Below are 57,135 nucleotides of genomic sequence, written 5' to 3'. Positions count from 1 at the left end.
GGCGTGGACGGTGTTTACTCCGATGATCCGAACAAGGATGCCAACGCGGTCAAATTTTCCGAGCTGACGCATCTGGATATCATCAGCAAGGGTCTTCATGTCATGGACGCCACCGCCAGCACCTTGTCGATGGACAACAACATTCCGCTCGTTGTTTTCAACATGAACGAACCAGACAACATTAAGAAGGTCGTGGAAGGCGAGAATATCGGGACCACGATCAAAGGAAAGGAATAATCATGGCTAACCCAATCGTAGACGAAGCAAAAGCCACTATGGCAAAGACCCAAGAGTCGCTGGAACGTGACCTCGGCGGGATTCGCGCCGGGCATGCCAACGCGAGTTTACTCAATCGGATTCAAGTTGAATATTATGGGACGCCGACGCCACTGAACCAGATGGCCTCCATCACCATTCCAGAACCACGTGTGCTGCTGGTCACCCCGTATGACCGCAGTTCCCTGAAGGATGTGGAAACGGCGATCAACATGAGCGACCTTGGCATCAATCCTGCCAATGACGGGACTGCCATTCGCCTGGTCGTGCCGCAGTTGACCGGTGAGCGGCGCAAGGAGATCGCAAAGGAAGTCGGCAAATACGCCGAAGAAGCGAAGATCGCGGTGCGCAACATTCGCCGTGATGCCCTTGATAAGGCGCGCAAGCAGGAAAAAGCAAGCGAGATCACCGAAGATGAGCTGCATCGTCTCGAAAAAGAAATCCAGCAAGTCACCGATGACGCGACCAAAAAGATCGACGCCGCTGCGGCCGACAAAGAAAAAGAGATCACCGAGGGCTGATCAGTTGGTTTGGTCTATGATGGGACCGAACAGCATGATCGCACCTCAGTAAAAAGCCTGCGCAAGCGGGCTTTTTACGTGATGCCAGGTGACCGGTTGCTTCGCAGAGCTTACGTTTTTCTGATGCCAGCTGTTTCAGCACCGCCTTTTCTGCTACAATCATTAAGACTACCGGGCGTCTTTTTCGCCCGAAAAAAGGAGCATGGCGATGTTCGGAGCGAAGCATCAAGCCCCGCAAGTGGATCTGCAGCGCATCCCTCAGCATGTGGCAATCATCATGGATGGGAATGGCCGCTGGGCGAAGAAACGATTTCTGCCGCGCATTGCTGGGCACAAACAGGGCATGGAAAATGTTAAGACGATCACCAAGGCGGCGAGTCGCTTGGGCGTGAAAGTTCTGACACTGTATGCCTTTTCTACCGAAAATTGGCGGCGGCCGACTGGCGAAGTGAACTACCTGATGAAGCTTCCGGTGGACTTCTTTGACACGTTCATGCCTGAGCTGATTGCTGAAAATGTCCGAGTCGAGGTGATGGGGGAGCTTGACGCGCTTCCAGCCGCCACGCGGCAAGCGGCGGCCAACGCGATGGCTGATACGAAACAGGACACCGGTATGATCTTGAATTTTGCGCTCAATTATGGCGCGCGGGACGAGCTGATTCTGGCTGCCCAGCAAATGGCCAGTGAGGCAGTCGCTGGGACGCTCGACCCAGCGCAGATCGATGCCGCGGTCGTGGCGGATCACCTGATGACGCGCCATCTGGGGGCCTTGGCTGATCCGGATCTGTTGATTCGCACCAGCGGGGAAGAGCGGCTGTCGAATTTCTTGCTGTGGCAGTTGGCCTACAGTGAAATGGTCTTCACCCCGGCGTATTGGCCCGACTTTACCCCCGACATGCTCAGCGAGGCGATCGCTGTTTATCAGCAGCGTGATCGGCGCTATGGCGGACTTGATGCGGGAACCACACCTGAATCAAAATAATAATCCCAGTTGACTGGGGCACGGAGGAACGTAATGAAACAACGTATCATCACTGCAATCGTCGCCTTGGCGATCTTTATCCCGATCTTGATTCTCGGCGGTGTTTGGCTTGAAGTCGCCGCCGCGGTGCTGGCAGTCATCGCGATGTCTGAGATCTTCATCATGCGCAAACGCATCATTGTGTCGAGCAGCTTTTTCGTGTCGGCGATCGGTGTCCTGTTGGTCACTTTTCCGGATAGCTATTTTCGCTGGTTGCCGAGTTTCATCTCACGGCTGGATCTGATCTACATCGCCGTGGCCGCGCTGCTGCTGGTCACCGTGGCGACCAAGAACCGCACGACTTACGACGATGCCGCAATCAGCGCTTTGTCGATCTTCTACATTGGGACCGGGTTCCATAATCTGATCGCAGTGCGCAACGATGCGGGGCTAGATACCTTGTTGTTTGCTTTGATCATTGTGTGGTTGACGGACTCTGGCGCGTATTTTGTCGGCCGCGCCATGGGTAAACATAAGCTGTGGCCTGCAATCAGCCCCAATAAGACTTGGGAAGGCAGCATCGGCGGGAATGTTGTTGCGCTGATCTTTGCGGCGATCTACCTGCAATTTTTCCCGCAGATGTATAGCTTCTGGCCGATGATGGGCATCGCGCTGGTGCTTTCCGTGTTCGGCCAACTTGGTGATTTGATCGAGTCTGCGCTGAAACGCTATTACGGCGTCAAGGACTCGGGCAAGATCTTGCCTGGGCATGGCGGCATTTTGGATCGTTTTGACAGTTTGCTTCTGGTCTTGCCACTGGTCCACTTGTTTGGCTTGATCTCGCTTCATTAAAGGAGTGTTGATATGACCACGATCATCGACTTTATCATTGTCTTCGTGATCCTGGTGCTCGTGCATGAATTCGGGCATTTCTGGTTCGCCAAGCGCAGCGGCATCTTGGTGCGCGAATTTTCCATTGGCATGGGGCCTAAGCTGGTGGCTTGGCATAAAAATAATACGACGTACACGTTGCGGCTGTTGCCACTGGGCGGCTATGTGCGCATGGCCGGCTGGCAGGACGAGGACGACGAGATCAAACCCGGGACAATGCTGGCGATCGAGGTCAACGGCGAGGGCCGGGTAACGCGCATCAATACCAGCAACAAGACGACGCTCCAAGGCGGAATCCCTGTTCAGGTCAGCCGCATCGACCTGGTGCATGAGCTGGTTGTTGAGGGTTACGCAAACGGGGATGAATCGGAACTGAAGACCTGGCCGGTGGATCATGATGCCACGATCATCGAAGAAGATGGCACCGAGGTCGTGATCGCCCCGGATGATGTTCAATTCCAAAATGCGCCGATCGCCAAGCGCCTCCTGGTTAATTTTGCGGGGCCGATGAACAACTTCATTTTGGCCATCCTGGTGTTTATCGGGGTCGCCCTGTCCGCTGGGGTCCAGGTGCTGGACACCAATCAGATCGGCACCGTGCAAAGCGGCTCTCCTGCGGCAAAGGCCGGACTCGAAAATGGGGCGACGATCACCTCGATCAATGGCCAGGCCATTAGCAAGTTTGCTGACCTGCAAAAAGTGGTGGGCGAGGATAAAGACGGCGCGTCCTTGAATGTGGTGGCGAAGCAAAACAGCAAGACGGAGAACTTGACCATCACGCCAACGAAAGAGGGGCTGATTGGGGTCACGCCGCCGGTCGATCGCAGTATCGGCACCGCCGTCAAATACGGCTTCACCCAATTTTGGTCCTTAACCACGCGGATCTTTGATGTGTTGAAGCAGTTAGTCACCGGACAATTTTCACTGAACAAGTTAGCCGGGCCGGTCGGTATCTATACGATGACCAGTCAGGCGGCCAGCGGTGGCTTCCAGTCGTTGCTGTTTTTCCTCGGCTATCTCAGCTTGAATCTGGGCATCATGAACTTGATTCCGATTCCTGTGCTGGATGGCGGGAAAATTCTGCTGAATCTGCTGGAGATCATTCGCCGCAAACCATTATCACCAGAAAAAGAAGGCATTGTGACGCTGATTGGGGCGGGGCTGATGGTCTTGCTGCTGATTGCCGTCACGATCAACGACATTATGCGTCAGTTCTAACGGACGTCTCATGGAGGAGAAAAGTTAATGAAACAGTCTCGTGTATTTATTCCGACCGAAAAAGAGGTTCCAAACACGGCCGAAGCTAAGTCCCATCAAATGATGTTGCGTTCTGGCTTCGTTCGCCAGGTCTCAGCAGGGGTCTACGCCTATTTGCCACTTGCAGAGCGGGTCTTGGCCAATATTGAAGCGATCATCGATGATGAGATGCAAAAGATCGATGCCGTGAAGATGAAGATGCCAAGCCTTTTGCCGGCCGAATTGTGGCAGGAAACAGGGCGTTATGAGACATACGGGCCGAACCTGTTTAAGCTGAAGGATCGCCACGACCGTGATTTCATCCTTGGGCCGACACACGAGGAGACCTTCACCGACCTGGTCCGCAATGAATTGAAGTCGTACAAGCGGATGCCGCTGGTCTTGTATCAAATTCAGACGAAGTACCGTGATGAAGATCGGCCGCGGTATGGCCTGCTTCGCCTGCGTGAGTTCATCATGCAGGACGTCTATTCCTTCACGGCGAATGAAGCGGATCTCGACACGGTCTACAAGCAGATGGAAAAGGCCTACACCGCCATTTTCAACCGGCTGGGCCTGAACTTCAGGGCGATCATCGGTGACGGTGGCGCAATGGGCGGCAAGGATTCAAAAGAATTCTCCGCCATCGCTGAGATCGGAGAAGACACGATCGTTTACTCGGATGCGTCGGATTACGCGGCCAACCTTGAAATGGCCACCGCGATGAACATGCCGCCGCGCGGGCATGAGGAACCAGCCGAATTGACCGAGGTCGCAACGGGCAACGCAAAGACCATCGATGAAGTCGCCGAAAAGTTGGCTATTTCCGCGCAAAAGCTGATCAAGTCCGTGCTTTTTATAGCAGACGACAAGCCGGTCCTGGCCTTGGTCCGCGGCGATCATGAAGTCAACGATGTCAAGCTGAAGAACCTGCTTGGCGCCGACTTCTTGGACATGGCGACGCCGGAGCAGGTCAAGCAAGTGATGGGCTGTGAAATCGGCAACATCGGACCTGTTGGGGTGCCGGATGAGGTCACGGTGATCGCGGATCAAAGTCTCACTGGGCTGGTCAACATGGTTGCTGGCGCCAACAAAGCAGAGACGCATCTGCTGAATGTGAACGCCGGCCGCGATTACACGCCAAGCCAGGTCGCGGACATTCGCTTTGTGACCGAAGGCGAAGTCTCGCCGGATGGCCAGGGCGTGCTCCACTTTACCCGTGGCATCGAGATCGGCCACATTTTCAAACTCGGCACCCGCTACACTGAAGCGATGGGCGCGAATTTCTTGGATGAAAATGGGCGCAGTCACCCGATCATCATGGGCTCCTATGGCATCGGCGTCTCCCGCCTGCTCAGTGCGATCGCCGAGCAGACCTTGGATGAAAATGGGCTCGTTTGGCCGAAAGCCATCGCGCCGTTTGACGTTCATCTGATTCCGGTCAACCTCAAAAATGACGATCAGCGCAAATTGACCGCGACCATCGAGGCAGATCTGACTGGCGCGGGGTATAGCGTCCTGGTGGATGATCGTAACGAGCGCCCGGGCGTCAAGTTTGCGGATTCCGATCTGATCGGCATGCCCGTGCGTGTTACCGTGGGTAAAAAGGCGGCTGATGGAATCGTCGAACTGAAGCTCCGTAAAACTGGTGAGACGCTTGAGGTCAAGCGCGACGAATTGATCAACTCGCTGGGCATTTTGATGGCCCAGATCGATTAAGTGTTGAATTTCTCAGAGAAACCGTGGCATGGCTCCGGTTTCTTTTTTTCGCCTTTTCCGCCGCTTGTCCAACGCCCGTTTTCGGGTTACGATAACGACATAGATCTCAGAAGGAGCGTTCAAATTGGCCTTATCAAAACACGAAATGTTTGAAAAGCTGCTGGCTCAGATTCAGCTGCCAGAGGAGCTGGCGGCGTTTCCCGGCTTTCAGCAGGCGACCGTTGATGATGTCGTGATTCATACGGCCTCCAAACGCTATGAGTTTCAGCTCGGCGTGCCGGCCATCCTGCCCTTCAGCGTGTTTGCTCAGCTGGTGGGGCATCTTCAAAGTGCCTTCAAGGACATTGCGCAGACTTCGGTGACGATTGTTCCGGCGGATCATCAGTTCGATCAAAGCCTGCTGACGGGATACTGGCAGTATGTGATCGACCATGCGCAATTGCAGTCTGCCCTGGTGGCTGAGACCTGCAGCGTGCAGGCCCCGGAGCTGCAAGATGAGCGCGTGGTCCTGCGCGCAGAAAATGAACCCGTGCGCCAATATCTGATCACCAAAGGTCTCGGCCAACTTGAGGAAACTTATCATCAAGTCGGCTTTGCCGGCCTGCATTTGAGTGCGATCGTCGATACCGAAAAGGCGGCCGATACCCTGGCGGCGTTCAATGCCAAGCAGGCTGAGGAAACGGCCGCGATGGCAAAACGTGCGGCCGCCGTCGTCCAGGCCCGCGAAACGGCGGAAGTGGAAGCGCCGGCTGGACCGGTTCGGCTGGGGCGCGGCAATCACATGGATGATCCGCTTCAGCAAATGGTCACAATCACCCAGGAAGAAAAATCTGTGTTGATCGAAGGCTACGTTTTTGACGTCGAAGTCCGTAGCCTGCGCTCCAATCGAAAACTGTTAATGGTCAAGGTGACCGACTACACCTCGAGTTTTTTGGTGAAGAAATTCAGCAATGGCGCCGAGGATGAGGCTGTTTTTGACCAGATTCATGAAGGCATGTGGTTGCGTATTCGTGGCAGCGTTCAGGAAGACAACTATTCCCGCGAGCTGACCGTCAACGCCAACGACATGCAGGAAGTCACGCACCCGGCCCCGCAGGACACCGCGCCGGGGGAAAAGCGCATCGAATTGCATCTTCACACAAATATGTCGCAGATGGACGCGATTCCAAGCATCACAGATTACGTCAAACGCGCCAAGGCGTGGGGCCATCCGGCAATCGCGGTCACTGACCACGCCGGGCTTCAGGCGTATCCGGAGGCACATACTGCGGCCGCCAAAGCTGGGCTCAAAATGCTGTACGGCGTTGAGGTCAACTTGGTCGATGACGGTACGCCGGTCGCGTATCATGCGGACAAACCGCTTGATCTGGCCAGCGCAACGTATGTGGTCTTTGATATCGAGACCACGGGCCTATCCGCAGTGTATGACAAGATCATCGAGTTGGCCGCGGTCAAGATGCAAGATGGCAAGGTGATCGATAATTTCGAGCAAATGATCGATCCTGGGTTTGCGCTGTCCGAAACGACCATCAATTTGACGCACATCACAGACGAAATGGTGCACGGCTCCAAGTCGGAAAAAGAAGTGCTCACGCTATTCCGCCAGTTCTGTGAAGGCACCGTGATGTGTGGCCATAACGTGACGTTTGATGTCGGCTTTTTGAATGCGGGTTATCAGCGGCTGGATGAAGAGCGAATCCAAAATCCGGTGATCGATACGCTGGAATTGTCGCGGATGCTACATCCGGAGCGAAAGAACCACAAGCTCGATACCCTGACCAAGGCGTACAAGATCAATTTGGAGCATCACCACCGGGCCAACGCGGATGCGGAGGCCACCGGCTATTTGATGTACGCGCTTGAAAAAGAGGCGGCGGAAGTCTATCAGATCACCTCGCTTGACCAACTCAACAGTCGCGTCGGCGAAGGCGATGATTGGAAGCAGGCACGGCCGACCCATGCGACCATTTTTGCCGCGACCCAAGCCGGGTTGAAAAACCTCTTCAAGCTGGTCTCTTTGTCCAATGTCCGCTACTACTATCGCGTCCCGCGGGTCCCGCGCAGTCAGCTGCAAAAATTGCGTGAGGGGCTGATCGTGGGGTCTGCCTGCAGCAGCGGGGATGTCTTCACCGCGATGATGCAAAAAGGGTATGGCGAGGCTGCAGAAAAAGCAGAATTCTATGATTTTCTCGAGGTCCAGCCACCTGCCTTGTATGCCCCGCTGAAAGAGGCAGAGCTGATCCACGGCGATGCGCATCTGCATGAGATCATTTCAAACATCATCAAGATCGGCCAGGCGCAAAACAAGCCAGTCGTTGCGACAGGGGATGCCCATTACCTCGATAAAAACGATGCGATCTACCGTAAGATCCTGATTCATTCGCAAGGCGGCGCGAACCCGCTGAACCGCCACGAACTACCGGATGCCCATTTTCGCTCGACCCAGGAGATGCTGGATGAATTTTCCTGGCTGGGGGAAGAAACGGCGCATCAACTAGTCGTGGAAAATACGCACAAAGTTGCCGACATGATCGACGGCACCATCACGCCTGTCAAAGATGATCTGTACACCCCGAAGATCCCTGGGGTGAAGGAAAATCTGCGCAATGACGTCATGACCACCGCCCATCGCTTGTATGGCGAGCCGTTGCCAGAGATCGTCGAAAAGCGCCTGAAAAAGGAGCTCGATAGTATCATCGGCAACGGTTATGCCGTGATCTACAACATTGCCCAGCAGCTGGTGTTGAAGTCAAACAAAGATGGCTACTTGGTTGGGTCACGTGGCTCGGTCGGCTCCAGTCTCGCTGCCACCATGTCCGGCATCACCGAGATCAATCCGCTGCCGCCGCATTATCGCTGCCCGCAGTGTCAGTATTCCGAATTTTACACGCATGGGGAATACGGGTCGGGCTTTGATCTGCCCGACAAGGCCTGCCCGAATTGCGGCGCAAACATGGTCAAAGACGGCCAGGACATTCCGTTTGAGACGTTCCTTGGGTTCAAGGGGGATAAGGTCCCGGATATCGATCTGAATTTCTCCGGTGACTATCAGCCGGTGGCACATAATTACATCAAGGTGCGGTTTGGTGAAGACCATGCGTTTCGGGCCGGGACGATTGGCACCGTTGCCGATAAGACCGCATATGGCTATGTCAAAGCGTACGAGCGCGACACCGGCCAGATGCTGCGTGGGGCGGAGATCGATCGACTGGCAAAAGGCGCGACCGGCGTGAAACGCACCACCGGTCAGCATCCTGCCGGAATCCTAATTGTCCCAGAAAACATGGACATCTATGATTTCAGCCCGATTCAGTATCCCGCTGATGATCAAAATGCGGCGTGGAAGACGACCCACTTTGATTTTCACTCGATTCATGACAACATTTTGAAAATGGATGTGCTGGGGCATGATGATCCGACCATGATCCGTATGCTTCAGGATCTGTCCGGCGTTGAGCCGAAATCGATTCCCATGGATGATCCGGGGGTCATGTCGCTGTTTTCCAGTCCGGATGTGCTCGGGGTCAAACCAGAGCAGATCAATTCAAAGACGGGGACGCTGGGCGTGCCGGAATTCGGGACGCGGTTCGTGCGCGGGATGCTCGAGGAAACGCATCCCAAGAAATTCTCCGAGCTGCTTCAGATCTCTGGCCTGTCTCATGGGACGAATGTGTGGCTGGACAACGCAGAGGAGCTGATCAAAAACGGGACGGTCACGATCAAAGACGTGATCGGCTGTCGTGATAACATCATGATGGACCTGATTCATTGGGGCATGGATGACAGCGACGCCTTTACGATCATGGAGCATGTGCGTAAGGGCAAAGGCATTCCCGATGAGCTTCAGGCTAAGATGGAAGAGAATCCAAGCGTGCCTGGCTGGTACATCGACTCTTGCCTCAAGATCAAGTACATGTTCCCGAAGGCACATGCCGCGGCCTATGATCTGATGGGCCTACGCATTGCCTGGTTCAAGGTCTATTACCCGCTGGTGTATTACGCATCCTACTTTTCGGTGCGGGCGGAAGATTTTGACCTGGTTGCCATGAGTCACGGCAAAGAGGCGACCAAGGCCGCCATTCAGGAGATCAACGACAAGGGCAACGACGCAACGGCCAAGGAAAAGACGCTGCTGACGGTCCTCGAGTTGGCCAATGAGTGCCTGGAGCGTGGCTTCAAGATCAAGATGGTCGATGTCACGGCCTCGGATGCGCATGATTTCATCATTTTGGATGATCACACATTGCTCGCACCATTTCGCGCAGTGCCTGGCCTTGGCGATAACGTCGCCAAGCAGATCGTCTCCGCCCGTGAAGAGCGGCCCTTCCTTTCCAAGGAGGACCTGGCGACGCGCGGCAAGGTGTCCAAGACATTGATCGATTACATGACTGAAAATCATGTCTTAGATGAATTGCCAGATGAAAATCAGCTGTCGCTTTTTGACAGTCTCTTCTAAGCCGGTTGCCTCTTGACAACTCGCGCGTCATTATGCGAGTGGCCTTGCACTTTACTGAAAATAATGCTACATTATGAGTAGTATTTAAGACGTCGGAAGGGAGTGAGCAGAAATGCTCACTCTTTTTAGTGAAAAGGGTGCGTCGCCTACACAGATAAAGGGGGGAATACGTTGAGCACTGTCACCGACACGGTCAAGACACTTGTTGAACCGATCCTAGAAGAACATCATTTTTTTCTCAGCGACATTGAATTCGTAAAGGAAGGCGGCAGCTGGTATCTGCGCGTGTACATCGACAAGACCGGCGGCATCTCCCTTGACGAGTGCGTCCTGGTCTCCGAGACGCTTTCTGAGCAGCTCGATCAGCTGGATCCCGATCCGATTCCGCAGGCTTATTTTCTCGAGGTCTCAAGCCCTGGTGCTGAGCGGCCGCTGAAAAATGAGCAGGATTTTGCCAATGCGGTCGGCGACTACATTCACATCTCGCTGTTCAAGAAACAAAACGGCAAGAAAGTGTTTGAGGGTCATCTCAAGACCTTGACGCCTGAGCAATTGACGCTGACGATCAATGATAAAGGCCGCATTCATGACCAGGACTTTTTGCGAAGCGATATCGCAAGTGCCCGCTTGGCCATCGAATTTTAGCCATAGTAAAGGAAGGAACAACATGTCGAAGGAAATGTTAGAGGCGCTGAACGTCCTTGAAACGGAAAAGGGCGTGAAAAAAGAGGTCGTTATCGAGGCCCTTGAAGCCGCTCTCGAAGCCGCCTACAAGCGTAACTACAATCAGGCGCAAAACGTTGAAGTGAACTTTGACCCTGCCAAAGGGGATATCCATGTCTACGCAGTCAAAGAAGTCACCGAGGAAGTCTTTGACTCCCGCCTTGAAGTGAGCTTGAAGGAAGCCTTGACGCTCAATAAGGCTTATGAGGTCGGCGACCAGATCAAATTCGAGGTCACCCCGAAGGACTTTGGGCGCATCGCCGCGCAAACGGCCAAACAGGTCATCATGCAGCGCGTGCGTGAGGCGGAACGCGGCATCGTTTATGACGAATACTCGCAATACCTGGACGAGATCATGACCGGAGAAGTTGAGCGCAGTGACAACCGGTTTACCTATGTCAATCTCGGCAAGATCGAAGCCGTTTTGGGCAAACAAGACCGGATGCCTAATGAGCACTACGAACCGCATGAACGCATCAAAGTTTATGTTTCCAAAGTCGAAAATACGAGCAAGGGGCCTCAGGTGACGGTCTCCCGGACCAATCCGGGACTGGTCAAGCGTCTGTTTGAACAGGAAGTGCCTGAGATCTTCGAAGGCGTCGTTGAGATTGCTGGCATCGCACGCGAAGCCGGCGACCGGACGAAGATCGCGGTGCGCTCGACCAATCCGTCCGTCGATCCCGTCGGCACAACGGTTGGGCCAAAAGGGGTCCGCGTCCAAGCGGTCGTCAATGAATTGTCTGGCGAAAACATGGATGTCGTCCAGTGGGAAGAAGATCCTTCCGATTACATCGCCAACGCACTCAACCCGGCGCAAGTAATCGCTGTTCAGTTCAATGACGATGACAACGACCGCTCCTGCACGGTGATCGTGCCGGATTACCAGCTGTCCTTGGCCATTGGTAAGAAGGGGCAAAATGCGCGGCTGGCGGCCAAATTGACTGGCTTTAAGATCGATATCAAGCCTGAATCTGAAGTTGAATTCGTCGATGACGATGAGCTTGAAGAAGAGGACGAGATTCTTGAAGACGGTGTTGCAACTGAGACTGACGCCTCCGAAGCCGCGCCTGACCAGGCAGATGATGCCGCTGCCGAGCCAGCTCCCGCCGACGATTCTCAGGAATAGGAGGGCTGCCGATGAAACAGCGGAAGATCCCCATGCGCAAAGATCTGCTGACTGGGGAAATGCATCCGAAAAAAGAAATGGTCCGCATCGTCAAGACCGCTGAAGAAAGTGTGGCCATCGACCCGACCGGCAAAGCCTCAGGACGCGGCGCTTATGTGGCGCTTGATCCAGAGGCAGTCAAGGCCGCCAAAGGCAAGCAGCTGATCGAAAAAGCATTCAGCATCAAGGTGCCGGCTACGTTTTATGACGAGCTGTTCGCCTATGTCGATCATCAAAAAGCGCGTCAAGAACTATTTGGCACCAAGCGATGAACGAACAAGCGGCACTGAATCTGCTTGGGCTCGCCAAGCGTGCCGGTAAGATCACTTCCGGGGAGTCTTTTGTCCTTGGCGCGATCCGCGACGGCAGTGCAAAACTGGTTTTTGTCGCCAGTGATGCCTCGGCTAACACGAAGAAAATGTTTCAAGATAAAAGTAGCTTTTACCAAGTTCCATTGCAGAACGGCTTGAGCCAATTGGCGCTGTCACAAGCGATCGGCGCCGCACGATCCTCGATCGCCGTCTGTGATGTCGGATTTGCCAACAAATTAATAAAGCTGCTCACCTCACAATGACAGGGAGCGTGAAGAAATGGGCAAAAAACGAGTTTATGAATTTGCCAAAGAGATCGGGGTTCCCAGCAAGGCAGTGATCGATGCTGCTGCAAAACAGGGAATCGAATTTAAAAATCACATGTCGACGATCGACGACGGTCAGGAAACAGCGATGAAACAGGCATTGGGCAAGGGCGCAAAGCCAGCGCCAAAGTCGGCTGACAAACCGGCTGACAAGCCAGCCGCTTCCGCAGCACCAGCGCCGGCGGCCAAAGACAAGCTAGCTGAACCGGCTGCGGCCAAGACGACCGAACAGGCTGCGGTACAACCCGCAACGGCTAAGCCAGTCCAGGGCACGCATCATGTGAGCCAAAAAACCGCTGATGGGAAGACGAAGATCTCGAAGTCTGCGATTCGTCGGCCGCACCAAACACAGCAGCAGGGCCAAAACCGCGGCCAACAAGGCGGCCGCTCGCAATCGGGTCAAGGCAACCGCCCCGATAATCGTCAGGGCAACCGCAATGGCAATCAAAGCGGTCAGCAACGTCAGGGCCAAAACCGTGGTGGCAACAACAACCGTGGCCAACGCAGTGATCGACCAGGCAGCGGCGAGCGGCAAGGACGCGATTTTCAAAATCGAAACAACAACTTGCAGCAAGTTGGGCCAAGCCCACGTCCGCGTGCCGGACGAGCGACTCAGGCCAACTCGAATCCGCGTCCGATCGCAGGCAACGGTGGCAAGTTCGGCCAGCCATTGCCAGGCGTGACCAAGCGTCATGAGCCAACGCCAGAACCAGTGAAAAATGAGGGTGTGACCCCAGCGCGTCAGGCGGCCCAAGCCTCTGTTCAACCAGTGGCCGCGACCCCGCAACCGACCGCACCAAGCAAGCCGGCAGAGAGCGAAAGCCGCGACAAGCAAAATCGCGGTCGCCGCAATGAACGCGGTCGCAACAGTCGTTTTGACGACAACAGTAACCGTGGCGGCGGTCGGCGCAATCGCAAGAACAAGCGCCAGCAGACCCAGCCGAAGAAAGAAATGCCTCAACGTAAGGAGCGGCCTTTGCCAGAAAAACTGATCTACACCGTGGGGATGAACGCCCAAGATCTGGGTAAGATCCTGCACCGGGAACCAGCAGAAATCATCAAGAAGCTCTTCATGCTCGGGGTCATGGTCAACCAGAACCAGAGCCTGGACAAGGATACGATTGAATTGATCGCGACCGATTACGGCATCAATGCGGAAGAAAAGGTCCAGGAGGATATCACGGATCTTGACAAGCAATTCGCCGATGAGATCGACAACAACGCGGAGGACCTTGTGACCCGTCCGCCAGTTGTCACGATCATGGGCCATGTCGATCACGGGAAGACCACCTTGCTGGATAAGCTGCGCCACACCCATGTGACGGAAGGCGAAGCCGGCGGGATCACGCAGCACATTGGCGCGTATCAGGTCAAGTTGAATGATCGCTTGATCACCTTCTTGGATACCCCAGGGCATGCGGCCTTCACGAACATGCGCGCGCGCGGCGCGGACATCACTGATATCATCGTGTTGGTCGTTGCCGCGGATGATGGCGTGATGCCCCAGACCATTGAGGCGATCAACCATGCCAAGGCGGCTAAGGCGCCAATGATCGTGGCCGTTAACAAGATCGATAAGCCGGGCGCAAACCCGAACCACGTGATGGAACAGCTGACCGAATACGGCCTGATTCCAGAAGAGTGGGGCGGCGACACGATCTTTGTTCAAATCTCCGCGAAGTTTGGGAAAAACATTGACGAGTTGCTGGAAATGATTCTGCTTGAAGCCGACGTGCTCGAGCTTAAAGCGAATCCAAAGCAAAAGGCGGTCGGCACCGTTATCGAAGCGCGGCTTGACAAAGGCCGTGGCCCAGTTGCTACCGTGCTTGTGCAGCAGGGGACCTTGAAGACGGGTGATCCAATCGTTGTCGGCAACACCTTTGGCCGTGTACGGACCATGACCAATGACCGTGGCCGTCGCGTCAAGGATGCCGTTCCGGCGATGCCAGTCGAGATCACCGGGATGAACGACGTGCCGCAGTCCGCGGACAAGTTCGTCGTCTTCCCTGATGAAAAAACGGCGCGTGCTGCCGGTGAAGAGCGTGCAAAACGCGCGATCGACAAAGAGCGTCAGGCAACCCATCATGTCACCTTGGACAACCTGTTTGAGACCATGAAGGAAGGCCAACTCAAGGAAGTTGACGTCATCATCAAAGGTGACGTGCAAGGTTCCGTTGAAGCCTTGGCCAACAGCTTGCAGAAGATCGAAGTCGAAGGCGTGCGGGTGAATATCATCCATCAGGCAGTCGGTGCGATCAACGAAAGCGATGTCACCTTGGCAGCCGCTTCAAATGCGATCATCATCGGCTTCAACGTGCGCCCGACCCCACTGGCCAAGCAGCAAGCAGACAGCGACGATGTTGATATTCGCCTGCACCGTGTCATTTATAAGGCCATCGAAGAGATCGAGGCTGCGATGAAGGGCATGCTTGAGCCGACCTACGAAGAAAAGGTCATTGGTTCACTTACCGTTCGCGAAACGATTTCGGTCTCCAAGGTCGGAACCGTCGCCGGTGCCTTTGTCGACAACGGCTTCATTACCCGCGATGCCGGCGTTCGTCTGATTCGCGATGGCATCGTGATCTACGAAGGCAAGCTGGGTTCCCTGCGACGCTTCAAGGACGATGTCAAGGAGGTTCGCCAGGGCTTTGAGCTCGGGCTGACCATCGAAAATTACAACGACATCAAGGTCGACGATCAGATCGAGGCCTACACCATGGAAGAAGTGCCGGTCAAGTAAGACCAGCGTAAGGAGAAACAATATGAAACATCGCATTGGCCGAGTCGAAACGCAGATTCAGCGAGAGGTCAACGACATCTTACTGAAAGATGTCAACGACCCGCGCGTCCTGGGCGTGACGATCACTGGGGTGCATTTGACCGGCGACCTCCAACAAGCGACGATCTACTTCAGTATTTTGGCGGATGATCCTGCCAAGATCGCTGAAGCAAAGGCTGGGTTGGATAAGGCAAAAGGGCTCATTCGCTCCGAAGTCGGACAGCGCATCAAGCTGTTCAAGGTCCCGTCACTTACATTCGAACAGGACACCTCCGTGCAATATGGCGCCCGCATCGATCAGTTGATCAATGAAATGAAACAAGAAGGCCACGAAAAGCCTGACGAAGAGTGACAAAAAGACCGGCAGTTGCCGGTTTTTTTTGATTCAAGGTGCAAAGATGAGCGCTGAGGGCGGGGCTTCAAGTTGACCGGTGCACTCGAGACGAAGGCACCTTCAGCACCCCGGCCCAGCGAACTGCGCAGACCTAAGCGCCCCATTGCGACCCCGCTTCACGTTTCCTTGTGCAGCTATTCGGCTTTACGGGTATAATGAGACAAGTTACTTACGAAATGAGGGGTCACGATGGACGGAATTTTGCCAGTCTATAAACCAGTTGGCATGACCAGCGCGGATGTGGTGGCGAAGTGCCGGTGGTTGCTGCACATGCGCCGCATCGGGCATTCGGGCACCTTGGATCCCAGTGTCGACGGTGTCTTACCGCTGGCGCTTGGGGCGGCGACAAAGGCTGTGCCTGCCTTGATGACGCTGGGAAAAACCTATACCGGTGAGATCACGTTGGGCTTTGCGACTGAGACCGAGGATCTGGATGGCGCAGAGATAAAGCGCGTCCGCCTTCAGACAGCTTTTTCAACTGAGGCGATCGACCAGGCCTTGGCAAAACTGACCGGCGAGATCATTCAGATTCCACCGATGTATTCCGCGGTGAAGGTCAACGGCCGGCGTCTGTATCAATACGCGCGGGCCGGCGAAACAGTCGAGCGTCCGCAGCGCCATGCGCACATCTACGCGTTTGCGCGCACAGCGGCGCCTGTGTTCACGGCAGCCGATGGGGTCCAGACGATTCGCTTTTCTGCCCAGGTCTCAAAAGGGACGTATATTCGCACGCTGGCGGTGGATGTCGGCCGCCAGTTAGGGGTGCCTGCGGTGATGAGTCAGTTGACCCGTATCGCAAGCGGCGGGTTCACGTTGGACCAGACGCTTGACCTGCGCGAACTGACGCAGGAAACGGCGCCTGCTGCCGCAGCGGCCCATCTTCGGCCCATCGAATATGCGTATCCGGACTTGCCGCAAGTCGCGCTGACTGAAGCGCAGTATCAGGCTGTTTTAAATGGCAAATGGCTCACGCTGAATGAAACCGCGCCGCGCCTTGCCCTTTTTGCGGAAGGACTGCTCAAGGCCGTGTACCGCGCGGAAAATGGAATCTATCGTCCCGACGTCATGTTTTTGGCAAACGCCGGGGCTGTCAAAGAGGAGTAGTGAAACTCACCATGCAAGTGATCGATGTCATGCCGCCGCTTCAGGCAAAACAGGTCTCAAAGACACCAGTTGTCCTGGCGCTTGGATTTTTTGACGGGGTCCATCGCGGCCACCAAGCCGTGATCAAAACAGCCAAAAAAGAGGCGGACCGGCTTGGCCTGAAGCTCGCCGTCATGACCTTCAATATTCATCCGGCGGTGATCTATCGCGGGGTCCCGGCAGAAAGCGTTCAATATCTTTCGACGATCGACCGCAAAACAACCTTGATGGCGGATCTGGGCGTGGATCTGTTGTATTACTTCCACTTCACCCCGGCCTTTGCCAGGCTCGCGCCACAGCTGTTCGTCGATCAAGTGCTGGTCGGCCTCAACGCGCAGGTGGTCGTCGCCGGGTTTGACTATACATATGGCAAACGCGATGTGGCGACCATGGCCCGCTTACCGGAATACGCGAAGAGCCGGTTCAGCGTGATCACTGTCCCGGCGGCGCTTGATGAGGGTGAAAAGATCTCCTCGACCCGGATTCGGCAGGCGCTTGATAGCGGCGAGGTCGATCTGGCCAATCAATTGCTTGGCTACACCTATCAGACCAGTGGCGTGGTGGTGCATGGCGAGGCGCGCGGGCGGACGCTTGGTTTTCCGACTGCCAATATTGAAGCCCCAAGCAGCGAGCGCATTCCGGGCATCGGCATTTATGCGGTGCGCATGTGGGTGCGTGGCGCTTGGGTCGATGGCATGGCGTCAGTCGGCCGCAATGTCACATTTGGGGCCGGGCGACCGGTGACCGTTGAGATCAATCTGTTTGATTTTGCTGATGATATTTACGATGAACCGGTTCAGGTCCAGTGGGTCCATTATCTGCGTGGCGAGGTGAAGTTTGATGGCGCCAGTGGGTTGATCGCTCAGTTGAATCAGGATCAACGCGATGCCCAGCAGGTGCTGGAAGGAGCGGTGCGCTGATGGCAGGTGCCTATATTCACATTCCATTTTGTGATCATATCTGCTATTACTGCGACTTCAACAAAGTGTTTATCGAAGGCCAGCCGGTCGCTGATTATGTGGCGATGCTGCTCCGGGAAATGCGGCTGGTGATGGCCGCCCATCCGGATGAGGAGATCAAAACGGTCTACGTCGGCGGCGGGACGCCTTCGACGCTGACGCTGGCCCAGATCACTCAGCTATGCGACGGCGTTCATGAAATCTTGCATTTTGACCAAGGCGAGTTCACGTTCGAGGCCAATCCAAATGATCTGCTGACGATGGAAAAATTGGCCGCGATGCGCGCAGGCGGGGTGAACCGGCTGTCCATCGGTGTGCAATCTTTCGATGATGCGATCTTGAAGCGCATCGGTCGAATCCATCGCGCGGCCGATGTGCTGACTGCTGTGGCCAACGCACGGAAGGCCGGATTCGAGGATCTCTCGATCGATCTGATCTTCCGCTTGCCCGGGCAGAGCCGGGACAATTTTCTCAGTAGCTTGCATCAGGCCCTGGCACTGGACTTGCCGCATTACTCGACCTATTCACTGATTCTTGAGAAAAAGACGATCTTCTATAACCTCATGCGGCAGGGGCGCCTGCAGTTGCCAAATCAGGATGTCGAGGCGGATATGTACCGCGATGCGATCGATCTGATGGCCGCCAGTGGGCATCAGCAATACGAGATCTCCAATTTTGCGCGGCCCGGTTTTGAATGCCAGCATAATCTGCTGTATTGGCAAAATGACAAGTATTTTGGCTTCGGCGCAGGGGCTTATGGCTATATTGGCAAGGATCGCTACCATAACTATGGGCCGATTCAACAGTATCTGGCCCCGCTGCACGCGCATAAGTTGCCTGTGATCGAGCATCACCTGGTGCCGGTGGAAGAGCAGATGGAGGAGGAAATGTTTCTTGGTCTGCGCACCCGCGACGGCGTTTCGCGCGCGCGGTTTAAGCAGCGGTATCACATGTCGATCGATGCGGTCTATGGTGACACGGTCCAGCAACTGAAAGAACAGCAACTGCTCACAGAACATGAGGAACACCTGACGTTGACTGACCAGGGAAAGTTTTTGGGCAATGAAGTGTTCCAGCAGTTTCTGATCGAGGACCCGTTGATCTGAAATGGCGATTGGCACTCGCCATTAGCACTCGCCAGTCGCCAATCGCCAAAAGAGGAGAATCGAAGCCTGCTTCGGTTCTTTTTTCTATGCCAGAAACCGGGTGCACGAGCAAGAACAAAGACGACCAAATTCAGCAGCGAACCCAGTAACAACTCTATGCGTCAAGCGTGGCGCCGCGCTGTGATGGCGTCCTGTGCCCCCGGTCCTTTGATCCCTCGGTGACTGCCAAAAAATCTCCTCAGACTTTTGCCCGATTTAGCAAACGAGGGTTGACTATGCCAGAGGCGGTTGGTATATTAGTAATTGTATTAGCACTCATTGTTTTTGAGTGCTAAAAAAAGAGGTGGCAAGCAAATGTTGACGAAACGCCAATTGCTCGTCTTGAAGGAGATCATTCGACTGTTCACGGAAACGGGGCAGCCGGTCGGGTCGAAAACATTGATGACGGAACTGCCCATCCATGTCAGTTCGGCGACGATCCGCAACGATATGGCTGCCTTGGAAGAGCAGGGGTTGATCAATAAGACGCATAGTAGCTCAGGCCGAGTGCCATCGACCAAGGGCTATCGTTATTATCTGGATAATCTGGTTGAGCCGGCTGAGGCAACGCCTCGTGAACTAGCTGCGATTCAGCAGGGCTTTGGTGGTCATTTTTACAAGATCGATGAGATCGTGGCGCAAAGTGCACGCATCTTGTCTAATCTGACCAGCTACACGGCGATCAGCCTTGGCCCTGAAGTCTCAACGATCAAGTTGAACGGCTTTCGCTTGGTGCCACTTGGCAATCGGCAGGTGATGGCGATTCTCGTGACCAGTAATGGGAACGTTGAAAATCAGCTCTTCACCTTGCCGCCAAATGTGGCCTCGGAGGATATTGAAAAAGCGATTCGCATCATCAATGATCAGCTCGTGGGGATGCCCCTGAATCAGGTGGCAAACCGACTGGCGACCGATGTGCCGGCATTGCTTTTCAAATATCTATCCAGCGCGGATGGCTTTCTTGATATCTTCGGCAACGTGCTCCGCCAGGCTGCGGCCGAGCGGTTTTACGTTGGTGGGCGGCTGAACCTGATGGACTTTTTGGGCGACGCTGATGTCCCACAGTTGAAACAACTGTACTCATTGATCGATGATGAAAATGGGGATATCAATAAGCTACTTGGGCCAAACGATGAAGGCGGCGTGCATGTCCGCCTTGGCTCTGAGCTGACGCCTGATGTGCTGTCTAATCTAAGCCTGATCACCGCCAGTTATTCTGTCGGCGACCACGGCCGGGGCATGATTGCCTTGATTGGGCCGACCCAGATGCCTTATTCCAAGATGATCGGGCTGCTGGACACGTTCCGTTCAGAGCTGGCTAAGCGCCTGACGAGCTACTATTCGCATTTTGACCAATGACTGTTTTGAGATGAAGGAGGACACCATGACGGACAAAAAGACAGAGCCGCTGGACACCGGGCAACCGGATCCGGCGACGGCCAAGGAGAAGCCGGTCGACACCGACTCCCACGCGGCCAAAAAGTCGCTGAAGGACGAGATCGCCGATGAAATGAGCGCCGATCTCGACCAGCAGATCAAAGCGAGCGATGTCGATGTCACCAAGCTCCAGCAAGAGCGCGATGACTTTGAGGACAAGTACCTGCGCGCCGCCGCCGAGATCAGCAACATGAGCAATCGCTTCAAAAAAGAATCGGCCCAACTCGTCAAGTATGACGGGCAAAAGCTGGCAACAGCGGTGCTGCCGGTTCTTGATAACCTGGAGCGGGCGCTTTCGACCGATGTCAGTGATGATGGCGCTGCCTCGCTGAAAAAAGGCGTGGAAATGGTGCATACGCATCTGGCACAGGCGCTCAAAGACAATCATGTCGATGAGATCGACCTGGCGGCCGGGGACAAGTTTGACCCGACCATCGCCCAAGCGGTGCAGACCATCGCCTCTGACAAAGATCATCCGCAAGATACGGTCGCGCAGGTCCTGCAAAAGGGCTACCGCCTCAAAGATCGTGTCCTGCGTCCAGCCATGGTCGTTGTTGCAAACTAATTTTTGAAAAAGAAGGGATCTTAACATGAGCAAAGTTATCGGTATCGACTTAGGGACGACCAACTCCGCTGTCGCTGTGCTTGAAGGCGGCGACCCGAAGATCATCACTAATCCAGAAGGCAACCGCACCACGCCGTCTGTTGTTGCGTTCAAAGACGGAGAGATTCAGGTCGGTGAAGTGGCTAAGCGCCAGGCGATCACCAATCCTGATACGATCAGTTCCATCAAGCGTCATATGGGCGAGGCCGGCTACAAGGTCAAAGTTGGTGACAAGGAATACACCCCACAGGAGATCTCCGCGATGATTCTTCAGTACATGAAGAAGTTCTCCGAAGATTATCTGGGCGAACCCGTCACGGACGCCGTTATCACCGTGCCGGCTTACTTCAACGACTCCCAGCGTCAGGCGACCAAGGATGCCGGCAAGATCGCTGGTCTGAACGTTTCCCGGATTGTCAACGAACCGACCGCTTCCGCCTTGGCATACGGCCTGGACAAGAGCGACAAGGATGAAAAAGTCCTGGTCTATGACCTCGGCGGTGGGACCTTCGATGTTTCTATCTTGCAGCTTGGCGATGGCGTGTTTGAAGTGCTGTCCACCAACGGCGATACCCATCTTGGCGGCGATGATTTTGATAACAAGGTCATCGACTGGCTGGTTGCGGAATTCAAGAAGGACAACAACATCGACTTGTCTCAGGAAAAGATGGCGATGCAGCGCTTGAAGGATGCGGCTGAAAAAGCGAAGAAGGACCTGTCCGGTGTTTCCTCGACTCAGATCAGCTTGCCATTCATCTCTGCTGGTGCAAATGGCCCGCTGCATTTGGAGCGTACGTTGACCCGTGCCCAGTTCGAGCAAATGACTGCAGATCTGGTCGATGCGACCAAGATTCCTGTCGACAATGCGCTGCGTGATGCCAACCTGACCAACGCGGATATCGACAAAGTGATCTTGAACGGCGGCTCAACGCGTATTCCTGCTGTTCAAGAGGCTGTTAAGAAGTGGACTGGCAAGGAACCAGACCATTCGATCAACCCTGATGAAGCCGTTGCGCTTGGCGCCGCGATTCAAGGTGGGGTCATTTCCGGTGATGTGAAGGATATCGTGCTCTTGGATGTCACCCCGTTGTCTCTTGGCATCGAGACCATGGGCGGCGTGTTCACCAAGTTGATCGACCGCAACACCACGATTCCGACCAGCAAGAGCCAAGTCTTCTCGACGGCCGCTGATAACCAGCCAGCTGTTGATATTCACGTTCTGCAAGGCGAACGTCCAATGGCTGCGGATAACAAGACGCTTGGCCGCTTCCAGCTCACGGACATTCCGCCGGCACCACGGGGCGTTCCACAGGTCGAAGTTAAGTTTGATATCGACAAGAACGGCATCGTGCAGGTCTCTGCCAAGGATCTTGGCACCGGCAAGTCCCAAAACATCACGATCAAGAGTTCATCAGGTCTGTCCGACGATGAGATCGATCGCATGATGAAGGAAGCCAAGGAAAACGAGACGGCTGATACCCAGCGTAAGGAAGAGGCTGACCTGAAGAATGACGTCGATCAGTTGATCTTCCAGACTGACAAGACCTTGAAGGATCTGAAGGGCAAAGTCTCTGACGATGAGATCAAGAAGGCGCAAGACGCGGAAGACGCCCTCAAGAAGGCCCAACAGGAAAATAACCTCGAGGACATGAAGGCCAAGCGCGATGATCTGAATAAGATCGTGCAGGATCTGACCGTCAAGTTGTATGAGCAGGCGCAAAAAGAGCAACAGGCTCAACAAGCCAATGGCGACGCTCAGGGCGCAGACCAAGCCGGTAGCCAAAATAATGAAGGCGGCAAGGGTGATGGCCCGATCGATGGCGAATACAAGGACGTCAACGACAACAAGTGATCGTCCAGCTCTCGCAAAAAAGCCGAAGCTGCGCACATGCGGCTTTGGCTTTTTCGCTTGATTATGTTATTCTGGTTAGGCTTTTGGGGATGGCGACCCCCGAGCATTAGGAGGCAACAATGGCAGAGCAGAAAGATTACTACGACATTCTGGGCGTCAGCCGCGATGCGGATGACGACACCATCCGGAAGGCCTTCCGCCAACTTTCGAAGAAATATCATCCGGATATCAATCATGAAGCCGGTGCGGAGCAAAAATTCAAGGATATCAATGAGGCCTATCAGGTCTTGTCCGATGCGCAAAAACGCGCGGCCTATGACCAATATGGCTCCGCAGATGGCCCACAAGGCTTTGGCGGCGGCCAAGGCTTCTCTGGGTTCAGCAATGGCGGCGGTTTTGGTGGCGGCGGCTTTGATGACATCTTCAGTCAGTTCTTTGGCGGCGGCACCACGCAGCAGCGGCCCAATGCCCCACGACAAGGCGCAGACCTGCAGTATCGCATGGATCTGACCTTCGAAGAGGCGGTGTTTGGCAAGGAGACCAAGATTTCCTATGATCGGGAAGCCCAATGTCAGACTTGCGGCGGCAGTGGCGCAAAGCCTGGGACCAGCCCAGTGACCTGTTCGAAGTGTCACGGGACTGGCTACATTGAAGTGCAGCGGAACACCCCACTTGGCGCGATGATGACGCGTCAGGTCTGCGATGTCTGCAACGGCACTGGCAAAGAGATCAAGGAAAAATGCCCGACGTGCCACGGCACCGGCCATCAAAACGAACGCCACACGATCGACGTCAAAGTCGACGCGGGAATCGAAGATGGGCAGCAAATGGTTCTTCGCGGGGCAGGAGAAGCCGGCAGCAACAGCGGCTCATACGGCGATCTTTACATCGTCTTCCGGGTGGCCCCAAGCAACAAATTTGAACGCGATGGCTCGACCATCTACTTCAAGTTGCCGATCAGTTTTGCCCAGGCGGCCCTCGGCGATCAGATCAAGGTCGATACGGTCCATGGTCCAGTCGAGATGAAAATTCCGGCTGGCACGCAGACGAATACCCAGTTCCGTTTGCGCGGCAAAGGGGCACCGAAGTTCCGGCAGAATTCAACAGGCGATCAGATCGTCACCGTGACGGTCAACACCCCGAAGAATCTCAACCAAAAACAAAAGGACGCGCTGATGGCGTTTGCGGCCGCAAGCGGCGAAGACGTGACCCCACATGAAGGGTCCCTGTTCGACAAAGTCCGCGATGCGTTTAAAGGTAAGTAAAACTGGAAGGACCTGGCACAGATGCTGTCAGGTCCTTTTTCATTCCAATCGCAAGCCTCAACCGCCCAGGCCGAACTACCTGTCCACCCCTAAACGCTCGGCTCCGCACCCTTCACAGTTGGGCTCCGCGGGGTAGGTCTGAGGCATCTAGTCGACCTGGATACTCGTGGGCAAGGTGCGCCCCCAAGCACCCAGGCCGCACTAGCTGCTCAGACCTGAACGCCCCGCTTCGCACCCTTCCTTTTATTTGTCCCGATGCGTTGTGGTTGCTATAATAGGAAGAAGCATTCAACAGAAAGAGGCAAGGGAATGGACAAACAGGAACTCCTGGAACGGCAAAAACACATCCGCAATTTTTCCATTGTGGCGCATATCGATCACGGGAAGTCGACGCTGGCTGATCGAATCTTGGAAATGACCGATACGATCGCCATGCGCGATATGCAGGCGCAGGTGCTGGATGACATGCCGCTGGAGCGCGAGCGCGGCATTACCATCAAGCTCAACGCGGTGGAGCTTCATTACCATGCCAATGATGGCGAGGATTATATTTTTCACCTGATCGACACGCCGGGGCACGTCGATTTTTCCTATGAGGTCAGCCGCAGTCTTGCCGCTTGTGAAGGGGCGCTGCTGTTGGTCGATGCGGCGCAGGGGGTCGAGGCGCAGACGCTTGCCAACGTCTATCTTGCGCTGGATGATGACCTCGAGATCGTGCCGATCATCAACAAGGTCGACTTGCCATCCGCCCAGCCGGATGTGGTCAAAGAGGAGATCGAGGAAATGATCGGCCTGGACGCCTCGGACGCCATCTTGGCGAGCGCGAAAACAGGGCTCGGGGTGCCTGAGGTGTTGGCGCGCATTGTTTCCGATATTCCGGCCCCAAGTGGCGATATCGACGCACCGCTGCAGGCCCTGATCTTTGATTCCGTGTACGACTCCTATCGCGGTGTGGTCCTGGCTGTTCGCATCAAAGAGGGGATGGTGCGCCCCGGCGACACCATTCAGCTGATGAGCAATGGCAAAACATTTGAAGTGACCGAAGTCGGCGTGATGTCCCCCAAGGCCGTTCAGAAGGAGTTTCTGATGGTGGGGGATGTCGGCTACATCACCGCGGCCATCAAGACGATTCAGGATACTCGGGTCGGCGATACGGTGACGCTGGCCAACAACCCGGCCAAGGAAGCGCTCAAAGGCTTTCGGAAGATCACGCCGATGGTCTACTCCGGGCTGTTTCCTGTCGACAACGCAAAGTTCAACGACCTGCGTGAGGCGCTGGAAAAATTGCAACTGAATGATGCGGCGCTAGAGTTTGAACCGGAGACCTCACAGGCCCTGGGTTTTGGGTTCCGCGTCGGCTTCCTGGGCCTTCTGCACATGGACGTGGTGCAAGAGCGCCTCGAGCGCGACTATGACCTGGATCTGATCATGACCGCCCCGAGCGTGGATTACCAAGTCGATCTGACGGATGGTACGACCATCGAGATCGACAATCCGGCCGAGCTGCCGGAACCCAGCGCGATCAAGGACATCAAGGAGCCTTACGTGAAGGCCAGCATCATGGTGCCAAACGATTACGTCGGGGCCGTGATGGAGATCGCCCAGCGCAAACGCGGGGAATTCGTGACAATGGATTACCTCGACAAATACCGCGTCAATGTGATCTACAACCTGCCGCTGTCAGAGATCATCTACGACTTTTTCGACGACCTGAAGAGCTCGACGAAGGGGTACGCGAGTCTGGATTATGAGATCACCGGCTATCGCGAAAGCAAGCTGGTCAAGATGGATATCCTGCTCAACGGCGATGCGGTCGATGCGCTGAGCACGATCGTTCATCAGGACTTCGCCTTCGACCGCGGTCGGGCGATCGTGGCATCTTTGAAGCAGACGATTCCGCGCCAGCAGTTCGAGATTCCGATTCAGGCGGCGATCGGCACGAAGATCATCGCCCGGAGCACGGTCAAGGCTTACCGGAAAAATGTGCTGGCGAAGTGCTACGGCGGCGATATCACCCGAAAACGCAAATTGCTGGAGAAACAAAAGGCCGGCAAGAAGCGAATGAAGGCGGTCGGCTCCGTCGAAGTGCCGCAAGAGGCCTTCATGAGCATCCTCAAGATGAATGAGGATGACACGAAGGGCAAATAAAGTGTAAAAAAACCAGGTGTCCGTCCGTCTATCGGCGAGCACCTGGTTTTTTTATAGTGGATAAACAACTTTGAATGTCTCGAGCACGACATTGTCGCTTGCCGGATCAAAATGGCCCCCAGCTTCGGCGGCCTCGGCGGCGAAAAAAGCCTCGTGCACCGTGCGCCAAGCCGCGAGCGTTTTCGGCTGTTCTCCTTCCCGGGCGGCGTGTTCGGCGCTGACGGCCATGAACGGGACGATCTCGACCCGCGTGGTCAAGGTGAGGGCGACCGGGGTGCCGTGACTGTCGACCACAACATCGTATGCGCCTTCAGCGGGGAGCGGGTCGTGATCTTGCAGATAACCGGAAAACCGGCTGGACGTCGCTGTTTTTTCGCCAGTTGCCACCAGCCGGGCAAGCGTGTCGGACTGAGCCGGCGCGCCAAGGGAATACGCGGAGCTCAACTTGCATCCAGCAGGCACGGCGCCAGCTTCGATCGCGTCGTTGAAAAATTCGGTAGGGGTCATTCGTGCGTCTCCTTTATTGGCCAACAAAAAAGCGGATGCTGCCACCCGCTGTCTTGTCGTAAATTAGAAGGTCACCTTATCCGCAGCGGACAGGGTGTCTTTCATGATGGTCAGGTTCAAGTGGGCGGCCAACGCCTGCTTAGCATCGTCGCGGGACTCGATTTTGTCCATGTTCCAGATGATGTTCTTGATCTCGCCACCTTGGAAGTCGAATGGCTCAACATAGATGTAGCCGGCTTCGGCGTTACCTTCACGGGCCTTGGTCAACGCGCTTGCGATCTCGCGCGCAGTCTCAAGGGAGGCCATTTCGGGAACTTCTTTTTCGGTGACAAAATTGTTGGCGTTCATGGCTTCATCGGCCTTGGCGACAATCTCTTCAGATACTGCCATATTGATCTCTCCAATCTGTGATATCAGTCGGATGATAAGGCTGAAAAAACTTACTTTAGCATTATAACACGATTTGTGGCCCATTGGCGGGGAATGCGCAACTCGATATTAGTAATATTGGGACACTGTTTGAGATGAACCAGGCGAGTTCGCAGCGCTCCAACTGTCACCATCCCGCGGGCCTCCGCACCCTTTCGCAGTTGGGCTCCGGCCCGCATGGTGGAAGCATCTAAGCGTCTCATGCACTCGGTGGCAAGAAGCGCCACCAAGCACCTGAGCCGACTTAGCTGTTCCACCATCCCGCGGGCCTCCGCACCCTTATAATTTCCCCCGGCATCCCCGTGTTTTCTTTGCTATACTTGGTCAGTTAGAAAGGACGATGGCGATGGCGACTTTTGATTGGCAATTGCAGGCACGACCCGCAGACGCAGTGAACCAGCTGGCGGCAGACTTAGCGGTCCCGCCTTTTTTAGCGCGACTGTTGCTTGAACGCGGCATCACGACGAAGGAGGCGCTAGATAATTTTTGCAATCCGGATGTGGGCCGGCTGAATGATCCGCTGCTGCTGCATGACATGGATAAGGCCGTCGCCCGCATCACTCAGGCAATCGAGCGCGGCGAGAAGATCACGATCTACGGCGATTATGACGTGGATGGGTTGACCGCGTCGAGCATCATGCTGGAGACCCTGCAAAGCATCGGCGCCGAGCCCGAGGTCTTCATTCCGGATCGCTTCACGGATGGCTATGGCCCAAACCAGGACGTCTACGATTATTTGCAAAAAACAGGGACGCAACTGGTCATCACGGTGGATAACGGCGTTGGTGGGGCAGCTGTGATCGATAAGGCGATGGCGAGCGGCATGGACGTGGTTGTCACGGATCACCACGAACTGCCGGCTGTTTTGCCCAAGGCGGTCGCGGTGGTGCATCCTCGCCATCCAGACGGCCATTATCCGTTCGGCGACCTGTCAGGGGCGGGTGTCGCATTCAAAGTCGCGACCGCGCTACTGGGGGAGCCGCCACTTGAAAGCATCGACCTCGCTGCCCTGGGGACGATTGCCGACCTGGTGGGCATGACGGATGAAAATCGGGTGATCGTGCAGCTCGGGTTGCGCATGATCCGCAGCCAGCCGCGCATCGGCTTAGCGGCGCTGCTTCAGGCATCCGGCATTGATGCCAAGACCGTGGATGAGACGTCGGTCAGCTTTGGCATCGCCCCACGCCTCAATGCGCTGGGCCGGCTGGGGGAGGCCAAGCCTGGGGTGACGCTGCTCACGACTTTTGACGAAGATGAAGCCGCGGCGCTGGCCCACACGGTCAACGAATTGAACACTCAGCGGCAGGCGCTGGTCAAACAGATCGCCGATGAAGCTCTGGCGATGGCGACCACGCCCGCCAATCAGCAGGCGAAAACGCTGGTGTTGGCCAAGGCCGGCTGGCATGAAGGGGTGCTCGGCATCGTCGCCAGCCATGTTGTTGAGGAAACCGGCAAGCCGACTTTGGTCTTGAATATTCAGGAAGATGGGAAAACTGCGAAGGGCTCCGGCCGCTCGATCGAGGCCTATCATCTCTTCAATGCACTGAATGCGGCCAAGGACGAGATGACGCATTTTGGCGGGCATCATATGGCGGTCGGATTGACAGTGCCCGTTGCCAATCTGCCTGCGCTCCATGAGGCGATGGAGCAGGCCGGCGCCACGACCCTCACAGATGTGCCGCGCCCAACCCTGACGCTTGCTGGTCAAGTGGATGCGCGTGACCTGACGCTTGCCAATTATCAACTGATCCGCCAGCTCGCCCCCTATGGCCCAGGAAATGAGGAGCCAGTGTTCAGTTTTTTGCCCCATCAACTCGGTGACATTCGCCAACTGGGCAAAACAGGCGCGCATCTGAAGTTTCAAGCAGATGGGCTCAATGTGATCGCATTTGGCCGCGGGCAAGATGCCAGTGCGCTGAGTCACGCGGACCAGGCAAAATTGGCGGTGTGTCTGGGCCAAAACACGTGGCAGGGCAACACGACCTTGCAGCTTCAGCTCAAGGACTGGCAGTTGTCGGCGCCCAGCGTGATCGACATGCGCTTGCCCAAGCCTAGTGGCGAGCAGTTTCGCGGGGCGTATACTTATGTCTTTTTTGACGCCAAGCATAAACAGACATTAACGAGTCAATATTTCTTCGGTGGGCCGGTCGTGATGGCCCAGGATGTGACCGCGCCGCTGGCTAATGCGGTGCTGGTGGACCTGCCAGACACGGATCAGCAGCTTGCAACTTTAGCCGCCAACCTGACAGCCCCAGTGCGGGTGATCTTCACTGCGCCGGCCGCCGAGCTCGTGGCCCTGCCAACGCGTGAGGAATTCGGCCGCGTGCTGAGGTTCTTGCAAGGCCACCCAGGTTTTGATAAGCACCATTTGCCGGCGCTGGCACGTGAGGTCCATTTGACTGTCCAGCAGGTGATCTTCGCCGTTCAGGTGTTTTTTGAGCTTGGATTTGTTACAATTGAGGGTGCGCTGATCACGGTGGTGGCGGCGCCCGCCCGCCGCGCGTTGAATACAGCGACCGTGTATCAAGCGCGCGAGGCCTTTTTGGCGTTAGCGCAGCACCTGCAGACAGATGATCGCGCGAGCCTGGCGAAACGGCTTCTGCTTGAATAACGAATGTGAGGAAGATTTATATGAGCATCAATTTTAAGGATTATGTAGCCAGTGTTGATAATTTTCCAGAGCCAGGTATCGTGTTCCGCGATATCTCGCCGCTGATGGCTGATGGCAAGGCGTATGCCGCCGCGACCGATGAGATCGCCGCTTATGCCAAGGACAAGGGCGTCGAAATGATCGTCGGCCCCGAAGCGCGTGGGTTCATTGTCGGCTGTCCCGTGGCGTATAAGCTCGGCGTTGGATTCGCCCCGGCGCGGAAAAAGGGCAAGCTGCCGCGCCCGACTGTCAGCGCCTCTTACGACCTTGAGTATGGTCAGGCGACCTTGTATCTGCATGAGGATGCCATCAAGCCGGGCCAGCGCGTGTTGGTGTGCGATGACCTCCTGGCAACAGGCGGCACGATCGCAGCGACCATTGAGCTTGTTGAAAAACTCGGTGGCATTGTCGTCGGCACCGCATTTTTGATCGAACTGTCGGATCTGCACGGCCGCGACCGGATCAAAGATCATGACATGTTCACGCTGATGAGTTATACTGGCGCATAACCAGAGGGAGGTCTGCAAATGGCCAAACACAAAAAAGAAGACAAGACACTTGTCGAAAAGATGCTCGATAAGGCGAAGATCGCCTATGTCCCATATGAATTTCCCACTCATGAGGCGGGGGATGTCGCCCAGCTATCGGTTGATCATATCGGCGTTGATGAGCACCGCATTTACAAGACGCTTGTGCTGACTGGCAACAAGACCGGTCCCGTTGTCGGGGTCGTGCCACTTGATCGCCACATCGCCTATAAAAAGTTGGCCGCCGTTTCCGGCAACAAAAAAGTTGGCATGGTGCCGCTCAAGGATCTGGTGAAGACCACGGGCTACGAGCATGGCGCCAACACGCCGATCGGGATCCATGCCCGGCATAACTATCCGATCTATCTGGGCATCGAGGCTCAAGATGAAGCGGAGATCATCGTTTCGGCTGGCAAGATCGGCCGCTCTGTCGGGTTAGCCCCGGCGGATCTACTGACGGTCTGCGACGCTCAGTTCGCCGATTTCACGGCGCTTGAAGAGGAGGATGCCTGATGTTTTCACGAGATGAAGCACGGTTTGCCACTTATGGCGTGATTGCCAACCTGCCAGGGGAGATCATCGACAGCGTGTGGATGATCATTGATCAGAATCTGCAAGGGGTCCTGCCACTGGGGAATTTGCTCCGGTTTGACCTGCTGAATTCAGACGGCCAGCTGACCATCGGCTTTTCGGAAGAAGGGCAAGACACGCAGATGGCCTTTGACTTGGACTTCACCTATGACGACAGCTTCCCGGACACGGTAATGGCTTACGACGATGGTGAAAATCAGACGATTCTGTTGCCCGAAGAGACCAATCGTTAATGGGGCAAAACAAATAGCCGCGACGCATTTTTTACAGTGCGTTGCGGCTATTTTTTTTGTTGGCATTTGGTACGGGACAGCGGCGGGGGGACTCCCTTGCCGTGGGCTAACGGCAGACGCATCAGTGGCGCATGCAGCTGAGACTGGTCGGCGCATTTGCGTGCAGGCTCGCGTTCGTTTTCCCTGGTGACGGACCAAAATGGACCATAGTAAGTGTTAAAGCACTGCCTGCGGTTCGATGCGAGCGAATGCCTCGTTGATCTCGGCGCGGGCTTGCTGCTGCTCTTCGACCCCTTGTTCAAAGCGGGGATGCTCGACGCCGTTGTCGTGAATCGCAGACAGCGTCATCAAGATCCCAGCGCGGATATCTTCCAATCCGCTGATCAAGGCCTGGTTGAATGCAGCATAGCCGCGCGGCGCCTGGAGCTTTTCGCACTGGGCGACAAATCGGTTGAAGCGCAGCACGTTCTTGCTGTAGTAATCCCGCAGCCGGGCCAGGCTTTCACTTGCGTAGCAGTTCCCCTTTTCGATGTTACGGCAGGTGTGAACGTATTCCTTGAAGACTGTCTCATAGACCAAAAGCCGTTCGAGTTGCTGATTAACAGATGCGACATATTCATCGGTGCTCATAGGAAAGCCTCCTTGCTCAACTATTAACTTACTCACCTAGCCTAACACTCGAAAAACTAATTATCAATATAATTTAAACGCAATAGTTAAAAATCGTTGGTTATTTATTTTAGCCATTTATGACAGCTGTCATGTGGCGTGCTCACGCGAATGAGGTATCATGAAAAAGACAAACAGACGCTGATTTTTCGCGCCTGAAATTAGAGGAGGCCCATGAATGACCGAAACTGAATACGACCGGATGACCGCGGGTAAACTATATTATTCGCCAGACAAAGACCTGGTGGCGCGGCGTGCGGCGACGCGCAAACTCGTGACTGCTTATAATCAGACAGACGATGGGGCAGGGCAAAAAGCGCTGCTGGATCAGCTGATCGATTGCCCGAGCCATGACGCTTATATTGAACCAACGATCCGGATGGACTACGCGAAGAATATTCATATTGGCAAACAATTTTATGCCAATTACGACTGCATCTTTTTGGACGTGGCGCCGATCACGATTGGGGACAACGTGATGTTCGCGCCGCGGGTCGGCGTGTATACCGCTGGCCACCCGATCAGTTACGACGTGCGCGAACGCGACCTTGAATATGGCCATCCGATCACGATCGGAAGCCATGTCTGGGTCGGCGGGGATGTCACGATCTGCCCCGGGGTCACGATCGGCAGCGATGTGGTGATCGGCGCGGGGAGTGTCGTCACCCATGACATCCCGGACCATGTGATCGCGGTGGGCAACCCAGCGCGCGTGCTGCGAAAAATCGATGACACAACGCGCGCGACTTGGGCGGCGGAGGAAGCTGCTTATCATCGGGAAACGGGGCGGTAGTGTTAACAGTGAACGCAAAAACGCGGAATGCCTGTGGTGGGCGTTCCGCGTTTTCAGTTGTCCCTAGGAAAAGTATATGACTGCTACCGTATGAAACCTGTGGTGTGGCTTCTCAAAGGTCTATTGCTCAAGATGGCCCCAAAGGTGGTTACTCGTCGCACGGACCAAGCGCTCTCGAAATTCATGCATCTGCCAACAACCGCATGGCAAGAGCGACGTGTTCGTCCTTTAGCAGCTGGTCTATAATTTTTTCGAACTGTGCATTGTTCTGTTGGTAAAATGTTGGCTCATACTTTGAATTATCTTCCAGTCTCGCCAGCAGATCGGCACTTATTTTTGTTTCAATGTTTGGCATGATTTGGCCTCCTCATGATTTTTCTATTGAGTACGTTCGCTCGGTCTTTTGGTCTCAATCCTAAGCGTCATTAAAATAAGTTGAGAGCGATGCCCTTTTTGTGCACTCCAGTATCGAATTCACTCTAAATCAGTCGAAAACAAAAACCCGAAAACGCTGATTTAACGGCATTTCCGGGTCCAACTAAACTCTGAAAAAGGCACTGAAAGGAGAGTACAGGATTTGAACCTGCGCGCCGGTGTTACCGGTTCGACGGATTTCGAGTTGTAATCTGACGGCTTGGATGGCGTCGGATTGCTGATTTAACGGCATTCTTGGTGCGATTGGAACGATTGAAATCGGCTGAATTTGGATGAAGTGGTACTGAATTGGCACGCAAATATACTTGGTTGGTCGTCACTGGTTGGCGGCCTTTTTGTTATAAAGAAATATCATACTTTACCAATTTGACAGAGTCACTTATATAAGTGGTAGTACTGAACTGATGTTGCTGGATCTATTTGTACTGCCTTATTTTCGTTTCCAGACTCATCGGTGACAATTAAGGCAGCCGGTTGATCTACGTAATGATAGTGCGCATGCATTGCTAGTCCGTCCATATTAAAGTCAATACCATCGTTGAAGTTGCCAGTGTACTGACTTGTTGATACATGTTCGGGTTCATCGGAAGTGGTCATCGCAATGGTTTTGGTTTTTTCGTTAATTAAGTAAATAACCGTGTAGTCTTGAAATTTAACCTGATATGACGTGGTATAATTCTTGGCCACTGCTTCAATTTTCGCCTGATCTGCTTGTGATGATGCACTTGCAGAAGACTCTGATGCTTTCGCTGCACTTTCACTAGAAGATGATGCAGCCTTCTGACTAGACATTTTAGCAGCGTTCGGTTTTACCGTAACTGATTTTGTTTTTTTATCGTCATCGCTTTTAGCTGTAATCTTAATCGTCGAAGATTCGTCCTCCGATGACAGCTCGTATTTTAGTGAAAAATTCCCTTTTTCATCTGATGTCGTGCTGTCCCCAATAATTCCTAGGCCAATCTTTACGTCTGTATCAGGCAATGTCTTTCCTTTAATCGTAACATTCCCACCAGTGTCAGCTTCGATAGATGTCGGAACATCTAAAAATAATGCTTTTTCCTCACTACAGCCGGTCAGCATAAACAAACTTCCCACTAACAAGAGCCCACCCAAAATTCCCAAAAACTTCTTCAAATGTCTCAACCCACTTTCTTTTTTGCCTCTATTTGTCACTATTATACCAGCTGAACTTACGGAGCAAAATAGATGTCCCACTATAAACAAGTTAAACGTACAAGAATCTAACGATTAGCATCATTCATCATTGCGTCACGAGTTTCCTTTTCCATCTTGTCGAGGTAGTCGGTCACGTAACGCCGGTCCAGTAGGTGCGCAACTTCACGAAAATGGTCGTTAGTCCACATGTACATCTGAATGATTTGATCTAGAGTAGCACGCTCCAGCTTCTCATCTCCGGCTTTGCGGGCGAGTTCTGCTTCTGCAAACATCTTCTGAACCATTTCGACGTGATCGACCAAACCGTTAACGGAATGGTCTTGGTGTTCGAGCTTCTCTGACTGCCAGCTGCGCCAGTCCGCATCATTGAGATACAAGTCGTTGGGCGTCACTTGCAACGCCTCACATAACTGCATAATCGCTTTAGCGGACGGTGCAGAGATCGCCCGCTCAAACTTAGACACACTTTGCTCGATGCTGCCCATCGCATCAGCAAGGTCTTTTTGCGTCATGCCGCGTTCCATACGAATACGGCGTATATTTCTAGCGAGCTTCTTGTCGATACCTTCTTCGCTTTTTCCAAACATGGGTTGATTTCTCCTTTGTGTGGCCTTACTTGAAGCTTAATGAAACCTATTGAAAGTGTCAAGACATAATTAAACGAAACCTGTTTGTAATTTACCTAAAGAGGTTGATAAGTCTCTTGGAGGATGATATGATTCAGCCATAGCAGATTATAAACCCATACCTGTTAAATGCAAACCAAAAGAGGTGATTACATGTTAGTCGACAAGAAGATGCTTATGCAGCTTGGCTTTTCCGGTTACAAAGCCGGACAGATTATCCATCAATGCAAACTAAACTTAGTCGCAGACGGTCACTGCTTCTATGCAAACCGCAAGTGCGGTCAAGTCCCACTCCACGCTATCGTCAGTCTGTTAGGCTTCAATCCATTTGAAGATCTGGCAATGGTCACGTAACACCACGCCGCCGCGCGCGGCGTGCAGCGCGAAAGCCGCTAGCGCGAGCGGCGGCGGTCGGCGTTAGCCGGCCGCCCAAGCCCCCGTATTCTAACAGGGGGGCACAAAATGACAACAACAATCCGAAACGAGGCAGAAAACACAGGCGATTCACCGCTATGCACGGCAATCGGCTGTTCGCGGACGGCGAAATCAGAGCACACGAGGTGAGCAATGGACAAAACAATGATGAATGGCCGTGATCATACTGGACACGGCTGGTTGGTGGAATTTCGCCAACAGATGACTGATGCCGGTATCAGTCAAACGCAACTTGCGGCGCAATTAGGCATGACGCGCTCCTATGTCAATCGGCTGTTAAATGGACGCGCTACGTTAACCGAAGAAATACAACGACGCCTAGGCCACGCGCTCCTTGGCCTGACCAATCGTGATTCGATGTTTATCTTAGTCGATTACGTGCGGGTGCGGTTCAATACGCAAGACGCCGAGTATGTGTTCAAGAAGCTGTTTCCAATGAACAGGGACTTCTTCTCCTTAACTGAAAAGGCATTTTATGGGTTCGACTACACGATTCAGCGTGGCGATATTTCAATCATGAGTACCCGCGTGGGCGGCCCGAATGCCTATCTGGGAACAATGATTGAGATGCACGGCTCTGGTTGCCGTCAACTAGAAGCAGTGCTTGTCCGAGATGGGCTAACTTGGTTCGACTTTTTTCAGGCCTGCGATGACCTAACTGGGATCTACAAACGGGTTGACTTCGCCATCAATGATACCGTCGGGATTATCGACATTCCCCACCTGATTCAAAAAGTCGAAAAAGAAGAACTAGTGAGCTTGTTCAAGAGTAAAGGCGCAATCGAAACCATTAAGAAAGGCCGCGTCGGAAAAACCGTTCAATTCGGTTCACCACAAAGTTTGGTGCAAATGATTGGCTATCAAAAGGACATCGAGCAATATTTCAAAAACAAAATCGACTATCCAGAGGATTCTCCAATCCTCAACCGGTTTGAAGTCCGACTTCGCGACCAGCGTGCTCAAAAAGCCATGAAGGAACTGCTGGCCTGCCAAGACGCCGAAACGGTCGTCTTCGGGATCATCAACCATTACTTGCGGGTCGTAACGCCACAAGGCTCAAAGAAATTAGCCGATTGTCCACTAGATCCAGACTGGCAAACTTTTATCGGCGATAACCGTAATCGCTTGAAACTAGCAATGCGGCCAGAACCAATCACGATGGACAGCGTGCTGAACTGGCTGACCAAGCAAGTCGCGCCCAGTCTGAAAATGGTTCAGCAAGTCGATTCACTCAATGGTACTGACATGATCGCGGATATGATTAACGAGGCTGAATTATCGCCGCAACAGAAGACGTTACTCAAGGAGGTATTTGAACAGGCGCAACATGAAGACGAAAAAAAACAAAGCAACGAATGAACGTGATTGCACGCACCCGATACTTTGCCCTAGACAAGCCAAGTATATCATGGTCAACGACCAAAGCAAGCGTGCCTTCAATTATTTGGAGGTATGAAATGAGCATTACCCAAGCACCTAATGGCACCTATGTTGTCAGTGTCTCGTTTGGCACTGATCCCGTCACCGGCAGGCGCCGCCGCAAAAAGAAACAAGGCATTCATTCAATGGCGGCTGCCCGCGAAGTTGAAAAGGAGATGATGCGCACTAGCGTCGACCGACTGTTCAATCAAGAAACAGTCACCTTCGACGAATTATTCGAGCGGTACGTGAACCGCGTTAAGATCCATATTAAGCCGTCCTACTTGCAGTCACAACGCGCCGTGTACAAGCGCTATATCCAGACATTCTTCGTCAATGCCGATATTAAGCGCCTGACTAGCGAGCATATACGCGACTTTCAAGAATGGCTCACCGAAGAACGCGATTTGAGCAACAACACCAACAACAAGACCTTGATTGAGTTGAAGCTGATTCTCGACGTTGCCGTTGAGGAGAAAGTGATTGTCGAAAATCCTTGTATTGGCGTGAAGAAGCTCAAAATCGAACGCAAGAAAATGGAATTCTACACGCCTGATGAATTTCACGCGTTTACCGAGCTGATTCACCTGCCAGAGGAATTCGACTGGTATGTGTTGTTCTCACTACTGTTCTTCTCTGGCCTGCGGGTCGGCGAACTTTGCGCGCTAGACTGGTCGGATCTCGACTTCAAACGCAAAGAGCTGACTGTCAGCAAATCTGTGTTCCGACGCGGCGGCGTGGATATCATTACGCCACCAAAGTCTAAGGCCAGCAACCGCCGCATCAGCCTCAACCAAGGCATGATCGCCTTGCTCCTGCAATGGCGTGAACAGCAACAAGAACTCTTTAAGTACGACTTAGCCCTCGACTGGAGCGAAGATACGCCAATGTTCCAAGCAACGCTGATACGCCGCAACAAGCATACGATCCGCATGCGCTACAAACGTATCTGCAAGCGCGATCCCATGATGAAGCAAATTCGTATTCACGACTTCCGGCACTCGCACGTTGCCTTGTTGATCGACCAAGAAACAGAGTACACGATCATCAAGGAACGACTGGGGCATGCCAGCATCGTCACCACGATTGACACTTACGGGCATCTTTTCCCCAACAAGCAACGCGAAACGGCCGATGCCCTCGACAAATTCTTCTAAGAGAAAGGTCTGATCACATGAAATTCCGAACACGTTTGCCGCCAAAACCGGCGGTCTGATTTTTCGAACTGGTACTGCACTGGTACTGGAAGGCCGATTCCGACCCGAACAAGCGTTTGAAAGCAACAAAAAACCGCAACCTAGAAAGGCTGCGGAACTCTGTCATATCAACGTTTTATGAAGGAGAGTACAGGATTTGAACCTGCGCGCCGGTATTAGCCGGTTCGACGGATTTCGAGTCCGTTGCATTACCACTCTGCCAACTCTCCAGAACGTTTACCAGTATAGCAAATCATTATTATTTTGCAAAGGGGGCTGAAGAGATTTGTTTTCGCCGCGTAACTCTGTATACTTATGTTATTCATTAAAGACATAGGAAGTGCGAACGTGAAACTCTCGCTGGTAAAACTCCCCGCGCTTTATGGCTTCATGTATGCGGTATTCATCACAGGCGTCATGGTGGCGGCGGCGCTGTCGCTTGTCGTTCAACATCAATTTTCCCTGCCGGCATGCGGCGACCTGCTTTTCACCTGGACCTTGCAGTGGTGGTGGCTCAACCTGGTCGGCGCGGCGCTTCATGTGCTCAGTTACGCGAAATCCCTGACGTCGAAAATGGGCATGGTCGCCAACACGCTGGGTGTCTGCGTCTACATCGCGTATGCGTTGATTCCCAATTACAGCCCAGTAATCCTGGTCGTGCACCTGCTCGCACTGGCGCTGTTGATGCGCAGCACGCGACGCCGGTTGGTGAGCGTGGAAGGGTGAAAAATAAAATGTGGTTCAATAAAAATAAAAGCAATGACGTCGATCCGACCACGTATGATTTTGCCAAAATGGTCAAGGTCGCGCGCGAAAGTGATCCAAGTTTGTTTCACCGCTTCCAGACCGCGTTTAAGCAGTCGGCCGCCAGACACGATCCGCGCGATGGGGCACAACCGAAAGACAAGGAGAAACGATAATGAAAAAAATTGCTGGGCTCATCGCGGTGATTCTCATCGCTGCCCTCGGATTTGTCGGGTACCGCTACTGGGACACCACCTATCACAGCCATGACGCATACGCGGTGGTGACGGAAGGCGTCAAGGAAAAATCGAAGACGGCCAAGGGCACCGATTATAAGGTCAACGGGAAGCAATATTACATGATCAAATATACCTTCGACTTTTACGACGCCTCGGGCAACAAGACCACGCTGTCCTATGATGGCCCGGAAAGTGCCGACCCAACACCGCTCACGCCGGGCACCTATGTCCGCGCGAAGATCTCACAAAAACGGGTGACAAATGGCCCATGGACGATCAGCGAAGGCGACGTCCCAGCCAAAGCCCTCAGCGCGATCAAAAATCAGTAAGCGAGCCACAAAATAATTGATAAGACACGAAAGGCCAGTGCACACGCATGCGGAAATTACAGCGTGTGCACTGGCCCTTTTTTGTCGGATGATCAGGCAATCAGGATGTCACCCCAATTTTTTCGCCAACAGTCGCATCGGCCGGTCAAAAATGTCTTTGCCCACGCCGATCTGCTTGAAGCCGCGATGCTCGTACAGCCCCGTATGTTGGGTGACGATGTACAGCGCCGTCGCACCACCGGCTTGAGCGCGCTGTTCCGCCAGGCCGACGAGGGTCATGCTCAGGCCCTGGCCGCGAAAAGCAGGGTCCACATAAACAGAGGACACAAACGGCGCGTAGTCAGTGTCCAGCACGATGTCTTGGTCAACCAAGGCGCAAAAGCCGATCAATGCGTCATTCTGTAGCAATAGAATGACGCATTCCGTTTTTTTCAAGCCGGCCCCGGCAAGCAGCTTCGCCAAATGGGGGCCGGCTTGCCAGTGGACCTTATTCAAAAGCGTTGTCGCCCAGGTCACCAGGGCGGGCTTTTGCCGCAGCAGTTTTGCGGTCAGAACCACGGTTTCCATGCGGCTCGCCAGCTTACGGTTCTTCCGGCGTTTTGAGCAGCCCGTCATCCGCCAGCTTGGCCAGCACGCGATACACGAGTTCTTCGGCGTAGTTGCGGTTTTCCGCCATCAAGTAGGCGTATTGCTCCGCCGCGGACGGATTCGGGGTGCCTTTTTCCCAGGTCTTGACCCGGTCTTGAACCTTGTCGTCGGTGTACAGCTCCGAGGTGAGTTGATCCGCCGCATCTGAGATCAGATGACGCAATGCATTATTTTCAGCCATGATGTTCCTCCTGCCCGCAGGCGTCTTTTTACCTATTATAGTGATCTTTTGGGCAAAGGACTAGTTTCAACCCCTGGGAAAAATTCGGCTACGCCGGCCGCCATCGCGAAATCCGCTTTTCCTGGCCCGGCGCATAGGCTATGATAGAAATTGTGAAAATGACGGTCGAAAATCAATTGCGGAATCAACCGACGATCACGTCGGCGAGGGACCTGCTGGGCTGTGTGCTGACGGTGGGCGCTTGCTCCGGGTTGATCGTGGAAACAGAGGCTTACCTTGGCGAAGGCGATCGCGCGGCGCACGCATTTGGAGGACGGCGCACCCCGCGGAATCTAGCGCTGTATGACACGGCAGGCACGGTGTATGTCTATCAGATGCGGCAGTATTGCCTCCTGAACCTGGTGACTCAAGCTGAAGAGGTGCCGCAATGCGTGCTGATACGCGCCGTTGAGCCGCTGACCGGCCTGGATCTCATGGCCCAGCGGCGCGGGGTGAGCGGGCCGGCGCTGACTAATGGGCCAGGGAAATTGTGCCAGGCGTTGGCCCTCACGCGCGCAGACAACGCGACGCGACTCAATCGCGGCCGGCTGTGTTTGAGCCTGATGCCGGCGCGCCTGCCGCAAACGATCGGCGTGGCGCCACGCATCGGGGTGCCCAACAAAGGTGAGGCGACAAGCGCACCCCTAAGATTTTTTGTGACAGGCAATCAATATGTATCGGATATGAAACGAGCGTTGGTCGACCAACGAGGAGGATGGCAATGAGCGAAACAGAAAACATGCTGGATTATATCGGCGACAAAATGGATGCCTTGGACTTTGACGGGGACCTGGATCTGAACTGGGACAAAGAAGCACATGTGATCGAAGTGGAGCTGACGATGTACGTGGAGGCCAAGGAAGGCTACGAAGTGGAGGACCAAGACGGCCAAACACTTGAAGACGGCGACGAAGTGGATTACGCCGACGCGATTCTGTTTTACGACCAGACCCGCATGAACGGGCAAGACTACGCGGACAATTACCTGGCTGTCGTGCCATTTGAAGGCAAAAAAGGCATCAGTCAGGCCGCGGTTGTCGCGCTGTTCGATCAGCTTCAGACGCTACTTGATGACGGCGAAAGCGACTTGCTGGACTTTGTCGATGGCACCAGCGACGCCGAAACATTTTCTCTGCAATTCGACAATGCGGCCTACCAGGCAGCAGTCGAGGCGCAGCCGGAAGCGGCGAAGCAGACGTTTTACCCGTACCCAAAGTATTAGGAGGCGCGCATGGCTTGGTTGATGGTTCATGTCACAACGAGCACTGAAGCGGTCGACGCGGTCGCCAACATGCTGCTTGAGCGCGGCGCAGAAGGCGTGCAGATCGAAGATAGCGCCGATTTTCGCCAGCCGCTCGTCACAGGCGCCGGCGAGCCGATCGACCCTGCGTTCATTCCGCATCTGACAGAGGGCGCGCGGGTCACCGGCTATTTCAGCGACCAGCTCGACGCCACGGCGCTTCAAACTGACGTGATGGCGCAAGTGGCCCTGCTGCCGAGCTTTGGGCTGGCCAAGGGGGCCGGGACGGTGACGACGGCGCTGCTGGCCGATGCCACTTGGGCCAACACGTGGAAACAATATTATCGCCCGCTGCGCCTGACGCGGTTTTTGACCGTCGTGCCTGAGCGGCTGGATTATCAGCCGGCGTGTTCGGATGAAAAATTGATCCGGCTCGACCCCGACCAGGCATTTGGTACTGGCAGTCATCCCACCACGGCACTGATCTTGGGCCTTTTGGAACAGACCCTGCGCGGTGGGGAAGACGTGCTGGATGTCGGCACGGGCTCTGGTATTTTGGCCATTGCCGCGCGGATGCTGGGGGCCAAGCACGTTTTGGCCACCGACATCGACGACAAGGCGGTTGCCAATGCGCAGGCAAACATCGCGCTGAATGATCTGACAGACATCGATGTGGTCGTCGCGGATGGCTTGACGGCCACCATGCCGCAAGCGAATCTGGTGCTCGCCAACATTTTGGCTGAGGTTCTAGTGCCGCTGATTCCGCAGGTGCCGGCTGTGCTTAAACCAGATGGGAAGCTCCTGCTGTCGGGCATTTTCCACGACAAGGTGGCGGTGATCACGCAGGCCCTGCATCAGGCGGGGATGCAGGTGATGACCTTGCAGCAGGCCGGCGACTGGACCGCGCTTGTCGCCCAGCGTATTCCCAAGGAGGGCTGACATGCGGCGATTTTTTGTGACGCAGGCGTTGCCTGTTGAGACGACGCTGACGCTGCCCAGTGAGGTGGCGGATCATGCGATCAAGGTGCTGCGGATGCAGGTCGGTGACGCGCTTGAACTCGCGGATGGCCAAGGGGCGGTGGTCCGTGCGACGATCGTGGATGTGACGCCGCTGACGGTGCACATTGACGAAGTGGTCCCCGGACAAGTAGAATTGCCTTTAAGTGTTCACTTGTTTTGTGGCCTGCCCAAGGGCGACAAGGCTGAGTGGATCGTGCAAAAAGCCACCGAGCTCGGGGCCAGCGCCATCACCTTTTTCCCAAGCACCTGGGCGACGGCAAAATGGCCGGATGCTAAGGTCGAACGGAAGCTGGCGCGGCTGATCGCGATCGCACAAGGCGCCGCGGAACAGAGTCACCGGGCGTTGGTGCCAGCGGTGACTTATGCCGCGGGACTGGCCGAGGTGGCGGCGGCCACAGAAGCCGCTAAGCTGGTGGCGTATGAAGAAAGTGCCAAGACAGGGGAACGCGCAGTGCTCGCGGCAACGCTAGCCACGCACCCTCAGTCGCTGGCAGTCGTCTTCGGGCCAGAAGGTGGGCTGACACCGGCGGAAGTGGCCACCCTTGGCAAAGCCGGTTTTCTCGCTGCGGGGCTTGGACCGCGCATTTTACGCACCGAAACGGCGCCGCTTTATCTGCTGAGCGCCGTTTCGGCATTGACTGAATTACAGGGAGCGTCTGATGAGTAAATTCGTGAATTGGTGCAAGTCGCCCAGCGGCCTGCTTGTTTTGTTAAGTGTTCTGACCACCGTGATCTTGCCGTGGCCGTTTCGCTGGCTCCATATCAGCGTGCCGGAGCGCGTCTTTGTGCTCTTTATTTTGATCGACATGAGCCTGGCGCTGTGGATCGGCCGCACGATCAAGAAACATCATCTGAAACTCTGGTGGGTGCTGCTCATGCCAGTTTTGTTTGCTGGCATGGTCTTTTGGCGCTTTGCCCAGTACGATTACTGGTTTGCCGGCATCTATCTGGTTCTGAGCCTGCTTGCTTGGCTGAAGGACTAGCTTTTTTGGCAGATTTCAGTATAATTTAGCTATCTGAAACCGACGGGAAGGGGCACGCAGACGAACGCGTGCTTTTCTTGTATCAGGGGGGTCAATCATGGCGGAAGAACAAGAATTGAGCCAAGCCCAAGTCATGACCATGTGCGAAGCGTACATGAATGAACAGGATCTGGCTTTTGTGAAAAAGGCGTACGACTTTGCCGCTTATGTGCACAAAGATCAAAAACGTCAGTCCGGCGAGCCATATATCATTCATCCGGTGCAAGTCGCCGGCATCCTAGCCAATTTGAAAATGGATCCGGTCACCGTGGCGTCCGGGTATCTTCATGATGTCGTTGAGGACACCAACATCACCCTCGGCGACATTCAGGAAGTTTTCGGCAAGGAGACCGCCGTGATCGTCGACGGCTTGACCAAGCTCAGCAAGGTCACCTATGTCGCCCATAAAGACGAACTGGCGGAGAATCACCGGAAAATGCTGTTGGCAATGGCCAAAGACATGCGCGTGATTCTGGTCAAATTGGCCGACCGCCTGCACAACATGCGCACCTTGATGCACCTGCGCCCCGACAAGCAGCGCCGCATCGCCAACGAGACGCTGGAGATCTACGCCCCGCTAGCCGATCGCTTGGGAATCAGTGCCATCAAATGGGAGCTTGAGGACCTTTCGTTGCGCTACCTCAATCCCCAGCAGTATTACCGCATCGCCCAGTTGATGAAGTCAAAACGCGGCGAGCGCGAAGCCTACATCGCCTCGGCCATCGTCGACATCAAACAGGCTCTGGCCGAGCTCAACATCAAATACGAGATCTACGGCCGGCCAAAGCACATTTACTCCATTTATAAAAAAATGCGCGACAAGCATAAGCAGTTTGATGAACTGTATGACCTGCTTGCGGTGCGCGTGATCACCGAGACCATCAAGGATTGCTACGCGGTGCTGGGCGCGATTCACACCAAGTGGAAGCCGATGCCGGGCCGCTTCAAGGACTACATCGCGATGCCAAAGGCCAATATGTACCAGTCGCTGCACACGACGGTCATCGGGCCAAAAGGCAAACCGCTTGAAGTTCAGATTCGCACCGAAGAAATGCACCACGTCGCCGAATTTGGTGTCGCGGCGCACTGGGCGTACAAGGAAGGCCAAACGACCGAGGTCCAATACGACAACGCCGGCAACAAGATCGACCTGTTCCGCGAGATCTTGGAGATTCAAGACGAAAGCACAGACGCCCATGATTTTATGGACAGCGTCAAAGGCGACATTTTCTCCGATCGCGTGTATGTTTTCACCCCGCGTGGGGATGTCTACGAGCTGCCAAAGGGGTCAGGGCCACTTGATTTTGCCTACATGGTCCACACCGAAGTCGGCAACCATTCCGTCGGCGCCAAGGTCAACGGCAAGATCGTCCCGCTGAATTACCAAATGAAAAATGGCGACATTGTTGAGATGCTGACCAACTCCTCCAGCCGCCCAAGCCGCGACTGGGTCAACTTGGTCTACACCTCGCGTGCTCGCAACAAGATCCGCCGCTACTTCAAGCTGGAGGATAAGGACGAAAATGCCGATAAGGGCCGCGACGCCCTGGAATCCCAGCTGCAAGACATGGGCTACCTGCCAAAGGACTTTTTGAATGGCAAACCGGCGATGGTCGAGCTGCTCAAGAAGCTCAACTTCAACACCGAACAGGAGCTGATGAGCGCGATCGGCTACGGCGAATACACCGCAAAGATCGTAGCCAATCGCCTGACCGAAAAGGCGCGGAAGGAAAAAGAGGCCGCCGACCAAAAGGAACGCGAGCAGGCGATGCTTGACCAGAACAAGAAGGTCACGACCCTGCAGCGGGAAGGCAAAAAACCGACCAGCCGCACCGACGATGGCGTGGTCATTGAAGGCGTCGACAACCTGCTGGTCCATCTGGCAAAATGCTGCAGTCCCGTGCCCGGCGATCCGATCGTCGGCTACGTCACCAAGGGCCGCGGGGTCACCATTCACCGCGCCGATTGCCCGAACGTTCAAGCGTCCCCGGAAATGGCTGGCCGCCTGATCGATGTCCAGTGGCAGAACATGAACGACCAAAGCCAGCTGTTTGACACCGACCTTGAAGTCTACGGCTACAACCGTGGCGGCCTGCTCAACGACGTGCTTCAGGTCCTCAACCTGCACAGCAAGAACCTCTCCAACGTCAGCGGCCGCGTCGACCACGACAAAATGGCCGACGTCCACGTCACAGTCGGCATCCGCAACCTCGCCGACCTCGACCACCTCATGGACGCCATTAAAAACGTCCCGGATGTGTATGAAGTCAAAAGGTCGAAAGGATAAGGATGCGGAGCCGAGCGTTTAGGTCTGAGCAGATAGTTCGGCCTGGACGGTTGATGGCGCACTTGGCCATCGAGCGGCCAGGACGACTATCTGTCTCAGACCTGCTCGGCGAAGCTCAACTAGGAAAGGATGCGGAGGCCCGCGGGATGGTCGGGCAGCCAACTTGGGGCGGGTGCTTGATGGCGCACTTGGCCATCGAGTGCACGCACCAGTTGGATGACCCGACCATGCGGGCCGCCGAAGCTCAACTAAAGGATGCGGAGCCGAGCGTTTAAGTCTGAACAGCTAAATCGGCCCTGAGTGTCACGCCTTCGCCATTTCCGTTTTCCCCCAGAAAGGATCCCCCATGCGCGCCATTGTTCAACGAGTTTCATCCGCCAGCGTCACAATCGAGCAGAAAGTCGTGGGGCAGATCGACCGCGGCCTTTTGGTGTTGCTAGGCGTCGGTCCGCACGATACCGCAGAAGATGCCCAGTACCTCGCCGAGAAGATCAGCAAGCTCCGTGTTTTCAGCGACGAAGCCGGGAAAATGAATCTCGCGCTGGCCGCTGTGAATGGGGCGGTGCTGTCCGTGTCGCAATTCACGCTGTACGCCGAAACGACGCATGGCAACCGCCCGAGCTTTACCCAAGCGGCGCCGCCTGAATTAGGGGAGGCGTTGTACAAGGCCTTCAACGCCGACCTGATTGCGTTTGGCGTGCCTGTTGAAACCGGTGAATTTGGCGGCGACATGCAGGTGGCGCTGGTCAATGACGGCCCGGTCACGATCTGTTACGACACGGAGGCGAAGTGATGCTGGTCAATGCGATCTGGGATCTGGATGGGACGCTGTACGACACCTATCCCGTGATGATGGCCGCGCTGCATGACGTCCTTCAAGAAGCCGGGCTCACGATCGCGCCGGCCGCACTCTTGCGCGAAGCCAAAGAGACCTCTGTTTTTGCCATCGCCGGCCGCGTGGCACCCGCGCTCGGCACGACCCGCGACCAGCTGCTGGCGACTTATCACGATAGGGAAAAACAGCGGCTACTAGAGGCCGAGCCGTACCCCGAAACAGCCGCTGTGTTGCAGGCCATTATCAAAGCTGGCGGCAACAATCTCCTCATGACCCACCGCGATGATAGTGCGTGGGCCTTGCTGGCAAAAGACGACCTGCGCGAGCTGTTTCTCGGCGGCGTCACGGCGCGCCTTCAGCTGCCCCGCAAACCTGATCCGGCCGCGATCAATTACCTGCTCGCGCGCCACCAGCTCAATCCCGTGGTCACCGCGATGATCGGGGATCGGCGGCTGGATGTTTTGGCCGGGCAGCGGGCAGGGGTCCAGACGATCTATTTTAACGTCGACGGGCTCAACGATGCCCCGATGGCGACGTATCAAGTCGAGCATCTGCACGAGATTCCGGCGTTTTTCCAATAACAAAGCGATTCAAAAAAGTCTCAGGCATTCCGCACACATCGCGGTTGACTGAGACTTTTTTCGAACGCTTATTGATGGTTGCCAGCCTTGAAGTAGCTGGTCAAGCCGCTGACAATGTCGCTGGCAATCTGCTGCTGATAGGCGGCGGACTTGATCTTGGCGTAATCGGAATCATCGTTGATGTAGCCCATCTCAAGCAAGACAGCCGGCTGCGTATTTTCCCGAATCACTTCAAAATCGCCGAATTCGACGCCGCGATTGGTCAGGCCCAAGCCTGTGAAGCTCTTGTTCAGGTAAGTGGCCAGCGTCTTGTCCTTCTTAACGCTGTAATAGTAAGTCGTGAAGCCGCTTGCCGTGTTGGCGTTTGGCGTCGAGTCAAAATGGAATGAGATGAAGGCATCCGCGTGGACCTTTTCGGCAACGGCCGGCCGCGGGGCGAGATCGACGAAACTGTCATCGCTGCGTGTGTAGATCACATTGACGCCTTGCGCCTTGAGCGCCGCGCCGACCTTGTTCGCCAATTCCAGCGTGTACGTCTTTTCCGACCCGCCACTTGTGGACTGGGCGCCGGAGTCGGTGCCGCCGTGGCCCGGATCCAGTACGATGGTCGCCTCGCTTAGGCTAGTCGCGGCTTTGGCCGTTGCGCTGCCTGGCATCGACAAGATCCAGCTGGCGATGTAGCCTTTTTTGCCTGTCGCGGTCTGGACGTAATACCATTCACCGGATTGTTTTAAAATTGTGACGCTTTGGCCCTTTGTCAGGCGGGTGACGATTGGCGCGTTGATGCCGGCCGCTTCGCGCACATTGGCCGCGGTGGTCGTGGTGGCCTTGACCAGCGTGACGGCGGCTTTCGTAGCGGCGGCCGCCGTCTGCTTCGGCGCTTCCAACGTCACCGTTTGATTGGTGATGTTGATCAGCTTGGTGTAGACCCAGGCGGCCGTATTTTGATACGCAATCTCGGTCCAATCGCCTTCTTGATAGATCACCTTCGCGGAGTCGCCGGGCTCAAGCGTGCCAAGCACCTTCGACGTCGTGGTCGCATACTGACGGACATTGACCTGCCCAGCCACCGTCGCAACCCGGGCCGTCGTGGTCGTCGCTTCGTTTTGATCGACCAGCCAAGAGGCGACCCAGCCGATGCGATTACCGGCGAGGCGCACCTGATACCACGAATTTTCCTTATCGATCACCGTCAGCTGGGTGCCGTTTTGCACCTGGCCCATCACACTGTAGCCAAGGCCGGGGCCAAGCCGCACATTGAGCACTGAGGCGCGGACGGTCAGCGTTTGATTATTGGCCAGCACCGTGGTCGTCGCCGCCGAGATCGCGACCAGTAGGGAAAAAAGCACGATCAACGGCCATTTTTTGAGTTGTTTGAAACGCATATTCGCATCAGTCCTCATCTAATATACGTCGATTATACCAAACCCGCGCCAGATAAGGCAGAGGGAGCAGAATTTTGTCGCGGTGCGGCTTTTCTAAATTCAATGGGTGGAGGAGGAAGACGGCGGGCGGGCTTCAGCCAGAAATGGCTGGAACGCTCCCAAGTAACTTTGAGCCCGCCAAGTACGCGGTCTCAAAGCTTACTTTCGTTGTAAGCGGCATAGCCGCTAACAACGACGAGGGGGCTGAGCCATTTCTGGCTAAAGCTCGCCCTTACATTGAACTTTGATCATATTTGGAATCAGCGCCTCATGATTCACGCGAACCACCTGCTCGGTGTCTTGGTTAGCCTGGATTGGTAAGTATATCTGTCTCGAGGCAATATTTGCCCTATCCACTGTGCGCTGATTGGGAGACCCTGCTTCAGTCAGAGGCCTTCTTGACTGATCAGCCGATTGCAAAGAATAAGCTCTGCGAAGGTCGAGGCGCTCGGTCGTTGGCCGAGTGTCCTGTCGTCACAAGTTGCTGTTTGCAGTGTTTGTGGAAGAAAACTTGATGCGTTTGTGGGCGTCAGCTTGAATGATTTCAGAGTAGGTGCAAAAGGTTACTGTCAATGCAGCAATTGGCAACAAAGTAGAAGCAATGTTGGATATCAGGGTGGGCTTCGGCCAGAAATGGCTCAGCCCCCTCGTCGGTGTTAGCGGCTGTGCCGCTTACACCGAAAGTGAGCTTTATGACCGCGACCTTTGCGGGCTTAAAGTCACTTGGGAGCGTTCCAGCCATTTCTGGTCGAAGCCCACCCTGGCGTTTTCTTGCTTTTTCAGCTTCGTTTTGCCCCCAGTATCATTGACAAGTTTTCATTAAAAACGTATGCTGAACCTAAATATTGCAGTGCCCAAGACGAAGTAGGATAGACCGCCACAAGCGACCCGGAATTGGTGAAAGCCGGGATCGGTCGAAAAGACACTTCTGAGGCAGATCCGCTCCGGTCGCCGCCGTTATGGCTAAGTGAAACAGTAAGGTGGTACCGTGCAACGCACCCTTCGACAAATCGAGGGGTGCGTTTTCTTTTGCACCTGCAAGAAAATGGAGGAACGACAATGAGTTATCAACGACCAAAAGGCACAGCCGACATTCTGCCTGGCCAAAGTGAGCTGTGGCAGCGGGCCGAGGCGATCGGCCGGCGCGTGTTTGACGCGTATCGCTACCAGGAAGTACGCACCCCGTTGTTTGAAAATTACGAAGTCTTTTCCCGCTCGTCTGGCGACACGTCCGATATCGTGACGAAGGAAATGTATGATTTCGAAGACAAAGGCGGCCGCAAAATGGCGCTGCGTCCAGAAGGCACCGCGGGCGTTGTGCGGGCCTATGTCGAAAATAAGTTGTACGGGCCGGAATTTGCCAAGCCGTACAAGGTCTATTACATGGGCCCGATGTATCGCTATGAACGTCCCCAAAGCGGCCGGCAGCGCGAATTTCATCAATTCGGCGTCGAGGCGTTTGGTGTCGATAGCCCAGCGCTGGACGCGGAAGTGATCGCACTTGGCAGCGACCTGCTCAAGGCACTTGGCGCAGGCAACCTCAAAGTGGTGATCAACACGTTGGGCGACCCGGCTACTCGTGAGGCTTACCACGCCGCGTTGATTGCGTACTTGACCCCATATCAAGATGAATTATCCGCCGATTCAAAGGTCCGCCTGGCGAAAAATCCGCTGCGTATCCTCGACAGCAAGGATAAGCGCGACCAGGAGATCGTTGAAGGCGCACCAAAAATTCTCGACTATCTGACGCCTGAAGCGGCTGCCCATTTTTCCGCAGTGCGCGGCTTCTTGGATGGCCTCGGCATTCAGTACGAGATCGACGCGGACATGGTGCGCGGCCTGGATTATTACAACCACACGATCTTCGAGATCATGAGTGATGACCCTGTCTTTGGCGGCGGCTTCACCACTGTGTTGGCTGGCGGGCGCTACAACGGCTTGGTCGAGGAACTCGGCGGGCCTGAGACGCCTGGCATTGGCTTTGGCATGGGCGTGGAGCGGGTGATGCTGCTGATGCAAAAACAGACCGTCACGACCAACTTGCCGGTGTACCTGGTCACCATCGATGACAAGGCCAACGCGGCAGCCTTGCAGCTGGCGCATGCGATTCGCCAGCAGGGCTTTGCCGTTGACATGGATTTTCTCGGCCGCAAAGCCAAGGCCCAGTTCAAGTCCGCCGCCAAGGAAAATGCGCAGCTCACCTTGACCATCGGCGAAGAAGAGCTGGCCAGCGAAACGGTGCAGGTCAAGAACATGGCCACCGGCGCGCAAAAGCCAGTGGCGTTTGCGGAACTGCGCACAAACTTTAAGCAGCTTTATGAGGAATTATTGGAGGCAGATCATGAGTAAACGCACAATGTATGCCGGCGATGTCCGGGCAAGTGATATCGATCAGACGGTGACCTTGAAGGGCTGGGTGCAAAAGCGCCGCAGCCTTGGGAATTTGATCTTCATCGATCTGCGCGACATTCATGGCATCGTGCAGTTGGTGTTTTCACAAGAATTCGGCGCCGATGCCTTGGCGATCGCGCAAGATGTCCGCAGCGAATATGTGATCGAGGCAACTGGCGTGGTCAAAGCCCGTGCGGCCGAGGCTAAGAACGCGGCGATGCAGACCGGCGAGATCGAAGTGGAATGCAGCCGTCTGACTGTTTTGAACAAGGCCAAGACGCCGCCATTTGACATTGACAACAACGTCAACGCCACCGAAGAGACCAAGCTGAAGTATCGCTACCTCGACTTGCGCCGGCCGGAAATGCAAGAGGCAATCATCACCCGCAGCAAGGTGATGCAGGCGGTCCACCATTTCTTCGATGACAACGGTTTTCTGGACATTGAAACGCCAACGCTCACCGCGTCCACGCCTGAAGGGGCGCGTGATTATCTGGTGCCGTCTCGCGTGTACCCGGGCAGCTTTTACGCCTTGCCGCAGTCCCCGCAGCTGTTCAAGCAGCTGTTGATGGGCGCCGGCTTTGACCGCTACTATCAGATCGCGCGCTGCTACCGCGATGAGGATCTGCGCGGCGATCGTCAGCCTGAATTCACCCAGATCGATATGGAGACCAGCTTCCTTGATCAAGAGGAGATCCAGACCCTCACGGAAGGCCTGATCGCCCGCGTGATGAAGGATGTCAAAGGCATCGACGTCAAGTTGCCGTTCCGCCGCATTCAGTGGCAGGACGCCATGGACAAGTATGGCTCTGACCGTCCGGATCTGCGCTTTGGCATGCTGATCCAAGATGTCTCCGCGCTAGTCGCGGACTCAGACTTCAAGGTCTTCAGCGGCGCCGTTGCTAATGGCGGCCAAGTCCGTGCCATCGTGGTGCCGGGCGGGGCAGAAAAGTATTCCCGCAAGAAGATCGATGAGCAACAGGACTACATCAAGCGCTTTGGGGCAAAAGGGCTCGCTTGTCTCAAAGTCACCGATGACGGCATCTCTGGCCCGATCGCCAAGTTCTTCGGCGATGGCAGTACCTTGACGAGCGCCGTGGCAGCCAATGCCGGCGACCTGATCTTGTTTGTTGCCGATCAACCGACCGTGGTTGCGGCTAGTCTGGGCTACCTGCGTGTGCATTTTGCCCAGGAGCTGGGTCTCATCGATCCGGACGATTACGAATTCTGCTGGGTCGTCAACTGGCCACTGTTCGAATACGATGAAGGCATCGAGCGCTGGGTTCCGGCCCACCATCCATTCACGATGCCAAACGAAGAGGATGTCCCGCTTTTGGACACCGATCCGCACAGCGCCCATGCCCAGTCCTACGACATCATCATGAACGGGGACGAACTCGGCGGTGGCTCGATTCGTATCCACACGCGCGAGATTCAGGAAAAAATGCTGCACGCATTGGGCTTTACGCCAGAGCGCGCGCAAAAGGCGTTTGGCTTCCTGCTTGACGCGTTGACATACGGTTTTCCGCCGCATGGTGGTCTGGCGATCGGCTTGGATCGCTTCGTGATGTTGCTGCTTGGCCGCGACAACATCCGCGACGTGATCGCCTTCCCGAAGAACTCCAAGGCCTCTGAGCCGATGACGAACGCGCCGACGCCGGTTGCGGATGTGCAACTGAAGGATCTTGGCATCGAGGTTCGCGGTGGCGTCGATCCAGACGAGGCCCACGCAGCGGATGATCAGCTGACAGAATAAGCATTGATTTGAAAAAGCGGTGTTGGCTCGCGCACCAGGCGCAGAGTCAACACCGTTTTACTTTCGCCGAAAATGGGCCGCGGGGGCTGATGGGAAAAGCCTTGTGCTCTGAATTTGGAAAAGAAGGTGTGCGATGACTGAGAATCGATTTTTGCCCCTCGGGTTTCCGGGCCGCGCCAAAGCGGTGATCGAACCGTTTCGCGATGAAGGATTCAATTTTCCGGCCAAGTTTGTGTTTGCGTTTGTGGGCGAGGACACGATCGCGGCCATGTGCCAGCAATATTCTGCCCAGCAGCTGGCGGTGTTTGAGACCGTCAGCAACACCTTCCCCATTTGGACGCTTGAGGTGGCCGGTGAGAAAATTGGGCTGTGCCGCGCGCCACTGGGAGCCCCGGCCGCCACGCAATTGCTGGAATTTGTGATCGCGTATGGCGCCCATGAGATCGTGGCCGTCGGGTCTTGTGGGACCTTGACCGCGCGCGAGGAAGGGGCCTTGCTGCTGGTGCGCGAGGCTTTGCGGGATGAAGGTACCTCGTATCATTATTTGCCGGCGGCGCCCAGCATTGCGTTTGAGGCGGGCTTTGGCGAGCGGGTGGCGGCGCAACTGCTGGCGCTCGGCAGTCCGGTCGAACGCGTGAAGACTTGGACCACGGATGCCTTTTTCCGCGAGACACCGGCGCAGATCGAGCGGGCGCTAGAGCTGGGGGTCACGGTCGTGGAAATGGAAGCGGCGGCGCTGGCGGCGTGTGCGCGGTATCGCAACGTGCGGTTCGCCGAGCTTCTGTTTACCGGCGACTCACTGGCGGACCCGAGCCATCACGATGCGCGCACGTTTGGGCTGGCTGCGCGGGAGGTGGCCACACGCTTGGCGCTTCAGGCACTGGCCCAAGTCTAGCGGTACACGCAAAATAACCAGGATCCGGCAATGATGACTGGCGCCTGGTTATTTTTTTGTAAACATTAACCTATGTGCAACTAAATCGCTGACAATCGAGATGAAAATTGGTATACTGGACGCGAGGTGAGGAAGATGAAGCAAACAGATGACGAATTGAAGCAAAGACTGACGCCTGAACAGTATGAAGTCACGCAGCACGCCGCCACGGAGCGGCCGTTTTCCGGACGGTATGATGATTTTTATCAAGATGGCATTTATGTGGATGTGGTCAGCGGCGAACCCCTGTTTTCCTCGGCGGATAAGTATGATGCGGGCTGCGGCTGGCCGGCGTTCACCAAGCCGATCGGCAAACTGAAGGAACATCGCGACCAGAGCTTTGGCATGGAGCGCGTCGAGGTCCGCAGCCAAGACGCCGGCTCACATCTTGGGCACGTCTTCACGGATGGTCCTCAAGATCAAGGCGGCCTGCGCTATTGCATCAACTCGGCGGCGTTGCGGTTCATTCCCGTTGCGGAGTTGGACAAAGCTGGCTACGGCGAGTATCGCAGTCTTTTTAAGGAGGCGCGCTGATGGCAGAGGAAACAGCGATTTTTGCCGGCGGATGTTTCTGGTGCATGGTCCAGCCGTTTGACCGCCAGCCCGGCATCGTGTCGGTCGTGTCGGGCTACACCGGTGGGCATGTGGCGAACCCGACCTATCGCGAGGTCACCAGCGAAACGACCGGCCACACCGAGGCGGTCAAGATCACGTTTGACCCGGCGGTGATCACGTATGCGCAATTGGTCGAGATCTATTGGCGCCAGACGGATCCTACCGACGCGATGGGCCAGTTCCAGGACCGCGGCGATAGCTACCGGCCGGTGATCTTCGTGAACTCGCCGGCGCAGCGGGAAGCCGCGGAAGCTTCCAGGGCCAAGCTCGAGGCATCTGGCAAATTCGACAAGCCGATCGTCACGACCATCGAACCTGCCCAGCCATTTTATGAGGCTGAAAGCTATCACCAGCAGTTTTACAAGAAAAATCCGTTGCGCTATGAGATGGAAGAAGAAGGCGGGCGGGCACAGTTCAAACGCGCCCACTGGCATGGTTGATCATCTAACACACAAAAATTGGCGAATCGGCAACGGCCGGCTCGCTATTTTTGCGGTTTCAAAAGGGTCCTGCGTGTTATACTGAATGCACACTGAATCAGGGAAAGGATAATCATGCAAGAGATCGATCGCTTGATCCGTCGTCATCAAAACTCAAGTCGGCTCACCGCCGCGTTGTTTTACAGTATCTGTGTGGCGGTGGCACTGAATATGTTCTGGGAGCCCGCCGGCGTTTTCGCCAGTGGCATCACAGGGGCGGCGCAATTGCTGGCCACTGTGGTCCGCAAGTGGTTCTATTTCAAAGTGGCGACCCCGTTTGGCCCAATTGCCAGCACCGATATTTTTTCGACCGGGACTTTGCTGTTTCTGTTGAACGTGCCACTGTTTGTTTTGGCATGGAAAAAGATCGGCCACCGCTTCACCATGTTCACGTTCTTGGCCGTCGTGTTTTCGACTGTGATGATTCGCCTGCTGGGCGGCCTCAAACCGCTGACCACAGACCCGATCGTCTGCGGGATCTTCGGGGCGTTGATCAACGGGATGGGCACCGGCTTTGCGCTGCGCAATAACCTGTCGACCGGTGGCCTGGATATCATTGGCATCGTGCTGCGCCGCAAAACCGGCACAACCGTGGGCACCGTGAACATCGCCTTCAACATCTTGATCATTTTCCTGGCGGGCTTCGTCAATGATTGGCCGCACGCGCTTTATTCCGCGATGGCGATCTTCATCAACGGCAAGGTGATCGACTCGCTGTTCACCCGCCAGCAGCGGATGCAGGTGATGATCGTCACGGAGCACCCTAAGGCCGTCGTCAACGAGATTCAAAATACGCTTCGGCGCGGCATCACCATCGTCCACGATGCAGAAGGGGCCTTCCGCCACGAGGAAAAGACGATCTTGTTCACGATCATTTCCCGCGCTGAAATGTACGAACTGGAAACGGCGATGCGCAAGGCGGACCCATATGCGTTTGTGTCGATCACCGAGTCCGTTAAGATCATGGGGCATTTCTACGAGCCAAAAGCGGATTGATCTTCTCGCACGGAAGCAGTATCGATTGATGATTGCAAACCGGCGTCGGTTCTACGAGCAAACGTAGATCAGTTTGGTGCGTCAATTTAGCAGCGTTGCACGAAAAAGCGGCCAGGTGCCGCTTTTTTCATAAGGAGGATAGCCATGAATGAATTGTTGATCGGAGCCAACGTCAGTATGTCAGGCAAGGGGATGTTTTTTGGGGCCGTTGAGGAAGCTGAAAGTTATGGCGCCACCACCTTGCAGTTTTATACCGGCGCCCCGCAAAACACGCGGCGAAAAACGACGGATCAGATGCGGATTCCGGAAGGTCTGGCCGAGATGACGGCTGGCGGCCTGTCGCATCTGGTGATTCACGCGCCTTACATCGTCAATCTCGGCAATACCATCAAGCCAGAGAATTACCCATTTGCGGTGCAATTCATGCAAGAGGAGGTCGCGCGCGCCGAGGCGCTGCACGCCTACAGCATGCCATTTCATCCCGGGGCGCATGTCGGCGCCGGCGCACCGGCGGCCATTGCGCAGATCGCCCGCGGTCTCAACGAAATCATTTCAGCCGACCAGCATGTCACCATCGCGCTTGAAACGATGGCAGGCAAAGGCACAGAAATTGGGCGGACGTTTGAGGAGTTGGCTGCAATCATCGACCGAGTCGACCGCCAGGACAAGGTGCGGGTGACCATGGATACGTGTCACATGAGCGACGCCGGCTATCCGGTCCGCGACGATTTCGACGGCGTCCTCAACGAATTCGATCACGTGATCGGCCTCGACAAATTGGCGATCATCCACCTCAACGACTCAAAGAATCCTCAAGGTGCCCACAAAGACCGCCACACCAACATCGGCATGGGATCGATCGGCTTTGACGCGCTGTACGCCATCGCGCATCACCCCCAGCTCGCCCATCTGCCGAAAATTCTTGAGACGCCATATGTCGGGACCGACCCCAAACACAAACACGCGCCATATGCTGTGGAGCTGAACTGGTTGAAAACAGGGGTGTTCCAGCCAGAGGAGTTGACCGCGCTGGCAGAGGCGTAGTACCACATGTTCTTTTGCAAAAGGTCCTACCAAAATTGAACTGATGCTCGATCGCCCGGTGTTTTTGCTGGGCCTTTTTGATTCTGTTGCGACAGTCGTATACCCCATTGATGGACGCATCTGATGCGCCATCTATGTACCCCCGATCCGGTCGGGCCTTTGACCGGACCGGGGGCCACACAAGTTGTAAGCGGCAGGCCCTCGCCAGTCGCAACTTGTGTGATTGCATTGCTCTTTGAAAACTTGGTTGGCATCCGTGCCGCCGCCATATATCGATTGCTGGTGCAGTAAGCTTAGGTCATGTAGGCTTAGAATTTCGGTGACCTTCCCGCTT

The 57,135-nt window shown here is 55.1% G+C and carries 58 protein-coding genes and 1 tRNA gene (1 of these 59 only partly in view); 49 read left to right on the top strand and 10 right to left on the bottom strand.

Translation table 11 applies throughout. From position 1 onward, the window contains the following. The 21 genes from pyrH to lepA all read left to right on the top strand — a co-directional run. Positions 1-237 carry the end of a UMP kinase gene (pyrH, locus tag EKM95_RS03235; protein WP_125696403.1) on the top strand. Its footprint begins 483 nt before the window's first position, so only the last 237 of its 720 coding nucleotides appear in the window; its start codon lies beyond the left edge, outside the window; the stop codon is at positions 235-237. 2 nt (positions 238-239) lie between these two features. Beyond that, a complete protein-coding gene (frr, locus tag EKM95_RS03230) occupies positions 240-797 on the top strand; it encodes a ribosome recycling factor (protein WP_125696402.1) in 558 nt (185 codons plus the stop codon). Between the two features lie 208 nt (positions 798-1,005). After that, complete coding sequence (locus tag EKM95_RS11780) at positions 1,006-1,779, top strand: isoprenyl transferase (protein WP_225423156.1); 774 nt, start codon at positions 1,006-1,008, stop codon at positions 1,777-1,779. A 33-nt stretch (positions 1,780-1,812) separates the two neighbouring features. Then, positions 1,813-2,610, top strand: a complete 798-nt coding sequence (locus EKM95_RS11775; protein ID WP_225423154.1) for a phosphatidate cytidylyltransferase — start codon at positions 1,813-1,815, stop codon at positions 2,608-2,610. Between the two features lie 12 nt (positions 2,611-2,622). Then, positions 2,623-3,867: an RIP metalloprotease RseP gene (gene rseP / locus EKM95_RS03220; protein WP_125696401.1), complete on the top strand. Its 1,245-nt coding sequence runs from the start codon at positions 2,623-2,625 to the stop codon at positions 3,865-3,867. A gap of 27 nt (positions 3,868-3,894) precedes the next feature. Then, on the top strand, positions 3,895-5,604 hold the full coding sequence (locus EKM95_RS03215) for a proline--tRNA ligase (RefSeq protein WP_125696400.1): 1,710 nt from the start codon (positions 3,895-3,897) through the stop codon (positions 5,602-5,604). Positions 5,605-5,749: 145 nt separating this feature from the next. Continuing rightward, entirely contained in the window at positions 5,750-10,060 is a 4,311-nt protein-coding gene (locus EKM95_RS03210) for a PolC-type DNA polymerase III (protein WP_379897175.1), read from the top strand. Between the two features lie 171 nt (positions 10,061-10,231). Then, a complete protein-coding gene (gene rimP / locus EKM95_RS03205) occupies positions 10,232-10,705 on the top strand; it encodes a ribosome maturation factor RimP (protein WP_125696398.1) in 474 nt (157 codons plus the stop codon). A 22-nt stretch (positions 10,706-10,727) separates the two neighbouring features. Further along, complete coding sequence (gene nusA / locus EKM95_RS03200) at positions 10,728-11,909, top strand: transcription termination factor NusA (RefSeq protein WP_125696397.1); 1,182 nt, start codon at positions 10,728-10,730, stop codon at positions 11,907-11,909. Positions 11,910-11,920: 11 nt separating this feature from the next. Beyond that, positions 11,921-12,220, top strand: coding sequence for an RNase P modulator RnpM (gene rnpM, locus EKM95_RS03195; protein ID WP_125696396.1), 300 nt, complete (start codon positions 11,921-11,923; stop codon positions 12,218-12,220). Then, the gene (locus EKM95_RS03190; RefSeq protein ID WP_125696395.1) at positions 12,217-12,522 is read left to right on the top strand and encodes a L7Ae/L30e/S12e/Gadd45 family ribosomal protein; all 306 of its coding nucleotides are present in this window, start codon (positions 12,217-12,219) and stop codon (positions 12,520-12,522) included. The genes rnpM and EKM95_RS03190 overlap by 4 nt, the downstream gene beginning before the upstream one ends. A 16-nt stretch (positions 12,523-12,538) precedes the next feature. Next, positions 12,539-15,325: a translation initiation factor IF-2 gene (gene infB, locus EKM95_RS03185; RefSeq protein WP_125696394.1), complete on the top strand. Its 2,787-nt coding sequence runs from the start codon at positions 12,539-12,541 to the stop codon at positions 15,323-15,325. Between the two features lie 22 nt (positions 15,326-15,347). Further along, a complete protein-coding gene (gene rbfA / locus EKM95_RS03180) occupies positions 15,348-15,716 on the top strand; it encodes a 30S ribosome-binding factor RbfA (RefSeq protein WP_125696393.1) in 369 nt (122 codons plus the stop codon). 231 nt (positions 15,717-15,947) lie between these two features. Next, entirely contained in the window at positions 15,948-16,862 is a 915-nt protein-coding gene (gene truB / locus EKM95_RS03175) for a tRNA pseudouridine(55) synthase TruB (protein ID WP_125696392.1), read from the top strand. Positions 16,863-16,873: 11 nt separating this feature from the next. Next, positions 16,874-17,821: a riboflavin biosynthesis protein RibF gene (gene ribF / locus EKM95_RS03170; RefSeq protein ID WP_125696436.1), complete on the top strand. Its 948-nt coding sequence runs from the start codon at positions 16,874-16,876 to the stop codon at positions 17,819-17,821. Then, positions 17,821-18,966: a radical SAM family heme chaperone HemW gene (gene hemW, locus EKM95_RS03165; RefSeq protein ID WP_125696391.1), complete on the top strand. Its 1,146-nt coding sequence runs from the start codon at positions 17,821-17,823 to the stop codon at positions 18,964-18,966. Before ribF ends, hemW begins: the two co-directional genes overlap by 1 nt. Positions 18,967-19,320: 354 nt before the next feature. Then, positions 19,321-20,364 (top strand): heat-inducible transcriptional repressor HrcA, encoded by a 1,044-nt coding sequence (gene hrcA, locus EKM95_RS03160; RefSeq protein ID WP_125696390.1) that lies wholly within the window; start codon positions 19,321-19,323, stop codon positions 20,362-20,364. Positions 20,365-20,389: 25 nt separating this feature from the next. Further along, positions 20,390-21,007 (top strand): nucleotide exchange factor GrpE, encoded by a 618-nt coding sequence (gene grpE / locus EKM95_RS03155; protein ID WP_125696389.1) that lies wholly within the window; start codon positions 20,390-20,392, stop codon positions 21,005-21,007. 25 nt (positions 21,008-21,032) lie between these two features. Continuing rightward, positions 21,033-22,898, top strand: coding sequence for a molecular chaperone DnaK (gene dnaK / locus EKM95_RS03150; protein ID WP_125696388.1), 1,866 nt, complete (start codon positions 21,033-21,035; stop codon positions 22,896-22,898). 119 nt (positions 22,899-23,017) lie between these two features. Further along, positions 23,018-24,163: a molecular chaperone DnaJ gene (gene dnaJ / locus EKM95_RS03145; RefSeq protein WP_125696387.1), complete on the top strand. Its 1,146-nt coding sequence runs from the start codon at positions 23,018-23,020 to the stop codon at positions 24,161-24,163. Between the two features lie 309 nt (positions 24,164-24,472). Next, the gene (gene lepA / locus EKM95_RS03140) at positions 24,473-26,311 is read left to right on the top strand and encodes a translation elongation factor 4 (protein WP_125696386.1); all 1,839 of its coding nucleotides are present in this window, start codon (positions 24,473-24,475) and stop codon (positions 26,309-26,311) included. 51 nt (positions 26,312-26,362) lie between these two features. Here lepA and EKM95_RS03135 read toward each other — a convergent pair whose 3' ends face one another. Together EKM95_RS03135 and EKM95_RS03130 are read right to left on the bottom strand one after the other, a co-directional pair. Further along, the gene (locus EKM95_RS03135; protein WP_125696385.1) at positions 26,363-26,818 is read right to left on the bottom strand and encodes an ASCH domain-containing protein; all 456 of its coding nucleotides are present in this window, start codon (positions 26,816-26,818) and stop codon (positions 26,363-26,365) included. Positions 26,819-26,881: 63 nt separating this feature from the next. Then, complete coding sequence (locus EKM95_RS03130) at positions 26,882-27,208, bottom strand: hypothetical protein (protein WP_125696384.1); 327 nt, start codon at positions 27,206-27,208, stop codon at positions 26,882-26,884. Positions 27,209-27,593: 385 nt separating this feature from the next. Between EKM95_RS03130 and recJ the strand changes: the two genes are divergently transcribed. From recJ to EKM95_RS03110, 4 genes are read left to right on the top strand one after another with little or no spacing between them, the layout of a single operon-like run. Further along, positions 27,594-29,858, top strand: coding sequence for a single-stranded-DNA-specific exonuclease RecJ (gene recJ / locus EKM95_RS03125; RefSeq protein ID WP_125696383.1), 2,265 nt, complete (start codon positions 27,594-27,596; stop codon positions 29,856-29,858). A 20-nt stretch (positions 29,859-29,878) separates the two neighbouring features. Continuing rightward, entirely contained in the window at positions 29,879-30,406 is a 528-nt protein-coding gene (locus EKM95_RS03120) for an adenine phosphoribosyltransferase (RefSeq protein WP_125696382.1), read from the top strand. Positions 30,407-30,424: 18 nt separating this feature from the next. Then, positions 30,425-30,937 (top strand): Cys-tRNA(Pro) deacylase, encoded by a 513-nt coding sequence (gene ybaK, locus EKM95_RS03115; protein ID WP_125696381.1) that lies wholly within the window; start codon positions 30,425-30,427, stop codon positions 30,935-30,937. Beyond that, positions 30,937-31,248: a DUF960 domain-containing protein gene (locus EKM95_RS03110; RefSeq protein WP_125696380.1), complete on the top strand. Its 312-nt coding sequence runs from the start codon at positions 30,937-30,939 to the stop codon at positions 31,246-31,248. The genes ybaK and EKM95_RS03110 overlap by 1 nt, the downstream gene beginning before the upstream one ends. A gap of 216 nt (positions 31,249-31,464) precedes the next feature. Here EKM95_RS03110 and EKM95_RS03105 read toward each other — a convergent pair whose 3' ends face one another. After that, a complete protein-coding gene (locus tag EKM95_RS03105) occupies positions 31,465-31,878 on the bottom strand; it encodes a hypothetical protein (protein ID WP_125696379.1) in 414 nt (137 codons plus the stop codon). Between the two features lie 217 nt (positions 31,879-32,095). Between EKM95_RS03105 and EKM95_RS03100 the strand changes: the two genes are divergently transcribed. After that, positions 32,096-32,710: a sugar O-acetyltransferase gene (locus EKM95_RS03100; protein ID WP_125696378.1), complete on the top strand. Its 615-nt coding sequence runs from the start codon at positions 32,096-32,098 to the stop codon at positions 32,708-32,710. Between the two features lie 181 nt (positions 32,711-32,891). Here the strand turns inward: EKM95_RS03100 and EKM95_RS11605 are convergent, their stop codons facing one another. From EKM95_RS11605 to EKM95_RS03090, 3 genes are all read right to left on the bottom strand, one after another. Beyond that, entirely contained in the window at positions 32,892-33,065 is a 174-nt protein-coding gene (locus EKM95_RS11605) for a hypothetical protein (protein ID WP_164510068.1), read from the bottom strand. Positions 33,066-33,520: 455 nt separating this feature from the next. Further along, positions 33,521-34,279 carry a hypothetical protein gene (locus EKM95_RS03095; protein WP_125696377.1) on the bottom strand — a complete coding sequence of 253 codons (759 nt, stop codon included), beginning with the start codon at positions 34,277-34,279 and terminating at the stop codon, positions 33,521-33,523. A 107-nt stretch (positions 34,280-34,386) separates the two neighbouring features. After that, on the bottom strand, positions 34,387-34,908 hold the full coding sequence (locus EKM95_RS03090; protein ID WP_125696376.1) for a helix-turn-helix domain-containing protein: 522 nt from the start codon (positions 34,906-34,908) through the stop codon (positions 34,387-34,389). A gap of 192 nt (positions 34,909-35,100) precedes the next feature. Between EKM95_RS03090 and EKM95_RS03085 the strand changes: the two genes are divergently transcribed. From EKM95_RS03085 to EKM95_RS03075, 3 genes are all read left to right on the top strand, one after another. Beyond that, positions 35,101-35,301, top strand: a complete 201-nt coding sequence (locus EKM95_RS03085) for a DUF3173 family protein (protein WP_060417025.1) — start codon at positions 35,101-35,103, stop codon at positions 35,299-35,301. 213 nt (positions 35,302-35,514) lie between these two features. Then, on the top strand, positions 35,515-36,741 hold the full coding sequence (locus EKM95_RS03080; RefSeq protein ID WP_125696374.1) for a replication initiation factor domain-containing protein: 1,227 nt from the start codon (positions 35,515-35,517) through the stop codon (positions 36,739-36,741). Between the two features lie 98 nt (positions 36,742-36,839). After that, positions 36,840-37,958, top strand: a complete 1,119-nt coding sequence (locus EKM95_RS03075; protein ID WP_164510067.1) for a tyrosine-type recombinase/integrase — start codon at positions 36,840-36,842, stop codon at positions 37,956-37,958. A 181-nt stretch (positions 37,959-38,139) separates the two neighbouring features. Here EKM95_RS03075 and EKM95_RS03070 read toward each other — a convergent pair. Further along, positions 38,140-38,227: transfer RNA gene (locus EKM95_RS03070), tRNA-Ser, on the bottom strand. A gap of 118 nt (positions 38,228-38,345) precedes the next feature. On the opposite strand from EKM95_RS03070, the gene EKM95_RS03065 reads away from it, so the two are divergent. Genes EKM95_RS03065 through EKM95_RS03055 form a run of 3 tightly spaced genes read left to right on the top strand, consistent with a single transcriptional unit; the run spans position 38,346 to position 39,309 of the window. After that, positions 38,346-38,723: a hypothetical protein gene (locus EKM95_RS03065; RefSeq protein ID WP_125696372.1), complete on the top strand. Its 378-nt coding sequence runs from the start codon at positions 38,346-38,348 to the stop codon at positions 38,721-38,723. Beyond that, the gene (locus tag EKM95_RS03060; RefSeq protein ID WP_225423153.1) at positions 38,720-38,917 is read left to right on the top strand and encodes a hypothetical protein; all 198 of its coding nucleotides are present in this window, start codon (positions 38,720-38,722) and stop codon (positions 38,915-38,917) included. The genes EKM95_RS03065 and EKM95_RS03060 overlap by 4 nt, the downstream gene beginning before the upstream one ends. After that, the gene (locus EKM95_RS03055) at positions 38,917-39,309 is read left to right on the top strand and encodes a DUF1093 domain-containing protein (protein ID WP_125696370.1); all 393 of its coding nucleotides are present in this window, start codon (positions 38,917-38,919) and stop codon (positions 39,307-39,309) included. The genes EKM95_RS03060 and EKM95_RS03055 overlap by 1 nt, the downstream gene beginning before the upstream one ends. Before the next feature lie 108 nt (positions 39,310-39,417). Here EKM95_RS03055 and EKM95_RS03050 read toward each other — a convergent pair whose 3' ends face one another. Together EKM95_RS03050 and EKM95_RS03045 are read right to left on the bottom strand one after the other, a co-directional pair. Then, a complete protein-coding gene (locus tag EKM95_RS03050; protein WP_164510066.1) occupies positions 39,418-39,876 on the bottom strand; it encodes a GNAT family N-acetyltransferase in 459 nt (152 codons plus the stop codon). 13 nt (positions 39,877-39,889) lie between these two features. Next, positions 39,890-40,138 (bottom strand): hypothetical protein, encoded by a 249-nt coding sequence (locus EKM95_RS03045; protein WP_125696368.1) that lies wholly within the window; start codon positions 40,136-40,138, stop codon positions 39,890-39,892. A 158-nt stretch (positions 40,139-40,296) separates the two neighbouring features. Between EKM95_RS03045 and EKM95_RS03040 the strand changes: the two genes are divergently transcribed. The 9 genes from EKM95_RS03040 to EKM95_RS03000 all read left to right on the top strand — a co-directional run bounded on the left by EKM95_RS03040 (position 40,297) and on the right by EKM95_RS03000 (position 47,162). Continuing rightward, on the top strand, positions 40,297-40,902 hold the full coding sequence (locus EKM95_RS03040) for a DNA-3-methyladenine glycosylase (RefSeq protein ID WP_125696435.1): 606 nt from the start codon (positions 40,297-40,299) through the stop codon (positions 40,900-40,902). Further along, the gene (locus EKM95_RS03035; RefSeq protein WP_379897170.1) at positions 40,893-41,399 is read left to right on the top strand and encodes a DUF3013 family protein; all 507 of its coding nucleotides are present in this window, start codon (positions 40,893-40,895) and stop codon (positions 41,397-41,399) included. Before EKM95_RS03040 ends, EKM95_RS03035 begins: the two co-directional genes overlap by 10 nt. A 9-nt stretch (positions 41,400-41,408) precedes the next feature. Next, positions 41,409-42,356 carry a 50S ribosomal protein L11 methyltransferase gene (prmA, locus tag EKM95_RS03030; protein ID WP_125696366.1) on the top strand — a complete coding sequence of 316 codons (948 nt, stop codon included), beginning with the start codon at positions 41,409-41,411 and terminating at the stop codon, positions 42,354-42,356. 1 nt (position 42,357) lies between these two features. Beyond that, positions 42,358-43,104: a 16S rRNA (uracil(1498)-N(3))-methyltransferase gene (locus EKM95_RS03025; RefSeq protein WP_125696365.1), complete on the top strand. Its 747-nt coding sequence runs from the start codon at positions 42,358-42,360 to the stop codon at positions 43,102-43,104. Next, entirely contained in the window at positions 43,097-43,420 is a 324-nt protein-coding gene (locus EKM95_RS03020) for a hypothetical protein (protein ID WP_125696364.1), read from the top strand. Before EKM95_RS03025 ends, EKM95_RS03020 begins: the two co-directional genes overlap by 8 nt. A gap of 97 nt (positions 43,421-43,517) precedes the next feature. Beyond that, on the top strand, positions 43,518-45,746 hold the full coding sequence (locus EKM95_RS03015) for a RelA/SpoT family protein (protein WP_125696363.1): 2,229 nt from the start codon (positions 43,518-43,520) through the stop codon (positions 45,744-45,746). Between the two features lie 53 nt (positions 45,747-45,799). Continuing rightward, on the top strand, positions 45,800-46,021 hold the full coding sequence (locus tag EKM95_RS03010) for a hypothetical protein (RefSeq protein ID WP_125696362.1): 222 nt from the start codon (positions 45,800-45,802) through the stop codon (positions 46,019-46,021). 71 nt (positions 46,022-46,092) lie between these two features. After that, positions 46,093-46,539 (top strand): D-aminoacyl-tRNA deacylase, encoded by a 447-nt coding sequence (dtd, locus tag EKM95_RS03005; protein ID WP_125696361.1) that lies wholly within the window; start codon positions 46,093-46,095, stop codon positions 46,537-46,539. Then, a complete protein-coding gene (locus EKM95_RS03000; protein WP_125696360.1) occupies positions 46,539-47,162 on the top strand; it encodes an HAD hydrolase-like protein in 624 nt (207 codons plus the stop codon). The genes dtd and EKM95_RS03000 overlap by 1 nt, the downstream gene beginning before the upstream one ends. 68 nt (positions 47,163-47,230) lie before the next feature. Here the strand turns inward: EKM95_RS03000 and EKM95_RS02995 are convergent, their stop codons facing one another. After that, positions 47,231-48,547, bottom strand: coding sequence for an N-acetylmuramoyl-L-alanine amidase (locus EKM95_RS02995; protein WP_125696359.1), 1,317 nt, complete (start codon positions 48,545-48,547; stop codon positions 47,231-47,233). 592 nt (positions 48,548-49,139) lie between these two features. Here EKM95_RS02995 and EKM95_RS11600 point away from each other — a divergent pair. The 8 genes from EKM95_RS11600 (at position 49,140) to EKM95_RS02960 (ending at position 56,801) form a co-directional block, all read left to right on the top strand. Continuing rightward, complete coding sequence (locus tag EKM95_RS11600) at positions 49,140-49,409, top strand: hypothetical protein (RefSeq protein ID WP_164510065.1); 270 nt, start codon at positions 49,140-49,142, stop codon at positions 49,407-49,409. A 236-nt stretch (positions 49,410-49,645) separates the two neighbouring features. After that, a complete protein-coding gene (gene hisS, locus EKM95_RS02990) occupies positions 49,646-50,935 on the top strand; it encodes a histidine--tRNA ligase (RefSeq protein ID WP_125696358.1) in 1,290 nt (429 codons plus the stop codon). Then, positions 50,928-52,733, top strand: coding sequence for an aspartate--tRNA ligase (aspS, locus tag EKM95_RS02985; RefSeq protein ID WP_125696357.1), 1,806 nt, complete (start codon positions 50,928-50,930; stop codon positions 52,731-52,733). Before hisS ends, aspS begins: the two co-directional genes overlap by 8 nt. Positions 52,734-52,866: 133 nt before the next feature. Further along, entirely contained in the window at positions 52,867-53,628 is a 762-nt protein-coding gene (locus EKM95_RS02980) for a nucleoside phosphorylase (RefSeq protein ID WP_125696356.1), read from the top strand. 135 nt (positions 53,629-53,763) lie between these two features. Beyond that, a complete protein-coding gene (gene msrB, locus EKM95_RS02975; RefSeq protein ID WP_125696355.1) occupies positions 53,764-54,201 on the top strand; it encodes a peptide-methionine (R)-S-oxide reductase MsrB in 438 nt (145 codons plus the stop codon). Then, positions 54,201-54,722: a peptide-methionine (S)-S-oxide reductase MsrA gene (msrA, locus tag EKM95_RS02970; protein WP_125696354.1), complete on the top strand. Its 522-nt coding sequence runs from the start codon at positions 54,201-54,203 to the stop codon at positions 54,720-54,722. The genes msrB and msrA overlap by 1 nt, the downstream gene beginning before the upstream one ends. Positions 54,723-54,836: 114 nt before the next feature. After that, entirely contained in the window at positions 54,837-55,757 is a 921-nt protein-coding gene (locus EKM95_RS02965; RefSeq protein WP_125696353.1) for a YitT family protein, read from the top strand. Between the two features lie 153 nt (positions 55,758-55,910). Further along, positions 55,911-56,801, top strand: coding sequence for a deoxyribonuclease IV (locus EKM95_RS02960; RefSeq protein ID WP_164510071.1), 891 nt, complete (start codon positions 55,911-55,913; stop codon positions 56,799-56,801). Positions 56,802-57,135: the final 334 nt, after the last annotated feature.

Source organism: Lacticaseibacillus yichunensis (assembly GCF_003946405.1).
GTDB lineage: Bacteria > Bacillota > Bacilli > Lactobacillales > Lactobacillaceae > Lacticaseibacillus > Lacticaseibacillus yichunensis.
Note: the sequence above shows the minus strand (reverse complement) of the source record. Positions and strands in the feature narration are given on the sequence as shown.

Excerpts from the sequence above, each read along its gene's own strand:
- frr (WP_125696402.1), top strand. The coding sequence starts at position 240 with ATGGCTAACCCAATCGTAGACGAAGCAAAAGCCACTATGGCAAAGACC.
- EKM95_RS11780 (WP_225423156.1), top strand. The coding sequence starts at position 1,006 with ATGTTCGGAGCGAAGCATCAAGCCCCGCAAGTGGATCTGCAGCGCATC.
- EKM95_RS11775 (WP_225423154.1), top strand. The coding sequence starts at position 1,813 with ATGAAACAACGTATCATCACTGCAATCGTCGCCTTGGCGATCTTTATC.
- rseP (WP_125696401.1), top strand. The coding sequence starts at position 2,623 with ATGACCACGATCATCGACTTTATCATTGTCTTCGTGATCCTGGTGCTC.
- EKM95_RS03215 (WP_125696400.1), top strand. The coding sequence starts at position 3,895 with ATGAAACAGTCTCGTGTATTTATTCCGACCGAAAAAGAGGTTCCAAAC.
- EKM95_RS03210 (WP_379897175.1), top strand. The coding sequence starts at position 5,750 with ATGTTTGAAAAGCTGCTGGCTCAGATTCAGCTGCCAGAGGAGCTGGCG.
- nusA (WP_125696397.1), top strand. The coding sequence starts at position 10,728 with ATGTCGAAGGAAATGTTAGAGGCGCTGAACGTCCTTGAAACGGAAAAG.
- rnpM (WP_125696396.1), top strand. The coding sequence starts at position 11,921 with ATGAAACAGCGGAAGATCCCCATGCGCAAAGATCTGCTGACTGGGGAA.
- EKM95_RS03190 (WP_125696395.1), top strand. The coding sequence starts at position 12,217 with ATGAACGAACAAGCGGCACTGAATCTGCTTGGGCTCGCCAAGCGTGCC.
- infB (WP_125696394.1), top strand. The coding sequence starts at position 12,539 with ATGGGCAAAAAACGAGTTTATGAATTTGCCAAAGAGATCGGGGTTCCC.
- rbfA (WP_125696393.1), top strand. The coding sequence starts at position 15,348 with ATGAAACATCGCATTGGCCGAGTCGAAACGCAGATTCAGCGAGAGGTC.
- truB (WP_125696392.1), top strand. The coding sequence starts at position 15,948 with ATGGACGGAATTTTGCCAGTCTATAAACCAGTTGGCATGACCAGCGCG.
- ribF (WP_125696436.1), top strand. The coding sequence starts at position 16,874 with ATGCAAGTGATCGATGTCATGCCGCCGCTTCAGGCAAAACAGGTCTCA.
- hemW (WP_125696391.1), top strand. The coding sequence starts at position 17,821 with ATGGCAGGTGCCTATATTCACATTCCATTTTGTGATCATATCTGCTAT.
- hrcA (WP_125696390.1), top strand. The coding sequence starts at position 19,321 with ATGTTGACGAAACGCCAATTGCTCGTCTTGAAGGAGATCATTCGACTG.
- grpE (WP_125696389.1), top strand. The coding sequence starts at position 20,390 with ATGACGGACAAAAAGACAGAGCCGCTGGACACCGGGCAACCGGATCCG.
- dnaK (WP_125696388.1), top strand. The coding sequence starts at position 21,033 with ATGAGCAAAGTTATCGGTATCGACTTAGGGACGACCAACTCCGCTGTC.
- dnaJ (WP_125696387.1), top strand. The coding sequence starts at position 23,018 with ATGGCAGAGCAGAAAGATTACTACGACATTCTGGGCGTCAGCCGCGAT.
- lepA (WP_125696386.1), top strand. The coding sequence starts at position 24,473 with ATGGACAAACAGGAACTCCTGGAACGGCAAAAACACATCCGCAATTTT.
- EKM95_RS03135 (WP_125696385.1), bottom strand. The coding sequence starts at position 26,818 with ATGACCCCTACCGAATTTTTCAACGACGCGATCGAAGCTGGCGCCGTG.
- EKM95_RS03130 (WP_125696384.1), bottom strand. The coding sequence starts at position 27,208 with ATGGCAGTATCTGAAGAGATTGTCGCCAAGGCCGATGAAGCCATGAAC.
- recJ (WP_125696383.1), top strand. The coding sequence starts at position 27,594 with ATGGCGACTTTTGATTGGCAATTGCAGGCACGACCCGCAGACGCAGTG.
- EKM95_RS03120 (WP_125696382.1), top strand. The coding sequence starts at position 29,879 with ATGAGCATCAATTTTAAGGATTATGTAGCCAGTGTTGATAATTTTCCA.
- ybaK (WP_125696381.1), top strand. The coding sequence starts at position 30,425 with ATGGCCAAACACAAAAAAGAAGACAAGACACTTGTCGAAAAGATGCTC.
- EKM95_RS03110 (WP_125696380.1), top strand. The coding sequence starts at position 30,937 with ATGTTTTCACGAGATGAAGCACGGTTTGCCACTTATGGCGTGATTGCC.
- EKM95_RS03105 (WP_125696379.1), bottom strand. The coding sequence starts at position 31,878 with ATGAGCACCGATGAATATGTCGCATCTGTTAATCAGCAACTCGAACGG.
- EKM95_RS03100 (WP_125696378.1), top strand. The coding sequence starts at position 32,096 with ATGACCGAAACTGAATACGACCGGATGACCGCGGGTAAACTATATTAT.
- EKM95_RS11605 (WP_164510068.1), bottom strand. The coding sequence starts at position 33,065 with ATGCCAAACATTGAAACAAAAATAAGTGCCGATCTGCTGGCGAGACTG.
- EKM95_RS03090 (WP_125696376.1), bottom strand. The coding sequence starts at position 34,908 with ATGTTTGGAAAAAGCGAAGAAGGTATCGACAAGAAGCTCGCTAGAAAT.
- EKM95_RS03085 (WP_060417025.1), top strand. The coding sequence starts at position 35,101 with ATGTTAGTCGACAAGAAGATGCTTATGCAGCTTGGCTTTTCCGGTTAC.
- EKM95_RS03080 (WP_125696374.1), top strand. The coding sequence starts at position 35,515 with ATGGACAAAACAATGATGAATGGCCGTGATCATACTGGACACGGCTGG.
- EKM95_RS03075 (WP_164510067.1), top strand. The coding sequence starts at position 36,840 with ATGAGCATTACCCAAGCACCTAATGGCACCTATGTTGTCAGTGTCTCG.
- EKM95_RS03055 (WP_125696370.1), top strand. The coding sequence starts at position 38,917 with ATGAAAAAAATTGCTGGGCTCATCGCGGTGATTCTCATCGCTGCCCTC.
- EKM95_RS03050 (WP_164510066.1), bottom strand. The coding sequence starts at position 39,876 with ATGGAAACCGTGGTTCTGACCGCAAAACTGCTGCGGCAAAAGCCCGCC.
- EKM95_RS03045 (WP_125696368.1), bottom strand. The coding sequence starts at position 40,138 with ATGGCTGAAAATAATGCATTGCGTCATCTGATCTCAGATGCGGCGGAT.
- EKM95_RS03040 (WP_125696435.1), top strand. The coding sequence starts at position 40,297 with ATGACGGTCGAAAATCAATTGCGGAATCAACCGACGATCACGTCGGCG.
- EKM95_RS03035 (WP_379897170.1), top strand. The coding sequence starts at position 40,893 with ATGGCAATGAGCGAAACAGAAAACATGCTGGATTATATCGGCGACAAA.
- prmA (WP_125696366.1), top strand. The coding sequence starts at position 41,409 with ATGGCTTGGTTGATGGTTCATGTCACAACGAGCACTGAAGCGGTCGAC.
- EKM95_RS03025 (WP_125696365.1), top strand. The coding sequence starts at position 42,358 with ATGCGGCGATTTTTTGTGACGCAGGCGTTGCCTGTTGAGACGACGCTG.
- EKM95_RS03020 (WP_125696364.1), top strand. The coding sequence starts at position 43,097 with ATGAGTAAATTCGTGAATTGGTGCAAGTCGCCCAGCGGCCTGCTTGTT.
- EKM95_RS03015 (WP_125696363.1), top strand. The coding sequence starts at position 43,518 with ATGGCGGAAGAACAAGAATTGAGCCAAGCCCAAGTCATGACCATGTGC.
- EKM95_RS03010 (WP_125696362.1), top strand. The coding sequence starts at position 45,800 with ATGGCGCACTTGGCCATCGAGCGGCCAGGACGACTATCTGTCTCAGAC.
- dtd (WP_125696361.1), top strand. The coding sequence starts at position 46,093 with ATGCGCGCCATTGTTCAACGAGTTTCATCCGCCAGCGTCACAATCGAG.
- EKM95_RS03000 (WP_125696360.1), top strand. The coding sequence starts at position 46,539 with ATGCTGGTCAATGCGATCTGGGATCTGGATGGGACGCTGTACGACACC.
- EKM95_RS02995 (WP_125696359.1), bottom strand. The coding sequence starts at position 48,547 with ATGCGTTTCAAACAACTCAAAAAATGGCCGTTGATCGTGCTTTTTTCC.
- hisS (WP_125696358.1), top strand. The coding sequence starts at position 49,646 with ATGAGTTATCAACGACCAAAAGGCACAGCCGACATTCTGCCTGGCCAA.
- aspS (WP_125696357.1), top strand. The coding sequence starts at position 50,928 with ATGAGTAAACGCACAATGTATGCCGGCGATGTCCGGGCAAGTGATATC.
- EKM95_RS02980 (WP_125696356.1), top strand. The coding sequence starts at position 52,867 with ATGACTGAGAATCGATTTTTGCCCCTCGGGTTTCCGGGCCGCGCCAAA.
- msrB (WP_125696355.1), top strand. The coding sequence starts at position 53,764 with ATGAAGCAAACAGATGACGAATTGAAGCAAAGACTGACGCCTGAACAG.
- msrA (WP_125696354.1), top strand. The coding sequence starts at position 54,201 with ATGGCAGAGGAAACAGCGATTTTTGCCGGCGGATGTTTCTGGTGCATG.
- EKM95_RS02965 (WP_125696353.1), top strand. The coding sequence starts at position 54,837 with ATGCAAGAGATCGATCGCTTGATCCGTCGTCATCAAAACTCAAGTCGG.